This is a genomic window from Nitrobacter winogradskyi (genome assembly GCF_006539545.1).
GTDB classification, from domain to species: domain Bacteria; phylum Pseudomonadota; class Alphaproteobacteria; order Rhizobiales; family Xanthobacteraceae; genus Nitrobacter; species Nitrobacter winogradskyi_A.
The window spans coordinates 1-55292 of sequence record NZ_BJNF01000026.1 but is presented as its reverse complement, the minus strand read 5'-3'; the positions used below and the strand labels follow the sequence as shown (position 1 = coordinate 55292).

Below are 55292 nucleotides of genomic sequence, written 5' to 3'. Positions count from 1 at the left end.
GATGGCGTCGCACCGCGGCTGGAGAACTATCGTAAAGGTATAGAGCAGGCGACGAGCCTGATTGCAGACCGCGCGAAGCTGGTCGAAAAGCTGCCACCGCTTCGTGAAAAACTCGAACTCGTCATCGAGCAGTCCGCGGATCAATCTACATCAAGAACACTGTTTCGTGCGCAAAGCGATGTCGCCGCCGCGCTGCTTGGGCATGATCCAACGACCGCAGAGCAGGCGGCTGAAAAGATGCGCGCCATTCATGTCGGTGAGCCCAAGGTGCGTGCAGCCGTTGAGGCGTACGCGGATGCCGTGATCGCGATATCCTTGCGGGAGCGGAAAATAGCAGATCTCGATAGGGATGTGCTGGGCGCGGAGGGGCGGCTGATCGGGCGAGTAACGGAATTATTGCGGGAGCTCAGCGCGGAACGTGAGAAGGTGCTGTCGCGCGATTTTGCCCGGACGCTTGCCGAAACAAAATGGCAGAGCCTCGTCCTCGGCAGCGTGGGAATAGTGATTGGCTGGCTTGCTGCGGCGTTCGTGGTTAGCCGAACGGTTCGGCCCCTGAGGGCAATCGCAAGGGCCATCCGGAAACTGGCTGGTGGTCAAAAGGAAACATCGATTCCATCAACCGACGTCAAAAACGAGATCGGGGATATCGCACGGGCTGCAGAGGTATTTCGCCGAACGCTCGCTGAAGCGGACTCCGCGCGAGAAGCTGCCGTTCGAGCGCTGGCCGAGCAACGTCTTGCCGAGGAGAGCTATCGCAAGCTATTCGAAGGCTCGGTCGACGGAATCTATGTCACGACGCCGGCCGGTCAACTCCTCGATGCCAATCCGGCGCTGGCGCGAATCATGGGGTATGAAACGCCCGATGATCTCATCCGCGGCATTGGTAACAGTGCGCAGACGGTTTACGTCGATGCCGAAGCGCGTGTCAAATACCAGCTACGAATGGAGCGCGATGGGACCGTTCGTGGGTTCGAGTATCAGGTGCGTCAGTGCGATGGCGGCATCCTCTGGCTTTCCGATAGCGCGACTGCGATCCGCGATGAAGGGGGCCGCATTGTCCGTTATGAAGGCGTGGTTCGCGACATCACTGATCAGCGGAGAGCCGAGGAGACGATCGCGGAGGGCCGGCGTCTGCTGCAACTGGTGATCGACACCGTGCCAGCGGTGATCAACGTCAAGAATGCGGAGACGCGTTACGTCCTGATGAATCGCTACATGGCCGGCATCTTCGGGATAGAACCCGCGGATGCGATAGGACGGACGGCGGGCGAAGTCATGTCGCGTGACGATGCCGTAAAGACCGGTGAGACCGACAGGCGGGTTCTTGAGAGCGGTAAGGAGCTCGGTTTCTACGAAGAGGAATATCAGGATGCGTCAGGCGAAACGCGGCAATGGCTGGTCAACAAGCTGCCGATCCGCGACGCCGATGGCCGTGTGGAGAATATCGTCACGGTCGCGCTCGATATCGGCGACCGCAAGCGGAGCGAGCAGGAAATGCGGCGCGCCAAGGACGCTGCCGAGGCGGCGCTCAGTAATCTGCGCGCAACCCAGAATTCGCTGATCGAGGCAGAAAAACTGGCGGCGCTGGGGCGTCTTGTTGCGGGCGTCGCCCATGAGGTTAACAATCCGGTCGGCATCAGCCTGACCGTGGCTTCTTCGCTGGAGCGCAAGATCGCCCTGTTCGCCGCGGAGGTTGAGCGTGGGCAGTTGCGGCGCTCAAGCCTCAACGATTTCATCGCGGCCAATCGCGATGCTGCCTCTCAACTCGTCGCCAATCTCAATCGCGCTGCCGAACTGGTCCAGTCATTCAAGCAGGTTGCCGCGGACCGCAGCTATTCGGACAAGCGCACCTTCGACCTCGGCGAACTCACCGAGCAGGTGGTGATGAGTCTACGTCCCGCCCTGCGCAAGCATCATGTCGCGTTGACGGTCGATTGCGAACCCGATCTCACGATGAACAGCTATCCGGGGCCTTACGGCCAGGTGTTGACCAACCTGTTTCTCAACTCGGCCGCGCACGCCTTTCCGGACGGCAAGGGCGGCACGGTCAATATTACCGTCCGGCGAATAGGGGAGGACAATGTCCAGATTCTATTCTCCGACGACGGGTGCGGCATGAACCCCGATGTGCGGCGCAAGGCGTTCGATCCCTTCTTCACGACGAGGCGCGATCAAGGAGGAACAGGCCTCGGTCTGCACATCGTCTACAATATCGTCACGAGCCGGCTGGGAGGGCGTATCGAACTTGATTCCGATTCCGGGCAGGGCACGCGCATTGATATCCTTCTGCCTCGGGTCGCACCCATGGAACTCGCTGCGGAATAGCGCTTCCCTAATCCGTGTCCGCCAGCTTGCGCAGCGTGGCCCGGAAAATCTGGCTCGCCTTTCCGACCAGCGCTGTGCCGTTCATCGTGCCGGTCGTATCCGTGAATGTTCCGGTGACGCCGATCCCCACGGGTTCCGGGCTGCTGAACAGCAGGTTCGGATCGGGATTAGGTGTATGGCGCTGAACCAGAACCTCGCCCCTGAAAGTGCCGTCATCTTTGGTGAAATAGCTGCCCGTATAGAACAGATAAGCATCACCGCCGAGAATTTTGCCGTCGCGGAACATGACCACGCCACTGCCCTTGCCCAGACGCCCGTCAAGCAAGGCGACATGAACCGAATACAGCCCATTTTTCATGGTGATCCGCTCGCAGCCGGTAATTTTGTCTTGTCCCGGCCTCATTATGTCAAAGAGGACGCGAGCGCGTCAATGCGGAGGCGTTCCAGGCGTCGCCGGGCTTATCGATGGAAAACGGGTCTGCGATACCGCAGACCCGTTTCTTACATCATGTAACGTCCTTATGGAAAGCGGAGGGCGCAGCTCCACTATCAGAACGGACGACAGGCTTAGTAGCGGCCGCCATGGCCTCCGCCGTGTCGGCCGGGAACTCTGCCGGGCGGGATAGGACCTCTGTCACCGCGATGCATGCCAGGACTGTTATGGGGGCCGGGACCGCGATGGGTGCCGGGACCATGATGCATGCCAGGACCGTGACGGTGCGGAGGTCCGCCAAAGTGGCGGCCGCCCCTATGATCCCAACCACGCCAGCCTGCGCCGCCACCCCAGCCCATGCCACGCCGCGATGCGAAACCGCACCAATAGAATCCGGGGCCGCGCCATCCCATGTTGTACCAACAATAGTTTCGTCCGCCGTAAAAGAACTGAACCGGCTGGATCGCCGTCGGCGACGGAATAGCGCCCGGTGCGGCGGGGACCGCCATGGACGGGGTCGACAGCAGCGCAGCCCCCAGCATTAACGACGTGGCAAGTATGATCTTTTTCATGGAACCTCCAGAACGAATCCCTGAACTATACCTCATGGTGCAGGATGTTCCATCCGGTTCCGGAAGGGTGCGTTGGCGCGCCGGTTCACGAACAATTCGGGCCCGCTTTTCGTTGAGAGCGGCCAAGGCGAATGGCGCGCTCGGAGAGATTCGAACTCCCGACCCTCGGAATCGAAATCCGATGCTCTATCCAGCTGAGCTACGAGCGCAGGCTCCCCTTATAGGAACTGCGGGGTCCCGATGTCACGCGATTTGGAGGCAGCATTTCTAGGGAAAGAGCGCCTGTTAATAATCCCGGACCAGTTCGGTTAATCGCCCGGTTCGATGTGTGCTACCAAGCCGTTGATTTCATTTGATCAATGTGTGGTAAAATGGTGACTCCGCTCCGAAATCGTGTCGACGCGGGAATATCGTTGTTCCAATCGGGCAGACCGCCGCTAATCTGGCAGCCATAACGGTGCGTAATTGCTCCATATTTCCACGGAGATGGAAGGGAGGCCTCGCATCAAAGTTCCGGGTGGTGGCGTGAAACTTATTCAGACCGCGAAAGTCGCGTCCGTTTTGTTGACGATGACGGCTTGCTTCTCGGGAGCCGCGGCGCAGTCGACGACATCGCCCATCTCCGCATCACCCATCTCCGCGGCGTCCGCCGTTCAGCAGGACTACGATGCGCTGTTCCAGCAGATGTACAAGAACCCCGCCGACCTGGAGGCGAGTTTCAAGTTTGCCGAGCAGGCCGTCAAGCGCGGCGACTATGAGGCCGCCATCGGCGCCCTCGAAAGGATGCTTTTCTTCAATCCGAATTTGCCGCGCGTCAAACTCGAACTGGGTGTACTGTACTTCAAGCTCGGCTCATACGAACTGGCGCGCAGCTATTTTCAGGAAGCGGTCAAGGCGGCGGACGCTCCCGATGACATCCGCGCCCAGGTCCGTGCCTATCTGACCGAGATCGACCGCCGGCTCGCGCGCTATGAGTTCAGCGTATTCACCACAGCCGGCTTGCGCTATCAGACCAACGCCAACCTCGGCCCCTCGAGCCTGATGGTGCGCGCCTTGGGTCAGGATGCAATCCTCAACAGCTCGTTCGGCAAGAGTCCGGACGTGAACATGTTCCAGACCCTCGCGGCTCATTACGCCTACAAGATCGGCACGCGGGGGGACGCCATCGAAGCGAGTTTCCTCGGCCTTAACTCGCGCCAATACAAACTCAACCAGTTCAATTTCGGCTTGGTCGAGGTCGTGGTCGGCCCGCGTTTCGCGATCGGGCAGAACGCATCGGTCAAGCTTTACGGCATCGGAGATCAGGTCTGGCTGGGGGATGCCACTTATTTCTCGGCGGGCGGCGCGGGCTTTTCCGCGCGCACGACCATCGGCGATAACGGCTTTCTGGAGGCGTTCGTCGAGCAGCGGCACCGCAATTTTTCCGACTCGTTCAACTTTCCAACGGCCAGTCAACAAACCGGCGATCTGCTATCGGCGGTCGTGACTTCCGATTTCCGCTTCGGACCGGTGCATTGGACGACACGCGCCGCCTTTGATCAGAACCGTGCTGCCTTCGATTTCTACTCATACAAGCGCTATTCGATCGACATGGCTTTTCCGTACGCGTTCGCCCTGCCGTTGTTCGGCACGCCGCATCAGTTCGTGATCGCGCCGACCTTCGGCTTTAGCTGGGCCAATTACGACGCGCCCAATCCGATCGTCGATCCTTTCCAAATCAGGCACGACTGGGAACAACGCTACGGCGCGATCTTCGATGCGCAGGTGTACAGAAACGTGGGTCTGCGGACCCAGATCCTTTACACCAAGATCGACTCGTCGCTGCCGAATTTCACCATCGATAACTTCTCGGTCTCGATCGGGCCGACCGCACGGTTCTGAAGGCGGGCGAGCCTGCCTGATAGGTCACGCGTCAAAGCCGTGCGGCAGCGATCCGGCCGCGGTATTCATTTCACACGAAAACGCTATAATGCGCCGGCAGCATTCGCGATGTCGTCGTGCCTGCGGGTTGCCGGGCCGATCACCGGAACATTGAACCGGACTAGAGACCCTTTGTCGTCGTCCCTTGATTGCGCCGATCCAGGCTTGCGCGGAAGGCCCGCAGGCGCCTGCCGCCACCCGGCGAGCCTTTCAGGCTGCATCGGCGGTCATGTTTCTCTGTTCGCGCCTGAATGGGCGACGGAGCGATGAAGGCCGCGACGCGTTTGCGGAACACCTTGCGCGTTCGGACGGTGCTGGCGTGGGCGCGTCTGCGCCGGCTGACGCGCAACAAGAATCTTCGGGCGATCGGCGCTGCGGTGGTGACCCTTGTGCTGCTAGCTTCGCTGCGGGCGTATGATCCGCGCATCGTCACCGAGTTGAAGGAACGCACGTTCGATACCTATCAGCGGCTCAAGCCGCGCGCCTACACCGATCTGCCGGTGCGGATCGTCGACATCGATGAAGCCTCGATTTCAGAATATGGCCAGTGGCCATGGCCACGGACGCGTCTTGCCGCGCTGACCCGCCGGCTTGCTGATCTCGGCGCAGGCGTGGTCGCCTACGACGTCATCTTTTCCGAGCCGGATCGCACGACGCCGAGCCGGCTCGCCAACGATTTGAAAGACTCCGGCGCGCCCGACCTCGACCAGACCCTGAAGCTGCTCGCGAACCTGCCTGATCATGATCAGGCGTTTGCCGATGCGATCGAGAACACGGGGGTCGTGCTCGGCTTCGCCGCTACCGGCGCCGTCAATGACAAGCGCCCGCCGGTTCGGGCCGGGGTGGCCTTTGTCGGCGTCAATCCGGCAAACGTGCTGGCCCCGTTCCGCGGCACGGTATCGAGCCTGCCGATATTGAATCAGAAGGCGGCGGGTATCGGCGGCATCAATCTCAGTTCGCACGATCGCGGCGGCATCGTCCGCCGTGTGCCCATGCTGTTTTCCGACGGGGCGAGCATCTACCCCAGCCTTGCGATCGAGGCGCTCCGCGTCGCCCAGAGCCAGAAAAGCATCATCGTGCGCGGGACCGGATCGAGTGGCGACAGTGATACCGGCAGCGCCGCGCTGATCGATATGCGGGTAGGGGCGTTCAAGCTGCCGTTAACGAGCAACGGCGAGTCCTGGGTCTATTTCAATCGCGACCGGCCGCAACGTTACGTGTCGGTGAAAGACATTCTCGATCCCGCTAAAGAGGCGACGGTGAAGCCGCTGGTCGATGGCGCGATCGTTCTGGTTGGCGCATCGGCTGCGGGCCTGATGGATTCACGCACGACGCCTTTAGGCGGGTCGGTACCGGGCGTTTCAGTTCAGGCGCAGGTGATCGAGCAGATCCTTGCGCAGGACTTCATCGAGCGGCCCGACTGGGCCAAGGGACTGGAGATCGTCCTGACCTTGTTGTTCGGCGCCCTGGTCGCCGGTCTTGTGCTGATGTTTGGCGCGCGGTTCTCGTTCTATGCCGGCGTCGTCGGATTTGTCGCGGGGTTGGCCGGATCGTGGATCGCCTTCGCGCATTTTCGGCTGCTGATTGACCCGATCTTTCCGTCGCTGGCGGCGCTGACGGTCTATATCGCCGTGGAGCGTGTGCTTCACGTTGCATCCGACCGCGAAAAGAAATTCGTACGTCAGGCTTTCGGCCAATATCTCGCGCCGGAATTGCTCACGCAGCTTGAAAATTCGCCGCAGGGGATGCGCCTCGGTGGCGCGTCCCGCGATATTTCCGTGATGTTCATGGATGTTCGCGGGTTTACGCCGATCTCTGAAGCTCTGACCGCGACCGAGCTTGTCGATTTCATCAATACGCTGCTGGCGCCGCTGTCGGACGCGATACAGGATGAACTGGGAACGATCGACAAGTACATCGGCGATTCGATCATGGCATTCTGGAACGCGCCGGCCGACGTGCCCGATCATGCGACCCGAGCCTGCCAGGCCGCGCTCAAGATGCGAGAGGCACTCGCCGCTCTCAACGACGCAGACGTCTTCGAATTCTCCGCGCGCGGCTTCGCGGACCCGCGCGTCAGGATAGGAATCGGCATCAATGCCGGACTGGCTTGCGTAGGCAACATGGGATCACAAAGACGATTCAACTACTCGGCCATGGGCGATGTCGTGAACGTGGCGGCACGGATCGAATCGGCAAGCAAGACGCTCGATGTGGATCTTCTGGTTTCGGAGGACGTGGCACGACGCGTTCGAGGGATTGCGCTGCTTGAGGCAGGTGAGATCCTGTTGAAGGGAAAGTCACGCCCCACCAAAATTTATGCGATCGTCGGCGATGATTCAGTGGCGGCATCACCCGAGTTCTCCGAATGGAGAGCGCGGCACGGCGCGCTGCTGGCCGCGATCAAAGCAGGTGAGGGGCTGGAAGCGGCAGCCGCCCTGGCCCGGTGCCAGGAGCTTGCCGGCGAGGACATGCAGGGCTTCTATCGCCGCCTGGCTGAACAGATCGCACCGCTCCACGCAACGTGAAGCCAACGTGTCAGTTGGAGATCAAGCAGCCTCGCTTCTGGATTCCATCAGAAGCGAAAAGGCTCCCCTCAGAACGTCACGACGCCGCGGATCGACTCGCCTTTGCGCATCAGCTCGAACGCTCTGTTGATGTCGCCGAGCGGCATGACGTGTGTGATCATCGGGTCGATCTGGATCTTGCCCTGCATGTACCAGTCGACGATCTTCGGCACGTCGGTGCGGCCGCGCGCGCCGCCGAACGCAGTGCCTTTCCATACGCGGCCCGTGACCAGCTGGAACGGCCGTGTCGCGATCTCCGCGCCGGCGGGGGCGACGCCGATCACGATCGATTGTCCCCAGCCACGGTGACAGGCTTCCAGCGCCTGGCGCATCACCTTCACATTGCCCGTGCAGTCGAACGTGTAATCCGCGCCGCCGATCTGATCAGCGCCGGACTTCGTCATATCGACAAGGTGAGGGACGAGATCCTTCCCGGCATCCGTGGGATTGACGAAGTGCGTCATGCCGAAGCGCTCGCCCCACGCCTTGCGATCGTCGTTGATGTCCACGCCGATGATCATGTCGGCGCCGGCGAGCCTCAACCCTTGCACGACGTTCAGCCCGATGCCGCCGAGGCCGAACACGATCGCCTTGGCGCCGGGTTCGACCTTCGCGGTGTTGATCACCGCGCCTATGCCGGTGGTGACGCCGCAGCCGATGTAGCAGACCTTGTCGAACGGAGCGTCTTCGCGGATCTTCGCGACCGCGATCTCCGGCAGCACCGTGTAGTTGGCGAAGGTCGAGGTGCCCATGTAGTGATGGAGCGGCTTGCCGTCGAAGGAGAAGCGCGAGGTGCCGTCCGGCATCAACCCTTGGCCCTGGGTCGCGCGAATGGCCGTGCACAGATTGGTCTTGCGCGACAGGCAGGAGGGACATTGCCGGCATTCGGGCGTGTAGAGCGGAATGACATGATCGCCTTTCTTCACCGAGGTCACGCCCTTGCCGATATCGACAACCACGCCCGCGCCCTCATGGCCGAGGATGGCCGGAAACAACCCTTCCGGATCCGCGCCGGACAAGGTGAACTCGTCGGTGTGGCAGACGCCGGTCGCCTTGATCTCGACCATGACCTCGCCCTCGCGCGGGCCATCGAGTTCCACGGTCGTGACTTCAAGCGGCTTGCCGGCGGCGAGGGCGACTGCGGCGCGAACGTGCATGGCGACTTCTTCTCTGGCAGGAATTGAAAGAGCATCCCACGGGAACGCGTGTTGCCGCGCAGGATACGGTTGTGCTCCCAAAGCCGCAACGGGGGGCGGGGGGCCGCTTTCGGGCACGGGCTGGATTTTGTGCGGGGTCAAAAAAAGGGACGCCTTGCGGCGTCCCTTTGACTTGCGCAGGCGTTGAAGCTGCGCGCGTTACTTCGGCTGTTCGACGATCCGGAAATACGGCTTCGGCGACTTCCATCCCTTGGGGAATTTCTTGCGGGCCTCTTCCTCCGGAACCGCGGCGGAAAAGAACACATCGTCGCCTTGCTTCCAGTCCGACGGGGTCGCGACGCCGTGCTTGGCGGTAAGCTGCAGGGAGTCGATCACGCGCAGCACCTCCTGCCAGTTGCGGCCGGTGCTCATCGGGTAAATGAGAACGATCTTGACCTGCTTGTCGGGGCCGATCACGAAGATGTTGCGCACGGTCTGATTGTCGGCGGGCGTCCGCTTATTGACGTCGCCGGACGTGCTGGCCGGCAACATGCCGTAGAGCTTGGCGACTTTGAAATCGACATCCGCGATCAGCGGATAGTTCGGCGCGACGCCCTGCGTCTCCTCGATGTCCTTGGACCAGAGGTGATGCTTGTCGGTCGGATCGACGCTGATGCCGATCAGTTTGACGCCCCGCTTGTCGAATTCCGGCTTGAGCCGGGCGACGGCGCCGAGCTCGGTGGTGCAGACCGGCGTGAAGTCCTTGGGGTGTGAAAAGAACAACCCCCAGCTATCACCCAGCCACTTGTGAAAGCTGATGGGGCCTTCGGTGCTTTCAGCTTCGAAGTCGGGAGCGGTCGAGCCAATCGATAAAGTCATAAGTCACGTCCTCGTGTCACACAGTTAACTGGTGGCGGGGACTATAGGCTCGGGTCTCGCGAAACGGAACCGGTTACGAAAAAGACAATATCTTTTTTTCCGGGAGGCACTGCGGAGCATCTTCCTATCGAAACCTCCCGGATGTGGCGAATTAACCCTACGACATCGTGATCGAAGATGTCCCGATGTTGCCCCGCCGTCGCCCCACGCGTGCCGAAAGCTGTTGCCAATGTCTTGAACCGGGGCCGCCATGGGGGCGACAACCAAACTGACCGTTAAATTTAAGCACGTTAGCGGATTGTCCGATTTTTAACGAACGATTCACGCCCGCATGAAATTGCTCATTTGATCCAGAAGAGAGAACCCTACCGATGCTTTCCGACCTGTCCGCCGCCGCCGCTCCCATCGATACATCCGCCATTGCGAGCCGGAAGGACGTGGTGGCGGCCCTCGCAACCGTCCGTAACGGTGTCATCACGGGGGAGGGCCCGACCGCGGGAGGCCGCGTTCACTTCTCCAGAGCGCTCGACTCCACCGATACGTCGTGGTGTGAGCGCCTTCTGACGGCCGCTGCCGTGGACAACCAGCCGGTCAGCCGGGAAGAGGCTGAGGCGCTGTTCGAGATCAACGATGCCGCCACCGAGCGAAGCGATGGCGGGCGGTTCGACGATCTGTTCGCCAAGGCCATCGTTCACCACGCGGCGTCCGCATCGGGGCTTCCCGTGCCGGCGCGCAGCATCGCTCTGGCTCCGGATACCGCTATCGAAAGCTGGGCGCCAACCCGGGCGGTGGGCGTCAATATCGAAGTGCTGGAGTGGATTGCGAACCAGATGCGCGGCAAACGCCGCAGCAATCGTCAGCTGATGGCGCTGGTCGCGAGCCTGATCGGCGCGGCAACCTTGCCGCTGGCGCACCTTCCGGGCGTTCTCGATCTCGGCATGTAAGGGCGGCAGAAGGCTCTAAATCGACGAACGGCGGGTTATTTGCCCGCCGTTTTTTATCGGGCGTTCGGGATCGAGCGGCCGCGACTGATATGCTGCTGAAAAGCCTTTGCTGTTGTTTTGTTCTTCTGTACGAGGAAACGCTATAGTGTCGCAGGCCGGACCGCGTATACCCTGCTGATGATTGGACCGCTCCCGAAGGTTGCAGGTCGCCAGGCATGTTCAAACGAATCCTGATCGCCAATCGCGGCGAGATCGCCTGCCGGATCATCAGATCAGCCCGCCGGATGGGCGTTGAGACCGTCGCCGTGTACTCCGAGGCGGATCGCGCCGCGCTTCACGTCAAGATGGCCGACGATGCCGTGCCGATCGGTTCCCCGCCGGCCGCTGAGAGTTATCTCGTCATCGAGAAAATCGTCGAAGCCTGCCGCAAGAGCGGCGCGGAAGCCGTCCATCCCGGCTACGGATTTCTGTCCGAGCGCGAGAGGTTTCCGCGCGCGCTGGCGGATGCCGGCATCGTTTTCATCGGACCCCATCCGCAAGCGATCGCCGCGATGGGCGACAAGATCGAATCCAAAATGGCAGCCGCGAGCGCAGGGGTTTCGACCGTGCCGGGATTCCTCGGCGTGATCGAGGATGACGAGCACGCGGTAAAGATCGCTGGTGAAATCGGCTATCCGGTGATGATCAAGGCCTCCGCGGGCGGCGGGGGCAAGGGCATGCGCATCGCGCATTCCAGTGCCGAGGTGGCGGAGGGCTACAATCTGGCGAAAGCGGAGGCGAAAGCCTCGTTCGGCGACGACCGCGTCTTCATCGAGAAATTCATCGTCGAACCCCGGCACATCGAAATCCAGGTGCTGGGCGACAAGCATGGCAACGTGATCCATCTCGGCGAGCGTGAGTGCTCGATCCAGCGGCGAAACCAGAAAGTCATCGAGGAGGCGCCGTCGCCGCTGCTCGATGAGATCACGCGGCGCAGGATGGGCGAGCAGGCCGTGGCGCTGGCCAGGGCCGTGAACTACGACTCCGCAGGCACGGTCGAGTTTGTCGTCGGGCAGGACAAGAGCTTCTACTTCCTCGAGATGAACACGCGCCTGCAGGTCGAGCATCCGGTTACCGAACTGGTTACCGGTATCGATCTGGTTGAACAGATGATCCGCATCGCCGCGGGAGAAAAGCTGTCGGTCGCTCAGAAGGACGTGACGCTGACGGGATGGGCGATCGAGTCGCGCGTCTATGCCGAAGATCCGTTCCGCAATTTCCTTCCCTCGATCGGACGCCTCGTCAAGTATCGGCCGCCGGTGGAAATGAGCCGGAACGATGTCACCGTGCGCAATGACACCGGCGTCTACGAAGGTAGCGAGATTTCGATTCACTATGATCCGATGATCGCCAAGCTCGTAACCCACGGGCCGTCTCGCATCGCCGCCATCGAGGCGCAGGCCGAGGCGCTCGACGCATTCTACATCGACGGCATCCGGCACAACGTTCCGTTTCTGTCGGCCTTGATGCATCACCCGCGCTGGCGCGGCGGCAATCTCTCGACCGGGTTCATCGCCGAGGAGTTTCCGAACGGGTTCACCGCCCGCGTGCCGGAAGGCGAGATCGCGCGCAGGCTTGCGGCGGTGGCGGCTGCGATCGATCATGTGCTCGGCGAGCGCAAGCGGCGGATCTCCGGCCAGATGAACGGGCGTCCGGTAACGCGGGAAAAGCGCCGCGCGGTCTGGCTCGATCGCGATGAAATCCTGCTCGAAGTCTGGCGTGACGACGACGCCATAGCGGTTCGCTTTGTTGAGGCGGACGAAAGCGCCGGCGAAGCGCATCGATTACTTTCGCGATGGGCGCCCGGCCAGCCGGTCTGGCAAGGCACGCTCGACGGGCACCCCATCGCAATACAGGTGAGGCCGATCACAAACGGATTCCGGCTCGCGCATCAGGGCTTCGATGTCGCGATTTATGTGTTTACCGAAACCGAGGCGGCTGCGGCGCGGCTCATGCCGGTGGCAACGGCCATCGACAACGGCAAGAAGCTGCTTTGCCCGATGCCCGGCCTTGTCGTCTCGATCGCCGTCATCGAAGGACAGGAGGTCAAGGCCGGCGAGACGCTGGCGGTCATCGAGGCGATGAAGATGCAGAACGTGCTGCGCGCCGAGCAGGACGGAACGGTCAAGAGGATTGCGGCGGTGCCCGGAGCGACGCTGGCGGTCGATGCGCTGATCCTCGAATTCGCTTGAGCGCTTTCATGGCGTCTCGATGCCTCGAATTCGCGCGCCGTGGTTTCGCCCGGCAGCAACCGATGGGAGCACTGGATGCACGAGGTCGTCCGTCAGGTCGTGATCCGCGGCCGTGTTCAGGGCGTGGGCTTCCGTTACTGGACGATGCGCGAAGCCATCCGGCTCGGCGTCGGCGGCTGGGTGCGCAACCGGCGTGACGGGAGCGTCGAGGCGCTGTTCGCGGGGCCGGCCGAAGCCGTCGCGGAGATAACGGCGCGATGCCGGAGCGGGCCGGAATTCGCGCGCGTGGATGATATTGAAGATCAGCCAGTGACGGCGAACGCCCTGAAAATGATCCGCCCCGGAGAGCGCTTCTCACAGCTTCCGACGGTGTAATCCTTCCTCATCGTCACACGCGGGCTTGACCCGCATGCCCATCTAAGGATGGATTGCCGGGTCAAGCCCGGCAATGACGTCATAAGGTGCTTCCGGCAAAACATGAAACACTCTAGAATCAATCTAGATCATTGCGGTTGCAGAAGAATTTTGGACGCCATAAACGATTGGAAGCCGACCACGCGACGGTGACAGCGTGTCGGCGTCCTCATCCTTGGCTGGTTCACGTTCGCATCATGATCCCTTTTGCTTTCGTTCCCGTTTGTCCGCAGCCGCTGTCACCGGGCGAATCCGTTTGCGGGCAAGGGATGGCTTCTGGCTGGCGTTCGGGGCGCGCATGAGCTGGGATCTTCACAGGCTGTTCTTACGCCATGCGCGCGACATTACCGCGGCGCTGCGGCGTCGGGGACTGAGCGAGGAAACGGCGGCGGACATCACCCAGGATACGTTCGTCAAGGTCCTGGTCTCGCCACCCGGCAGGTCGGTGACGGTTCACAACCCGGCGGCTTATCTGTTTCGGGTGGCGCGCAATCTCGGCATCGATCACCAGCGCCGCGAGCGGGTGCTGCGTCGGGTCGAAATGTCGGCCGAGGATTTTGCAGCGATCATCGACCCCACGCCGTCTCCGGAATCTGCCGTCTATGACCGCCAGAAGCTGGCGCTGACCAGGGCCGCGCTCGCCGAGTTGCCCGAGCGTACCCGCGTCGCCTTCGAAATGCATCGGCTCGATGAAATGACGATTGCCGAGGTCGCGGCCGAACTCGGTCTTTCGACCTCCCGCGTCTGGTCGCTGATCCGGGACGCCTACGATCATATCGATGCCCGGCTGACCGGCCTCTGACAGGCCGCCGTTCAAGAAAAACTGAAAATTCCGGCCCGCCACTCGTAATCTTCGATAGGAAGGTTTGGCGCGCGGTAATCCAGCGCGAGATGATGGACGTATACGAATGACCGAGGCGCCAGCAGAGGACCGCCGATTGTTTCGCGAAGCGGCGGACCTCGCCATTCGCCTTCAGAACGACCCTGCCAACCCTGTTTCCATCGATATGGTGCGAACGTGGGTGGCGCGCAGCTCCCGCCACGAGGCGGCCTGGGCTAGGGTCGCCGCGATCCATGGCATGACCGGAAGGGTTCTGACCGAGCAGCGCGCGGTCGCTGAAGGCGGGGTTGCCAGCATGTCGCGGCGCACGCTGGTCATCGGCGGCCTGATCGGCGCCGGCGTTGCGGCGGCCGGATCGCTGACGGTGCCGGGCGCTCTTCTGCGCGCGCGGGCGGATTACATGACGTCCACCGCTGAAATCAGGCGCATTACCTTGTCCGACGGCAGCGAGATCACGCTGGGACCCGATAGCGCGGTCGCGATCGATTTTGCCGACGCGCGAAGGACGATCGGGCTTCTGGCGGGCATGGCTTATTTTGACGTGGCGCGCAACGCGGCGCGGCCGTTTTCGGTCCTGTCCGGCGACCTCACGGCGACAGCGCTCGGCACCGCCTTTGACGTGTCCAACGACGCGGGATTCGTCTCGGTCTCCGTGAACCACGGTGCGGTCGAGGCGAGAGCGGCCGACTCCGCTCTTCGTCTCGCGGAAAGATTGAATCCGGGCGACTGGATCACCTTTGATACTTCCTCCCACGCGATTGCTCGTGGCACGCGCGAAGCCTCCCAGATCGCGGCATGGCGGGAGGGAATGATCGTCGCCGAAAGGGAAACCGTCTCCGCGATGGTCGCTAAAATCTCGCGCTGGCAGCCGGGAAGGGTGGTCATGGCCGATCCGTTCCTCGGCTCTCGCGTGGTGAGCGGCGTTTTTGACCTTGCCGATCCGCTCGGGGCGCTGGAAGCCGTGGTTCGGCCGTTCGGCGCGAAGGTGCGCACCGTCACGCCTTTCATGACCATCATTTCGCCCGTCTGAAAAAATCTCGCACGAAAAACAGGAAAATTCGACGGTCCGTTCGTAAAGCCCATAGGGACTGCGTCGAACAGCGAGCCGCCAGTCCCGAATGACACTCGGGGGTAGTTCGGACATGCGACAACGAGCTTTGGGGAAGAGGGCTTTGCAATACGGGTTTCGCGGGAGCGACTTTTGCAAGGATGTCCGCGAGGCGCTGATCGCGGCGCTGCTGGCGACGACGGCGATGATAGGCGGCAGCGCGGTGCCGCAAAGCCAGGCGCTCGCCCAGTCCCAGACCAGTTTCAACATTCCCGCCGGTCCCTTGAATCAAGCGCTCGCCGCCTTCGGCAGGCAGTCGGGAATCCAGCTCTCCTATGAAGCCTCCATTGCGAGCGGCAAGACATCGCCGGGAGTTCAGGGAGCGGCGACGCGCGAGCAGGCCATCGCGCGCATTCTTCAAGGCTCCGGTCTGAGCTATTCTTTCAAGGATGCGCGAAACGTATTGATCACGCAGCCCCGTGCGACTGCCACCGGTACCGCGCCGACCGGCGTGATCTCGCTCGAGACCATCGACGTACAGGGCGAGACCGCGCGCGGGCCGGTGCAGGGTTACGTTGCAAACCGCAGCGCAACAGCCACCAAAACCGACACGCCGCTGATCGAGGTGCCGCAGTCGATCTCGGTCATAGGGGCCGAGCAAATCCGCGACCAGAAAATCGTTTCGAAATTCGACGATACCCTACGCTACACGCCGGGAGTCGTGGCTGCCCAGTATGGGCAGGATCATGGCGATGACTGGTTTGTTATCCGTGGATTTTTTGCGCAGAACGATTCGCTTTTTCTCGATAATCTGCAGCTTTACAGTTCCACTTTTACCGGCTGGAAACTGCAGCCGTTCAATCTTGAGCGCGTCGAAGTCCTGCGCGGCCCGTCAGCAATTTTATACGGCGGATCGGCGCCGGGCGGACTGGTCAACGCCGTAAGCAAGGCGCCTCCCGCCGAGCGCATCGGCTTTATCGAGGCCGGCGTCAACAATTTCGGCAACGCTTACACGCAATTCGACTTCGGCGGTCCTGTCACGACGACCGAGCCCGGAACCGGCAAGATTCTCTACAGGATCGTCGGTCAGGTCAATCGGGGCGGCACACAGACGAACTTCGTCAACGACGACAACTATTTCATCGCGCCGTCCGTGACCTTTCTACCCGATGTAGATACGCGGCTTACGGTGCTCGCCATGGCATCCCAGAACAGGACAAGGGTGCAAGGTTTCCTGCCTTATGTCGGAACCGTGACCGACGCTCCGTTCGGACGGATACCAACGAACCTGTTCATCGGCGACCCCTCCGCTGGCGACTACAGCAGACAGCAAAAAATGGTCAGCTATCAATTCGAAAAGCATCTCTCGGAAAACGCGACCTTCCGCCAGAATGGGCGCGTTGCGAACGTCGTTGCTGACTATAACTCTCTCATTGGGTTTGGCTACGCGACCACTCCGGCCGCAGCCGACATCGCGCGAGGCGCCTTCATCGCCCGAAATAACGCGACTCAACTCAGTCAGGACAATCAGTTTGAGTATCGCTTCGCGACGGGTCCATTCCGGCATACCGCGGTGATGGGTCTCGACTTAAAACATTATGCGCTCGACGACAAACAGGGTTCGGGACCGGCCACCGATCTGAACGTCCTCAATCCGGTGTATGGCGTTAACCCGCCCTTCGACGGTCCGCTTTATCGGGACGGTCGTGTGACACAAAAGCAGGCCGGCCTCTACCTGCAGGACCAAATCAAGTGGGATCGTTTGACGCTGCTCTTGTCGGGCCGCAACGACTGGGTAAAGCAGGTCTATACCGACCTATTTACTTTAACCCGACAGGACAGCAAGTTTTCCGGCCGCGCCGGCCTGATCTACAACTTTGACAATGGCGTCGCACCCTATGTTTCTTACGCAACGAGCTACAACCCGATCGTAATCATCAATGCCGCCGGCAATTTGCTCTTACCCGAAACCGGAGTGCAGACTGAAGTCGGCTTGAAGTATCAACCCGTCGGTCTGAACGCGCGGTTCGGCATCGCTTTGTTCGACCTCAAACGCCAGAATGCTCTGACTGTCGACCCGATTAATCTGACTTTCCAGCGACAGAACGGCGAAGTGACGTCACGCGGCCTCGAACTGGAAGCCGTGGCCAATATCACCCGCGATTTCAAAGTGGTTGCGAGCTATACCAACTACCAGCTGTTCATCAGCAAGGATCTCGATCCGACTTTGATCGGAAAGGTTCCGACCACCGTCCCTCGGCAGATTGCTTCGTTGTGGACGGACTACACGTTCCGGGAAGGCGCGCTGGACGGCTTTGGTCTCGGCGGCGGCGTGCGCTATGTCGGTTCATCTTTCGCCGACGTCGCCAATCTTATTGCAGTGCCCTCCGTGGTACTGGGCGACCTTGCCGTTCACTACGAATGGGCGAGTAACTGGCGCGCGGCTGTCAACGTTATGAACATCGCCGACACCGCTTATGTCGCAGGCTGTGGCGGTTTTACTTCATGCTACTACGGCGACCGGCGTCGCATCACGGGAAGCCTCTCCTACAGGTGGTGATCGGTAGTTTGCCGAATGGCGAGCACTTGCGGTTATTGATTCCGTCACAAGAAACGGAAGGAGCTCAGAACCCGAAGACTTCGCCGAAGGTCTGCTTCAAGGTCTCATCGACATCGGTCAGCCCGACACGCAGACCAAGATCGGCAAGGCTCGTCACGCCGTAACGCGGGTCGATGACGCCGCAGGGCACGATGTCGGCGAAATGGCTGAGATCGGGATCGACATTGAGCGAGACGCCGTGGAACGATACCCAGCGGCGCAGCCGCACGCCGATCGCCGCGATCTTGTCTTCATGGCCCGGCCCCTTGTCCGGGCGCGCCACCCAGACGCCGACCCGTTCCTCGCGTCGTTCTCCCTTGACGCCGAAGGCGTCGAGCGTGCGGATGATCCATTCCTCCAGGCAGGCAATGAACTCCCGCACGTCGGGACGGCGGCGCTTCAAATCCAGCATGACGTAGGCGATGCGCTGGCCGGGGCCATGATAGGTGATCTGGCCGCCACGGCCGGTCGAAAATAGCGGAAAGCGGGCCTTCACCAGATCAGCTTCGCGTCCGCTGGTGCCGGAGGTGTAAAGCGGCGGGTGCTCCAGCAGCCAGACCTGCTCCGCGGCCTCGCTAGAGGCGATCGCCGCGGCCCGCCTTTCCATGACGTCGACCGCTTCCGGATAGGGCACCGGCTGATCCGACCGCCGCCAGTCCACGGGCTCGCCGGGCGAGGCCGCGAACAGCTTCAGATCGAGGGTCTGGCGGCTGTTAATCATTGGCTAACCATCATGTGGTGGTGTGGAACACTAGCAATTTGGCATGGCTCCGGGTCTGTATTTCGTGGCGACGCTCGACAAAGTATCGGTCGATCTCATGGTGGTTCTGGGCACAACGTCCATGCCCGTTCATCAGGTGATGCGGCTCAGCCGTGGCGCCATCATCGAGCTTGACGCCACCGAGCAGGACGAGGTCAAGATCCTCGCCAACAACCTCCCGGTCGCCAGCGGCGTCGTGATGGTCAACCGAAACCGCATCACGGTCGAAGTCAAACAGATGCTGCCCCGCGCGCCGGACCGCCGATAAGCCGTCCTATAGCGTTTTCGAGCGAAGCATGTCCTCGGGCTTGGCCCGAGGATGGTGACCTGTTCGCGTGAAGAAAACGCGTCAAATCAAAATCATAGAGCCCCGCGTCTGATTTCATCAGAAGCGGAAAGGTTCTAACCGTCTTCCAATCCACCGATCGGGAGGAGGGACGTCTCGCTGGGCCTTGTCCGTCCATCATTGTTTTGTTACATCGGTGCCGTCGATCGGTCCGGCGGCGAGCCTGACCCGATTTAGCGCTCGTGGCGGAATTGGTAGACGCGCTGCCTTGAGGTGGCAGTGAGTAACATCGTGAAGGTTCGAGTCCTTTCGAGCGCACCATTGCCCAAAAATCCTCTTGTTATTACTCGGTTTTTCGGCCTGACGCCCGCACCTTATCACAGGGTGCGGGGATAGACGTTTCCCTTTCGTCCCTCGACATCTTGGCGGCGGCTCCTTTTGATAGAGCCTCCCGGTTTACCGATCGCGTGTAGAGCGATGCCATCTGGCCACCAACCCATCCGAACAGGGCCTCCAATTCGCGCTCAGTTGCCCCGCGGTTCGCCGCGTTGGTCGCCGCAGCTTTGCGAAGGCCATGCGCCGATTTTGTAATGCCGGCGGATCGACAGGCATCACGGAATGCATTGCCAAGCGACTCCTTCGTCATCGGAACGCCTGCGGCAGTTGCAATGAACGCCAGATCGCCGACCGGGCCGGCATCCAACGTGGCTTGGAGTTCTGGCTGAATCGGGATGGTGACGCGGATGCCGGTCTTTTCCGTGTTGATGGAAATGGAGCCGTCTTTGACATGCTGCTTGCCAACTTGGGCAGCGTCTCCCCGTCGCAGTCCAGTGTAGAGGAACAAATCGAACATCACGCGCTCCCGCGTTCCTCGATTCCATCGCTTCTGAAATTTCTCGATGTCATCCTCTGTCCAGACCTGGAATCCTTCCGAGCGTTTCCGCTTCGGCCGCTTCACGCCGGCTGTCGGATCGAAGTTGACCAGGTTCGCATCGAGCGCCCAACCAAAGAGGCCGCGAACCGTGCTGATGAAGTTCTTCGCCTGGGACGGCGTCTTTGCTCTGCGGTCACGCCCGGCGACGATCGACGCGCGGGTGATATGGGACAAGGGCTGATGACCGGCACTTTTGAGAACATGCTTCATAATGTTCTCGCGCTGCTTTCGGGTCGCTGCCGATAGGTCGGCCCAGGCCGACGATTGGCGATAGAGCGTCCAAAGCCATTCTAACGTACCGCGCGCCGCCTCACTCTTAGGCTGGGGTCGCTCGCCTGCCAAGGCGGCATGGTACGCTTCCATAAACTCTGCACTGCCGTACTCGCCCTTAATCCGAATCCTCGGGCCGGTCCCGATACGGACGTACCAGACCCGCTTGCCGTGGCGGGTTCGTTCACTTAGCAGATAAGGAGGGCGGGGCCTTGCCATGTCGGCCATCACAGGATGACATCCGGCGGCCGTTCAAGCTGAGTTTCTGGGGTTTTGCTTGTTGGAACAGTGGATTGCGGGGAAAAGCTGATCCTGATTGTCCCGTCCGGCATAACTTCAACGTAGCCGGCGCCGGCCTGCTTTGCTGCTCGCAGAGCGCGGGAAACGTCAGCCTGGGTGATGCGCGCGGGCGTCCTGCTCATAGCGGCGTCGCCTCCGGCATGGCGTCATGGGTGACGGCGTCGAGCAGGCGCCCGGCGGCGGATTTGCTATAGCGCTGCATCAGGTGCACGCGCTCGCCGTGGAAGCCGCAGCCTCCCGCGAGATTGACGATGCGAAATTTCTCCGGCGAGCGGCTAGCCCGGCCGTAATCAGCGCGCCAGTCCGGATCATCGTTGTCGCGGTCGACGATCGGGTACCAGCTTCCCCACTGCTTGAAGAAGAACGCCACGCCGGCAGAAGCGCACTGGTCGCGCAAAGATCGGACCCAATCCGGATGCATCGGCCGGGCACCAGCCCCCGATTCGCCGCCGACGATGACCCAATCGAGCGCGTGCTCGCGGTACGGGCCATCACCGCCCTCGTTATATCCCCGATCGTCCTTGAATCTGTAATAGTCGCCCGTCGCCAGCGCGTTGAAGGTCCAGCCCATATCGCTATCGTCCGGCGTTCCCGGAACGTGCGGAGCTTTGATTGCTGTTAGATCAATCGGCCCGAGAAGTGGCTCGGCTGAAATAAACCTCACCGCCGCCGGCGTCGCTAGCAGATCAGGAATTCGTTCGTCGGCTTCCTTCTGCCGCTCGGTGCTGACACCCAGCCACACGTTGGGGAGCGGAGGCGTCACATCCTCGATGTGAGCGGCGCACTGAGAGCCCGATACGGCCACTGCCGCGTCGGACAGCCGCTCGATGCCCTCGTCCGTTTCGTAAAGGTGGATGACGTAGTTCCGCATCCGCGCGCTGCGCTTCGTGAGCACCTGATATGTGTGCTGCGGCGTCAGCGCCATGACGGCGAACACCTTGTCGATTGCCTCGTCAGGCACGGCCTCGTGAAACAGGTCCGACATCGAGTTGACGAAATAGGTGGTTGGCTTCTTACGCCTCAGCGGCGCCGTCAGTACCTCATCCGAGGCGGTACCGATCTTGCCCGTCCACACGGCGTTGCCGTTCACGATTTTTGTGGTGCCGGCGTAATGCGGCGAGCCGCCGTGGCCCTGCCGTAGCCCGGCGTTGCAGGCCTCGATCCGTCGCGCTCTCTTCATCGCGTAGCAATTGGTGCAGCCGGGCGAGACGATCGAGCAGCCGGCAAATGGATTCCAGACGCGCTCTGTCCATTCGATGTTGGTCTTGCTCATGAATACTCCCAGATGCTTCTGTGCTGGAAGTCGTGCAGTGTTCTGGTCCCATCGTGGTGAAGGACCGCATCCAGGCTCACGTGGTTGCTGAACTTAGAAAATAGCTCGTAGTCCTTGTACATCTGCCGTTGCAGCTTCTTAACAGCGACGGCAATATTCGACGGCGCGACCTCACCAGTCCAAAGCTGGGCTAACAACTCGTTCTTAATTTCGTCACGGATATAGTCCGGGATTCCACTGACGGCCTGATCGACCGCAGCAACTCCGAATGTCATCAGCCAGTGATTAAGGTTCGCGTGAGGAGCCGTTGGCTTGCCGCATCTGGACTGAAACGAGATGTTTCGGTTGCGCTCTATAAGAGCGGCGATGGCAGGTGCCTCCTCGTGATCGGAGTTTAGCAGCGTCTTCAAAGCGAGAAAGTTTATGATCTTTCTTCGCTTGGTGATTGAGTCTTTGGTTCGTCCCTCACGCAATGCGGCTAGTACCTGGACGATCTTTTCTTGTTTCGGCATGTTTGCATCAGTCTTCCGATGACTGAGTGTCGCACACATTTTGCAAGCGCGGCCGCCATTGGTACGAACATAAACGTTAGGGCCAAACAGCGGGTGGCCTCTCTTACAGTGCGTCCGTGCGCGTTTCTTAGCAGCCGATGCGGCAGTCGCCTTCTTGATGGCCTCAAGCCTAGCAGGCGATGTCATTACCACCTCCCGCCACGATTGATGTTGGTCTTGCTCATGAATGCCCCGCGCGTTCGTGTGGTGGCGCAACAGTGGGGCCGTCAGGCCATGTTGGCCTCTCGCCGGTGATGTCGGTCAGCATGTCGGACACCGCCTCCTGCATCAGCGTCATGAACTGGTTCTTGCGCTTCTCATGGGCGACGAAGCGCATCTGGATCGAGCCGAGCAGGATCGCGCCGTCCATCGTGTCGGAGAGCGCATAGTAGGCGTTCCAGAAACTGCCCTCGTGCCGCATGGCGAGGCGGCCCACTTTCTTCTGCTTCTTCCGCGTCATGTGACCTCCTGTTGCGCTGGCGGTCGTCGATAAACGCGCTGGCCGCTCGGGCCTGCGGCGATCACGCGGCCCGCGATCGCCAGCTGGCGCAGGACAATGCGGACATAGCTCGGCGTCGAGATTTCGCCGATCGCGAGAAAGACGCCGCGCGATGAGATCGGGCCGCCGTCCTGCGGCAGTGCGTCGAGCACTTTGGCGACAAAGGCGGGTGAGGGGCGGTTTCTCATGACGCCCTCGCCATTTCAGCGGCAACGATATCGAGCTTAGCTTCGTAGCCGACGTCGGCATGGTATGCGCCGACAATGCGCTCGGCCGGCGGCAGGTGCCGCTGGCGTTGCCATTCGGCGAGCGCGACGGTCGCCTCTAGCTGGGTCGCGGTCGCGAGGGGATCGGCAGCTACGCGATCAATAACCTCGCTGGTTTCGTGGCCGGGCAGGGCTATGACGTTGCTCATAGCCGGCTCCAAAGCCAGGCGAGCAGCGCGAACCACGCGAGCGGAGCGGCGAGGTAGCTCGCGACGCAAAGCAGGGAGATCGGCCGAAGCGGCGCGATCGGATCGCCTACTCGGCTGGCGAGTTTCCGTCTGAAGTCGACGGCACATCCGCACTGGCGTTGCGTGTCGTCATTCGCCTTTCCATCTTGAGCAAGTGAGTCAGCACCATTTCTATGTCGCGGATATTCAAGGCGATCGTCCGAAGTCCCACAACGTAGATACCCGTCAGGACGATCGCGCCTGCAATTTCGATTGCTATAAGCATTCTGGCATCGCGCCATGGCGCGTCTCCCGATTTGCGGTTGAATGAGGATCTGTTCGATGTCTGACGACGGCGTAGGCTTGAAGAATTTTAGTCTCGATGCCTGGTGGAAGGTCGTAACTGCGGCCGGACCGCTAATCATCGTCGCGGCTGCCGGCGGTGCGTTTTCGCCCGGCGTGGTCGTCGGTCTCGGGCTCTTGCTGTTTGGAGCCGTTGAGTGGTCGACGGTGCACCGACGCGAAGCGCCGATTCTGGATCGTTTCAGTAGGCCGATCGGCACCCATTTCGTCGTTTTTCGCAGGCGGACGAGCGCATCAATTGCGTTGCAGGCACTAGCCATCGTGCTGCTCGTCTTTGGGCTCGCCTGGATGATTTATCGTGCCTAGCAGGCCAGCTGCTGCCACGCCGGCGCCCAAAATCGTCAGCCACACCGGCGCACCAATGAGGCCAGCCTCGGCAGTGATGATGATGCCGCTAGCCGAGACTAGCGGCCACGGTGTTTCGCCAAAAAAACTTCGAGCGATGTAACGGAAAAAACGATGCACCATGGCGCGTCTCCCGATTTGGTGTCGGGATGAATGTGCATGACATGCACAATGCAGTCAACGTCTATATGTGCATCAAATGCACAATTAGCGGCGCGGCCTTTTTAGGGCGTCCACGAGGCGGGCCGCTTGGCGCTTTCCGTCGTCATCTAAGGCGGCATAGGCTGAAAAGAGATCCTGCGCTTCGTCCGGGCCGCGGGTGAGCAGATCCACAATAGTACAGCCATACAATTTCGCGGCGGCCTCTAAAAGGCGTTGATTATATGGGCTTACACCGCGCTCAATTTTAGACAACTGCCCATGTGTGATGCCGAACCTCGGAGCGGCAGCCTCTAGGGTGATGTCCCTGAACTCCCGCCATTCACGTAGGTGGGTTCGGGTCAGCTCGGCGGGCTTTTTCGAACGATTTTGCGCCATGTGCACATGATGCACGGGGAAAAGCCGCCTTCCATTGCCCTGTATGAACATTATTGGTTGCCTTGATTGTGCATGTAATGCACATTTTGCCCATGCGACTCAGTGTTTGGATGAAATCGGCTGGTATTGGCGACGAAGCGCTCGCGGAAAAGGTGCGCGGGGTGGGAAGCCCCTGTGACCGGTCGCAAATCAGCAAGTATCGCCGCGGGTTGATGCGCCCGAATTGGCAGACAATTCGGGCACTTCATCAAGTTTCGGGTGGCTGTGTCTCGGCGAACGACTTCCTTGAGTTGGAGGTCGGGCAATGACGCTATTGCAACGGCGCGTTCCCGCGCGACGCGGTAATGAACGGCCGCCCGGCCAGGACGGCTCTCGTCTGCGCCATCACGGCCTGCAACGTCGAGATCGGCGCGATGATGCGCGCGACGACATGCCGGTCGATGTCGCCGTCGCCCAGGTTGCGTGTTGCGTAGAGCGTGAATCTCAAACAATCCGGCCCGATCTTTTCGAGCAGGGCGAGACCCTCTGCAAAGATGTCGTTCACACGATCCGGATCGATCAGGTCGGGCAGAACTTCGTTTCTCAAGATTGTTCCCCTTCTGGTGTTTCCTCAGCGGCCGTCGGCCATGGGGAAACTTCACAGATCGGGACTGAGCGAAGGTTAAGCGTAAGCACGGGCTCCGCGCGGGGCGGGCCGTCACTGGCTGGGACGGGTTGCGATGCCGTCTCAGAAATCGAAGCTCAGTTGCCTGGGCATCGACCTGAAGTGAGCACCGACGTGCTCGGTTCGGCCGAAACGCAGGCGCGTGTACGCGCGTACGCGCACGAGCTTCGCTCTCGCCATGTCTGTCATGGCGGACTCCATGGTCAAGCGGGTGAAAGCCCGCCGCTTCGATGCGCGTCCATTGCGCATCGGCGACCGCTGCGGCCCAGCCTTTCAGCTGGCGACCATGGCAGGCCAGTGACGGCCCTGCGGCGGATTGTCGGCGATTCGTATCGGGGCTGGAAAGTCGGCGGGGTTTCATCATGACCCGACAAAGCCGGCCGGGCGCAAAGCTGTCAAAAACCGAGGCCGATCATTCGATCGGTAAATACCGATCAATCGATCGGTGGTTTTCGCGGGTGGTCGACGCGCTGCGCCGGGAGCATCCCGACAAGCTGGCGCAAACACTCGCGGATTTCGCGCAGCGGCCACAGCGCGTTTGTGAATTGTGGCTCGCCGGGCGGCAATCGCCGAACGGCGCGGCGCTGGCCTCGCTGCTCCGCAGTCCGATTGGCGGCATCGTTCTCGAAGCCATCACCGCCGGCGCCGAAGCCGAGTGGATCGCGCGCGACCGCAGGGCGCGGCGGCTTCTCACCATTCATGAGCGCGAGGCCGAGCTTCGCCGGGAAAAAGCGCAAGCGTTGGAGGATGTCTGATGAACATTCAGTCCTTTCTGAGTTCCTTCAATGCCTCCTGGCCGACCGCGTCGTTCGACGAACGGGACCGGGTTACGCAGGCCGCATCGCGATTATCCGATTCCGATCGAGAGGCGGCGCTTGCCGGCGTCGCACCCTTCCTGGCCGAGCTGGAGCGGCTTCGCCGCAGATACGTGCCCGCCGGTTGGAAATATCTGGAAGAGAAGCGCTGGAAGCTGCTGCCGTCAACCGGGCGGCAGCTTGGCGAGCGCATCCTGCAGCGCGGCGGTGAAATAGCGCCGGCTGATAGCAACTCGGGCGACCGGAACGGTCGGGTCGCTACAGGGGTCACCGAGTTCGGGACGGCTAGCGCGAAAGACAAAGCGCAGTGTGCCGCCGCTCTCGAATATCTGCACGACATCGCTGAAGACCTCGGGCGGCTGCAGATCAAGGTCATGCAGGCGATCGATGTGATCGGTCGCGAGTCCGTAGGGCCACTTTCGTTCGTCGTCGCTCATCGCGAATCTCCTTCATCGGTTGGTGTTGCAACCCCGATGGTAGCCGAGTCGGACGTGGCGTCATCCGCCATGCCCGACTCGGCGCACGATGCTGATCTGCAGAGATTGAAAAGGGGCGTCCGATGACGACGGCCCGCGCCGAAGCGCGCTCACGCCTGAAGGATTTCATTGAGCGGGTCGAACGGATCGCGGCCGATCGGCGTGATCTCGGCGACGATATGAAGGCGGTGTTCGCCGAAGCCAAAGCCGAGGGCTTCGACACCAAGGCCATGCGCCGCATCATCAAGCGGCGCGACAAGGATCCGGCCGAGGTCGCCGAGGAAGATTCCATCTTTGAGACCTATATGGCCGAACTCGGCATGACGCCCGAGGCGCCGCTGCCGTCGATGGTGCGAGCGCTCGGCGTCGACGTGCTGGCGCGCGAGCAGGTCATCGACGCGTTGTCGTCGCTGATCCCGGCCAACGGCGAAATCATCGCCCGCGTCGGCGGCGAGCCGATGCGGCTGTGGCGCGACGAAGAGGGCCGGGCCTATGCCGAGGTCTATGTGCCGCCGGCGGCAGCGCCAAAGGAAAAGACCGGCCGCTCTCTCAAAGCGCCGGCGACCGTGCTCACCATGGTGCCCGGCGGAAAGCTTGCGAGCGAGGACGTCAGGCGCAAGGCCGACGCGGCCGAGAAGCGCAGCCAGGCGAGCAAGCTGGATGAGATCAGCGACGAAAGCAGCGACGAAGGTGAAGGCGAATGATGCACACCGCCGCTCTCCTCAAGCCGCAGCCGGTCGAACTTATTACGCTCGAACAGGTCGATCTGTCGCCCACGCCGTGGCGACTGATTCCGCTGTCGGAGCGGCGTGGCGTGTATTGTCTGGTTGACGCCGACGACTATGGCTGGCTCACCGAGGTCACCTGGAACATCAGTTGGGGCTCGCGAACGCCGTGGCAGCAATATGCCAAGCGCAATGTCGGGGCGGGCCGCGCTACGGTGCGCATGCATCGCGAGATCCTGATCCGCCGCGACCCGCGTTCCGAGCGGTTCATGGCGAAGCGCCATGTCGATCACATCAACGGGCAGACGCTGGATAACCGTCGCTGCAATCTGCGCTGGCTGACGCCCGGCGAAAATGCCGCCAACCGCCGCCCGCGCGGCCGTGTCCCGTCGCTGGAATCCATCATCGCTGAACTGCTGACCGCGCACGCTGCCAGCGTCGACGTGGGGGAGGTGCCGTTTTGAGTGCCGAAGACCAGCCCTATCAGGTCATGCCGCCGCTGTCGGCCGATGAATATGCCGCCTTAAGAGACGATATTGCGGCCCGCGGTGTGCTGGTTCCGGTCGAATATGACGAGACCGGTGAAATCCTCGACGGCCATCACCGCGTGCAGATCTGCGGCGAGCTTGGCATTTCGCAATGGCCGCGCCTCATTCGTCATGGGTTGACGGAGACCGAAAAGCGGCAGCACGCGCGCCGGCTCAATCTGGATCGCCGCCATCTTGATCGCGAGCAGCGGCGGCAATTGATCGCTGAGGATCTGCGCGAACGCCCGGAGGCGAGCGATCGTGCGATTGCGGCATCGCTGGGTGTGGATCACAAAACGGTCGGCTCGGTGCGGGACGGACTCGAGTCGACTGGGGAAATTCCCCAGTCGACTGAACGGCAGGGTCGCGACCGGCGTACATATAAGATCGTCCAGTTTGTTCCGGCAACGGACGAAGAAAAGCGCGGGCTGCTCGTATCGGCGAAGGCTGTACGCTTTGAGGCCGAGGCCGATGGCCGCGAGCGGCGCCGCGCGCTGCAGCAGGCGCTTTCGGACGAAACTGCAAAACTGCCAATGGGACGCCGGTTTCCCGTCGTCTATGCGGATCCGCCCTGGCACCGGAAACAGGGTGTCACCGGCCGCTCTTATGAGAACCACTATCCCACCATGACGTGGGACGACATCTGCGCGCTGCCGGTCAAGGATGTGCTGCTGCCGGATGCCTGGGTATTTCTCTGGATCCCGCGCGCGCACATGTTCGCGCTGCATACGGTCGATATGGAATTCGCGACCGATGATGGTTGCGTCATCACACGCAAGGTGCAGTTGCCGCTGGCGTGGGCCGTGGCGCGCGCCTGGGGCTGCGACAGCTACTCGACCGCCTTCGTCTGGACCAAGACCGACGAAGAGCACCCGGAAGATCAGGGCGGCGGCGTAATTGCTTACGACCAGGACGAAATCCTGCTCTTGTTCAAGCGCGGGCGCGGCCTGCCGAAGCCGGATACGAAGGAAAAGTTCGGCTCCAATCATCGCGAGCGCTCAAAGCCGCTCGGACATTCGCGCAAGCCTGAATTCTACCGGGAGATGATCGCCACCATGTGCGGCGGGCTGCCGGTGATGGAGCTGTTCGCCCGCGTCAATGCCGAGCATCCGTTGCCGCCGAAGTGGGAAGGGTGGGGCAACCAGACTAGTCCGTCGTCGGACGATGCGACGACCGAGTCCGCCACCATTACCAACGAGACCGCTGAGACAAGCATTGCGGTCAGTTTGCCGAGTTGCGCAAACTTGCAACTTCGACCTGCGGAGACCATCGCGCCCGGAAGTACGGCCGATGAGTCATTCGCCGGAGGCGCGACGACGTTGCCCGTCGCGGCTTTCGTCCTTTCCGCCCCAACTGATCCGGTTGACGTGACCGCCGATGCGGTTGACGAATTCGCCGATACGATTGACAGCGTCGCGCCCGAATTGGCCGGGGCGTCGGCGGAAGCGGCGCCGCCGCCGCCCGACAGCGAGGCCGACGAATTCACCGTCCTCAAGGCGTTCTCGAGTTTCGCGACGCCGGATCGGTTCGCCGTCATCGGCCCGGTTGCGGTCGACTACATCGCCCGCGGGCTGGTGTTCAAGTATGGCGGTGTCACGGATTGGGGGCTTACCGCTGCCGGCTACGACCGTCTGGATGAGCTGAAGCGCGAGCGCGCCGGCGTTGCGCCGAAAGTGCTCACACCGCCTGCGGTCTCTGATCTTTCCGATGAGGAACAGGAGATGCGCGAGGTGCTGGCAGCGGTCGCCGGCGCTTACCGCGCAGATCTGTCGGCATCCCGGCGCGCGAGCTACGAGCGCGACCTGATCGGGCACGGCTTTCTTAGCGTCATCGACGACTGCGGCGGCCTCGCCGTCACCGAGGCCGGCCACGCCTGGCTGCGGGAGACCGAAGCCACGAACGCGCCGGCTCCGCTCACGCAGCCGGAGCCTTTGACGCCTGTGCAAATCAACATGTTTGGGGCTGCGAGATGAAACAATCGAAATGGATGTCGGTGCTGGAAAGCATCATCAATATCGTTGTCGGCTTCGGCATCAGCATGGCCGCGCAGGCTGTTTTCCTGCCGATGCTCGGGGTTCCGGTCCCGTGGCATGCGAATTTCATCTTCGCGCTTATCATGACCGCGATCTCGATCGTGCGGTCGTTCACGCTGCGGCGGCTGTTCGAGGCGCTGCATATCCGCCGGCCGCTCTCGCCGTTCATGCAGGCGGTGATCGCGGAGCGCTATCGGCAACAGGATGTCGAGGGCTGGGACTCGGCGCATGACGATGAACATGCGCGGGGGGATTTGGCGCACGCGGGCGCTGCCTATCTCAAGCAGGCCGATTGTCATCTCATTGAAGGCGCCGATGTCGGCCGCAATGCAAAGTTCTATCTCCCGCATTTCTGGCCCTGGGAAATCGAATGGTGGAAGCCGACCGGCTTCCGTCGCGATCTCGTCAAGGGGTGCGCGCTCGGGATCGCCGAGGGCGAGAAGTTCGATCGCAATCGTAGCCGCAAGGTGCAGCGATGACGTCGGTCCGTCACAGCTGGGGCGAGCCGGCGCGGTTCGAGCACAAGTCCGAACGAGAGTGCCGGCGGTGCGGCATGGTCAAGGTCACGCGGCATGAAGCCGAAGGTCCGCGCGATGTGCACTGGACTGAATTCTGGCGCGACTGTGAGCAGCTCCCGGCGCAGCCGACACCGCCATGCGATGCGCGGCGCGAGGTACAGTCATGACCGTCTCTGCCGATGAAGATCACATCAGCCTTACCGAGGCGATCGCACTGTCTTTGCAGGATTACTGGAATTCGATCGGCCTTTATCTCCCGCATTGTCGTGCTGAGGATATCGCGCGCTCCGCGCTCCAGCGGCTACAGCCACGGCGCGCGTCTCTCCGTGATCTCCGTGAGCTGGATGACCTTGGTCTCGCGGAAGAGACTCGCGCGCGCGAGATGGCTTTTCAGGATGTTGTTGCTGAACTCGCGAGGCGGGCCGCGTCTGGCGGCGATCAGGATTGGGATGAGCGTAGCGTCGCCGCGATGCTCGCGGAGAAGCGCAACGACATCCACCATGTCGATAATGGCCGGACCGGTACGCTGCCGCCGCCGCTGTTCCGCATGGGCTACGAATGGGCCGCGCTGTCAATCATCAGGATCCTTGAAGGGGTTCTGGAAAAGCCATCCGAGGACATCTGCGCCACCACGGAATTCCAGCACGTCGGGAAAGGCCTCTACAAGCAGGTAGGAGAGCCGCGCCCGAGCGATCCGCGCCGCCGCGCCGCGCTCGATCTGATCAAGGAGATCGAGTGGTACGGCCAGAATGCTTTGCGCGGCATGTTCTTCCGCTCGAAACGCAAGAACGCCTACGCGCCCGCCGATGATGCGGCGCTCGCCGAGCTTCTCAAGGAGAAACGAGAGGCGCTTTCGGGTGGGTTATTCCAGTGCGCGCGCGGGGGCGGCGCATGAAAGCCATCAGCATTCGCCAGCCCTGGGCGTGGGCCATCTTTCATGCTGGCAAGGACATGGAGAACCGCGACAGGCGCTGGAATCTGCGCGGGCGCATCGTTGTCCATGCCAGCGCAACAATGACGCGCGCCGAGATGCTCGCGATCGAAGACATCACTGCTTTGGCGGGTATTCGACCGCCGACTTTCGCCGACTTCCGCGCATGCGGGCTGCTCGGCGCGCTGGTCGGCACCGTCGAAATCATCGACTGCGTGCGCGACCATCCTTCCCGCTGGTTTTTTGGCCCGTTCGGCCTCGTTTTGCGTAAACCGCGTCCCTTCAAAACACCAATCCCGTATAAGGGCGCGCTCGGAGTTATGGACGTGCCGGACGAGATTTTGCCGCCGGACTGATCATGCCGTCGCCCCGATATTCGATTATTCCCGCCGGCGCTGTCACCGACCGCTCGCTGGAGCCGCGCGACTTGCAGGTGCTGTGCCTGCTTGGCCGGCACACCGACGATTTGGGCTGGTGCCGGCGCAGTCAGGTGAAGATGTCCGCCGAGCTCGACTGCGGTCGCGCGACCATTCAGCGCGCCCTGGAGCGCCTGGTCGGCGCCGGTTGGGTGCAAATGAAGCGCCGCGATCTTTCTGATGACGATGACACCAGTCGTCATCCAAGCGCGAGCTATGCATACCGCGTATTGCTCGATCAGGATGAGCCCGGCCGGGGGTGCCCACCAGCGAGCACCCTGCCTCCGGCGCCAGATTCGTGCGGTCCGGCTCCGGAGGGGGTGCCCATAGATGAGCACCCGGGTGCCCACCCTGGGCGGGCACCGGGTGCCCACACATACGTGGGCACCAAGAACGACCCCTTAGAACGACCCCACCTTGAACGTGAGAGAGAGCGCGCGCGCGAGGGAAAGACCGAACATGAGTCGGTTGCCCGCTTTCTCACGACGTTCGAGGCTCGCTGGCCTTCGGCTGCGGTCGACGATCGTCAGCGAACGGCGTACGCCGCAGCCGCACTCACGGCCCAGCAGCGCGAAGCCGCACTCCGAGGCATCGCTGGGTTTCTCGCCGAGCAAAAGCGGGTAAAGCGCGATCGTATACCGGCCGGCTGGAAGTACCTCGAGCAGCGGCGATGGGAGCTGCTTTCCGCGGCCAAGCCGGAAACGACGGCGTCCACCGTGCATCATCCGCCCGGGAGTAGCGCCGCCACGGCACTCGCAACGCTGCACCAGATCGCCATGCTCGAGGCTTTCTTTCAGAAGGTCTACCGCATGCCGGATGGCCGCGTGAGCTGGCGTGGTGAGCTGACGCCCCGGCTTCTGGCGCTGGCTAACGCGCCACCGCGAGCGCAGTGGTCCGCGTTGAACAATCAGCAAGCGGCGGCATGGGATCGATATCTGGCTGACCACGTCACGGTCGCGACGCGCCGGCGGATCATGACAGGTGCCTTTGCGCCTTGGCCATGGCCGCCGAGGAAAGACGGGACGATCTATCTCGAAAGTGCGGCCGACGAAATGTCGCCCGATGCATCGACAACTTCCGATGACGTCATCGGTGACCAGCAAGAGGGAGGCCCGGAAGATGATCGGTGAACTGCAGCGGCTTGAGATCGGTCAATTCGTCGGAACGGTTGATCTCGACACGGTGCGTGGCCCGGCATCGGTGCCGATGCAGCCGAAGTGGTGGTTCATTCTGCGTACCCATCCGGGCCGCGAGCGCAAGGTGATGCGTGAATTCGAGCGGCGGAATGTCAGCGCCTATTGTCCTCTGATTATGAAGCAGCAGCGGGTGGTTCGCAGGGTGCATGGATCGAGCTGGACTTATGAGATCAAGCGGCAGGTCATGGTGCCGCTATTCCCGCAACTCCTGTTCGTTCCGGATTTTGAGCGCGTACCGGCAGATATAAGCGGCGTTTCGGGATGGCTGCGGTTTGGCGAATGGTTCGCGCGCATTCCGTCAGAGCGCGAAGCGACGTCGGAGCGCGGAGCTTGCATGGAGGACATCCATGCTTTGGTCGCGATTGCGAACACGCCGTTCAGCAAACGCGACGCGAAGTTCGATATTGGAGATCTCGTTCGCATTGTGGATGGTCCGTTCCGCGACTTCTCCGGTCGAATTGAGCGACTCGACTCCAGAGGGCGACTCAGCGTAGCCATTGAGATATTCGGACGCCTGTCGCCGACCGTTGTGTCGGAGTGGCAGATCGAACCGTCACAGTATCCAACGGATGTCTGCACGGTTCGTGAGAGGCCAAGGCCTCGGCGAGGCAGCTTTCGCTGCCGTTGAAAGGATTCCGCTCAAAACGCCCCGCCATCGTGCGGGGCTTTTTCGTTATGGGATGTAGCGGTTATCGCCATTGACCGTTGCACTCCAGGGGTGAGGGAGCGCCGTCTGCAGCAATGCAGGCGGCGTTCTTCGTTTAGGGCAGCGGCAGTGCTCATGCTGCCGCTGACGCTTCCCATAGACTTGGCCTGCCGGTGTCCATGCCGTGCAGGCCTTTCCTTTGAGTATGCCGACAGTTTCCGATTATGACGCGCGCCGTGGGTCCGCTCGCTCTCGTGGTTACGATGGGCGCTGGGATCGTGCAGCGAAGCAGTTCAAGTGGAAGCACCCGCTCTGCCTCGGTTGCAAAGCAGAGGGTAGGGTGACGCCAACGGCAGTGGTCGATCACGTCGTGCCGCACCGAGGCGACATGACGCTGTTCTGGGATCAGGCTAGGTGGCAGCCGTCCTGTCCGTTCCACCATAACGTCGTCAAACAACAGCTCGAGCACATGTTCGATCGCGGCGCGCTTCCGGAGGCCGAGCTGTGGTTGGACTCGGCGACGGCGGTTGCGGTCAGTCGCCGCGAGAGGGCGGTGATCGGTGCGGATGGTTGGGTCGGAGGGTGATGGTCACTCGGCGGCTTAAAATTATAAGAATAAAATCCAGATCTTCGACGAGACCCGAGGTAAAAAAATGCCTCCATGCGGAATCCCGGTCCAAAAATTTTCGTCCATGGGATGACCCCGGGGGGCAAAAAACTTTGCAGGGTTTCACCTAGGGACCGGCGGCCCCCCTTCGGACGCAAAAAGTTGGAATTAAATACAAAAAGCCACCTTGATGCGCGGTGCTAAACCAAAGCTCCGAAACGTCATCCCGATGCGGCCGGATGACGTCGATGCGGAAAAGCTTCGCAAGAAGATGATGCAGCGGGCGATCCGCCGGCTGATGCCGCGTGACCTGCCGCCCGAGGTCGAGAAGGAATACAAGCGCGTCGCTGCGATACTTGCGGATCCTTCCGTCGATCGTCTCAAGGCGCGCTACATCGACACGATCATTGAATATTGCCGCTGCACCGTTCGAATGCGCGGCCTGCGGGCGTCAATGCCGACGCTGGCGCACGAAATTTACCGCGTGAAAACGCGCAACGGCGATCAGGTGAAAAGCCACCCGCATGTTGCGCAGGTCAACGAGAGTTGGCGACAGTGGCGATCGCTCATTGCGATGCTCGGCTTGTCGCCGACCGATGAGCGCAACCTTCTGCCCGGTCAGGGCGACCTGTTTGATGAAAATGACCAATACTTCGACTAAACCAAAGCGGACCCGGAAGCCGAAGGCCGAGGCGCCGCGCGTCGAGCTTGAACCCATCGGGCCGCGTGCGGCCAATCGTGTTCGCGAGGAAACCTGGCCGATCGACCGGCTGCGGCCTTATGATCGTAACGCCAAGAAGCACGACCAGGCGCAGCTGGATCAGATTCGAGCTTCGCTCCGGCAATATGGGCAGGTGCACCGTGTGCTCGTCGATGAGGCGGGTGTCGTTATCGCTGGCCATGGTCGGCTCGAGGCGCTGAAGCAAGAGCAGTTCGCCGAGGTCCGCGTCCTGATCGCAGTCGGCTGGGAAGATGCGGAAAAGCGCAAATTCCGCCTTGCCGATAACCAGCTCACCATGTCGACGGGCTGGGATGAGAAGCTGCTCAAGGGCGAAGTGCTCGAGCTTGGCGCGCTCGGCGTTGAGCTGGATCAGCTCGGCTTTGAGCCCGGCCGCATCGCGGGTCTGCTGCATGAGCCGACCGCCGGTCTGACCGATCCGGACGAGATGCCCGAGCCGCCGCCGGTGCCGACGTCACGCCGCGGCGATGTATGGATCCTCGGGCGTCACCGCATTACCAACGGCGATTCCACCAATCCGGAGGATGTCGCGCGCGTTCTGGCGGGCCGGGTGCCTCACCTGATGGTCACCGATCCGCCGTATGGCGTGAAATATGATCCGGCCTGGCGGCAAGCGGCGGGCGTCACGTCAAAGGATGCTGCGACCGGCAAGGTATTGAACGATGACCGCGCCGATTGGCGGGAGGCGTGGGAGCTGTTTCCTGGCGATGTTGCGTATATTTGGCACGCTGGCGCCTATTGCGGCGACGTCGCCAATTCCCTCACGGCCTGCAGATTCAAGATTCGGGCGCACATCGTTTGGGTGAAGCAGCGTCATGTGCTCGGGCGCGGCGATTATCACTTCCAGCATGAGCCGTGCTTCTACGCGGTGAAAGAGGGTGCGGACGAACACTGGCACTTCGTTCCGGAGCACGACGTTGCGACCTACACCGTGCGCGACGGCGAGCGCGGCCATTACGAGGGCGGCCGTAAGCAGTCGACCGTCTGGAACATCGAGCATGTGAAGTCGGAAACCGGTCACGGCACCCAAAAGCCGGTTGAGGCCATGAAACGGCCGATCGAGAACAACTCGCAGCCGGGCGAGATGGTCTATGAGCCGTTCTCCGGATCCGGCACCACCCTGATCGCGGCCGAAATCACCGGCCGCAAGTGCTTCGCGATTGAGCTGAACCCGCTTTACGTCGATGTCGCCGTGAAGCGCTGGCAGCAATTTACTGGCCTTGTGGCCACCCTGGAATCCGATGGACGAACTTTCGACGACGTTGCCGCCGAACGCGACGCCGAGCGCCGCGCCGCCGCCGCAGCCTGATCTCGAACCGGAGGACGAGGTCACGGCTTATGCCGCGGCCGTCCTCGCTGGCGAGATCGTTGCGGGTCCGCTCGTGCGTCTCGCATGCGAGCGTCATCAGCGCGACCTCACGTCGGGCGAGAAGCGCGGCTTGGTGTTCGACGTGCATGCCGCGCAGCGCGCGATCGGATTCTTCCGTGACGTGCTCACGGTCGAGGTCGAGGAGCGTGACGAATATGGCGAGGTGTCCACCTATGCGTCGCCGTTCAACCTTCAGCCGTGGCAGGCGTTCATCATCGGCTCCCTGTTCGGCTGGAAGAATGCGCTCGGTTTCCGGCGGTTTCGCCGCGCCTACGTCGAGATCGGTAAGGGCAACGGCAAGTCACCGCTCGCGGCCGGCATCGGTCACTACATGCTGCTGGGCTGCCGCAAGCTGCGCGCCGAGGTCTATTCGGCGGCGACCGACAAGGATCAGGCGGCGATCCTGTTTCGAGACGCGGTTGCGATGTGGGAACGATCACCGGCGTTGCGGCGGCGCCTGAAGCCGAAGGGTGCGAATCCGGTGTGGGAGCTGCACACCAGTCGCCCCGGTGTGAATTCCTACTTCAAGCCGATCTCGTCCGACAAAAAGGGCAAGTCCGGCATTCGCCCCTATTGCGCGTTGATCGACGAAGTGCATGAGCACCCGGACAATTCTGTCATTGAGATGATGCGCGCCGGCACCAAGGGCAACCAGGAGGCGCTCTTGTTCGAAATCACGAACTCCGGTTTCGACAAAAAGACGGTCTGCGGCCAGGAGCACGACATGTCCGTGCGGATCCTCAAGCGGGAATTCGAGAACGATGCCTGGTTCGCCTTCATTGCGAATCTCGATGAGGCCGACGATCCATTTGAGGATGAGACCTGTTGGCCCAAGGCCAACCCGAACCTCGGCGTTTCGATTCAGCCCGCATTTATCCGCGAGCAAGTGCAGGAAGCGCAAGGCATGCCCTCGAAAGAAGGCCTCGTGCGCCGCTTGCACTTCTGCCAATGGACGGAATCGGCGACATCAGCCATTCCGCGCAAGGTATGGGAGGACTGCGAAGGCGATGTCGATGTCGACAAACTCACCGCGGACAACGTGCCGTGCTATGGCGGCCTCGATCTCTCCCGCGCGCGCGACCTGACCGCCTTCACACTAACCTGGCTGCTCGATGCGACGAAAGATCAGTGGCGATTTGCTTCTAAAACGTGGTTCTGGACGCCGGCCGATACGCTGAAAGAGCGCGCGAAAACCGACCGTGCGCCCTATGAGCTATGGGTCCAAAAGAAATTCATGGAGGCGGTACCAGGTCCGCGGATCAGGTATTCCTGGGTCGCCGATGCTCTGCAGCATCTTGTGGCGAAGTATCACCCGGTGATGATCGGTGCCGACCAGTACGGTCTCGAGCAGCTCCTGGACGCGCTCGGCGAAAAGGGCGGGTCAATCCCGGCCGAAGTCCACCCGCAAGGGTTTCAGCGGCGCATCATCGGCGAGCGGGACGGCGATCATAACCGCGAGACCGGCGCCGACGACATTGTTTGGTGGATGCCGGACTCGATCAATAAGCTTGAGGCGGCGCTGCTCGAGAAGCGCATCACGGTCGCTGTGAACCCGGTCATGCGCATGTGTGCCGGCGGCGTGGTCTACGAGCAGAACCGCACCGGGCATCGCATGTTCAACAAGGACAAGGCCACCACCCGCATCGACGGAATGGTGTCGCTCGCCATGTCGATCGGCGTGGCGACGTCGACTCAGGCGTCGTCCTCTTTCTGGGAAATCGCATAGGGAAACTGCTTTATGGGTTTCTGGAAACGACTTGTCGGCCGCGAACAGAAAGCGGCCTCGCTGGACGATCTCATGCGCCAGGTTTACGGCGGCGGCCGGGAATCCGGCTCCGGTGTCGTCGTCAACGTTCAGACGGCGCTCGAGGTCGCGACGGTGTTGGCCTGTTGCCGAGTGATCGCGGAAGGCGTGTCGCAAGTCCCGTTCAAGGTGTATCGCGATGCCGCGGCTGGTAGCGAGCCGGCGAAGGACCATCCAGTCTATCACCGTCTCTATCGGCGCCCGAATCCGTGGCAGACGAGTTTCGAGTTTCGCGAAACGTTGATGTTTCACATGATCTTGTGCGGGAACGCCTATGTTTTCGTCAATCGGGTTGGGTTGAAGCGAGAGGTTTCAGAGCTGATTCCGATCGAGCCGCATCGCGTCACGGTCAAGCAGAACAGGGACTATTCGCTCGAATACAAGGTGGCTGCCGCAGAAACAGGCGAGACCGCGGTATTCGGACAGGACGCCATCTGGCACCTTCGCGGCCCGTCGTGGAATTCGTGGATGGGCATGGATGCGACGAAACTCGCCCGCAATGCGATCGGCCTCGCAGTCACGCTTGAACAAGGGCAATCGGAATTCCAGAAGAACGGCGCTCAGCCGTCGTCGTCTTACTCGGTGAAGGACAAGCTTTCGCCGGAGCGATTTGAGTTTCTGGCGAAGTGGCTCGACCGACATGCGCCGGGTGGCGACCGGTACGGCAAGCCCGTGATCCTGGACAATGAGGCGAAATGGGCCGCGCAGATGATGAGCGCTGTCGATCAGCAGCTTATCGAGACCCGTAAATTCCAGATTGAAGAAATCTGCCGCGCATTTCGCGTCATGCCGATCATGGTTGGTCAGTCGGACAAGGCCGCTACCTATGCCAGCGCAGAGCAGATGTTTCTGGCGCACGTCGTTCACACGCTGGCGCCCTGGTATCAGCGAATTGAGCAATCGGCCGACGTCAACCTGTTCTCGGAAGAAGAACTGGCGGCAGGCTACTACACAAAGTTCATCCCGAACGCGCTGATGCGCGGCGCGGCGAAGGACCGTGCGGAGTTCTACGCCAAGGCGCTCGGGTCCGGAGGCTCCGGCGCCTGGATGACGCCCAACGAGGTCCGCGGGCTCGAGGAAATGGACCGCATTGAGGGTGGCGACGATCTGGCGAAGCCGATCGTCAACAAGCCTGCCAACCCGGCACCCAAGCCGGCGAGCGAGGAAGAGTAATGAAACGAGAGACCTTTCTCACCCCGCTTGAAGTCAAATTCGCGGGTGACGGTGAAACCATGTCGTTCTCGGGTTATGGCGCGCGCTTCGGCAATGTCGACGCCTACGGGGACGTGATCGCGCCCGGCGCGTTTGAAAAAACACTGAAAGATGCGCGATCTTCGGGCAACTGGCCGGCGATGTTGCTGCAGCACGGATCGTTTCTCGGTGGCGACGATAACATGCCGGTCGGCGTATGGACCGAAATGCGTGAGGACAGCAAGGGCCTGTATGTCGAAGGCCAGCTCGCACCGACCACACGCGGCAAAGACGCTTACACGCTCCTGAAAATGTCGCCGCGCCCGGCGATTAACGGCATGTCCATCGGATATCGGCCTGTCGAATGGTCGATGCGCGCCAAGCCGGAAGACCCGCGCCGGACGCTCAAGGCTGTCGAATTGCTGGAAGTGTCGCTGGTGACATTCCCGGCGAATGGAAAGGCGCGCGTCGAGGCCGTCAAATCGGCAGACAGCATCAAAACCATCAGAGAATTTGAGGAATTCCTACGGGATGTAGGTGGTTTCTCGAATGCAGCCGCCAAGGCCATCGCCGCCGGCGGTTTCAAGGCGAATCCTCGGGATGAGGACGCGAACATGGCCGCGATCGAGATCGTGCGCCGCAACCTGGCAATCCTCACTCGAAAATAGGAGGTCCGCATGGACCCGGAACTGAAGAAACTGCTCGATGAGCAGGGCGCGACCTTTGCTGCCTTCAAGTCGGCAAATGATGAAATGCAGGCCGAGATCAAGAAGCTTGGCGCGGCGGATGCCACGACCGTCGAGAAGGTCGAAAAGCTGAATGCTGCCCTCGACAAGATCCAGGACGAGGCCAAGAAGCGCGCCGACGACATCGAAACCAAGCTCAATCGCATCTCGCTCGGCGGCGGCAGTGACGCCGACAAGGACGAGATCAAGGCGGCGGCGCAGTTCGGCGCCGAGCGCGGCGAGCAGGTCGATCTCGAAGGCTACCGCGCCTACAAGGCCGGCTTCGTCGCTTACATGCGCAAGGGCGAGCGCCTTTCCATGGACGAGCGCAAGGCCATGTCGGTCGGGTCGGACCCGGATGGCGGTTACACCGTCGTCCCCGATGTCTCCGGCCGCATGATCAAGCGTGTCTATGAGACGACCCCGATGCGCCAGGTGGCATCCGTCGTCACTATCGGCACGGATCGACTGGAAGGCTTCAACGATCTCGGCGAAGGTACCGCCGGCTGGGTCGGTGAGACGCCGGCCCGTCCTGCCACCGGCACTCCGCAGCTCGGCAAGTGGGAAATCCCCGTGCACGAACTGTACGCCTTTCCGCAGGTCACGCAGAAGCTGTTGGACGACTCCATGTTCAACATCGAAAGCTGGCTCGCCGACAAGACGGCGGACAAGTTCGCTCGCACCGAAAACGCCGCGTTCCTCAACGGAACTGGCGTCGGTCAGCCGCGCGGCCTTCTGACCTATCCGACCGCGGCGACGGCGGACGCCTCCCGCGCGTGGGGCACATTTCAGCACATCCTCACCGGCACGGACGGCTCGTTCGGCACCAATCTCAACGGGGCCGACAAGTTGATCGACCTCGTTTATTCGCTCAAGTCGAAGTATCGCCAGAACGCGAATTTCATGATGTCGCGGGCGACGCTTGCCGGTATTCGCAAACTGAAGGACGGCCAGGGCGGCTATGTCTGGCAGCCGTCGCTCTCGGCGCTGTCTGGCGGGACGGTTCTCGGCTTCAACGTGGTTGAGGGCGAGGATATGCCAGTCATGGCGCAGGACAGTCTCTCGCTTGCGTTCGGTGACTTCCGCGAAGCCTACCAGATCGTGGATCGCGTCGGCATCCGCGTGCTGCGTGATGTCCTGACCAACAAGCCCTACGTCGGGTTTTACACGACCAAGCGCGTTGGCGGTGATGCGATCAGCTTTGAAGCCGTAAAGTTCCTGAAATTCGGCGATTGATGATCTGCGGGCGGCTTCGGCCGCCCGCTTCTCTCCATTCATATCATGAAAGGACACGCACATGCGTGATCTCGCTTCAAACATCAACGTCGTGGCATCTCTTGTCCCGGCAGTGCAGTCGGCCACGCTCAAGGGCACGGCTGTCGATCTCCGCGGCTACGATAGCGCAGCATTGGTCGTCAACACCGGGGCGATTGCTGGTGATGGGCTTTACGTCATCGCCATGCAGGAGAGCGACACGACTACGGACGGTGATTTTGCTGATGTGGACGATGCCGATCTGATCGGTGATCTTCCGGCGGCTCTTGAGGCATCTTCCGTCTATCGGCAGAGCTATATCGGCACGAAACGCTACATCCGCGCGGTCATCACCAAGACCTCCGGCACGTCGATCGCCGCCGGCGCCGTCGTGGTTCTCGGCCGCCCGGCACAGCGCCCTGTAGCCTGATGACCTGGAGCGGCTTTCGAGCCGCTCCCTCCTCTCTTTCGAGATTTCCATGCTTGCACCCGTCCGCACAGCAGCGCCAACCATCACGCCGGTCTCATTGGCTGAGGTGAAAGCGCATCTGCGTGTCGACCATACCGACGACGATGCAATGATCGGCGCGTTGCTGACGGCGGCGACCGAGCGTTTCGACGGGTGGACCGGGATCCTTGGCCGCTGCCTGGTCGAACAGACATGGCGGCAAGATTTCGAGTGCTTCTCAGACTGCCTGCGGTTGCCGCTGGCGCCGGTGCTGTCCATCGAGAGCATCACCTATTTCGACGGCGACAATGCGCAGCAGACGCTCGCCGCATCCGTCTACAACCTTTTCACCGATGCGCGTGGCCCGTATGTCGGCTTGAAGCCGGATCAGCCCTGGCCCGGCATTTATTCGCGGCGCGATGCGATCTCGGTCACGTTCAAGGCCGGATACGCTACGACGCCTGCTCAAGGTGAGACGCCTGCGCAGAGCACCGTGCCCGAGCCGATCAAGCTAGCGATCATCCTGCAGGTCAAATTGAACTACGACCCGCTGGAATCCGCGGTGCGCGAATCCTACCAGCGTGCGATCGATGCATTGGTCGCGCCGTTTCGCAGGGTGGGGGTATAAATGGCCCTTCCAAAGCCATCGGCGTCCGATCTAAAGATTAAGACGACCGAACGAGGCATGTTGCGCGTCTATTTTAAGGGCGAGCCGCTGCCTGGCGTCATTGGTATCGAATGCATTCAGGATGATCTGACGAGGCCGGCAGAAGTCAGGGTGACGTTCAGCGGCCGCGCTGTAGCACTTGATATCGAGGGCGCGTGAGGTGGGGAAGATCAGCGCGCCAAACCTCTATTACAAGGTGCATTGCCAGAAGCGCGTGGAGATTGACGACGGGGCAGGAAGCACGGTTGGCGATTTTGCGACGCAGTTTTCCGTCCGCGCCGGGTTCGCGCATCTGCGTGGCGGCGAGGCGGTCATCGCTTCGCGGCTTGAGAACAAGCATCCCGTGATCATCACCGTGCGCGCCTCGAGCCAGACGCGACAGATCAATTCGGACTGGCGGCTGGTCGATGCGCGTGACGGCACCGCCTGGGCGGTGCGGGACGTGACGCCAGAGACGGATCGACAGTGGGTTTCGCTGCTATGCGAACGCGGAGTGGCGGCCTGATGGCTATCAAGTCGAAATTCCTCGGCCGCGAGGCGGTCATGCGCAAGCTAAATGCGATGTTACCCGACGCAGAGCGCGAGCTGGCAGAGGCACAGATGGAGGTCGCGCGGGAAGCAGCCAGCCGGATCGAGGCCCGCGCCCCGGTCGGTGCAACGGGTGATTACAAGGGCAGCATCGAGGCTGATCGCATCGGCAATCGACCTCATCAGGAGTTAACGGGGATCCGGGAGACCAAGGACAAGAACGCGACCGCCGTGTTTGCCAAATTCACCTGGCGATTCCTCGAATTCGGCACTGTCAATATGACGGCGCGTCCACACATCTTTCCGACCTGGCGCGCCTATCGCAAGACTGCGCGCCGCAAGATGGCTGCCGCCGTGAATAAGGCTGTTCGCAGGGCAAAATCCTGATGGCATCTCCCTCGCTGGAACTACAGGGCGCAATCGTTGCGCGCCTCAAGGCTGACACCGCGGTTTCCGCGATCGTTGGGGCACGGGTCTATGACCATGTGCCGCGCGGCTCCGGCGGCGCGGTGACGGCAGATTTCCCGTTCGTCGGGATCGCTGATAGCGACGATCTGCAGGACGACGCAACCTGCGTGACCGGTTACGAGATCACCATGAATCTCGACATTTGGTCGCGGAAGCCCGGTTTCGTCGAGGCCAAGCAGATCGCGCACGCCGTCGTCAAATCGCTGCACAATTGGGATGCGTCGTTACCGACCCACAAGGTGATAACGCTTCAGCACCGCCAAACCCGCATTTTTCGTGATCCTGACGGCCTGACCAGCCATGGCGTGGTCGAAATGGTCGCCATCGTCACCGAGTAACTACTTGAAATATCCCAGCTTTGACCGCCCTGCGAGCCGCGGGGCGCTTTGTCGTGAAAGGACGCTCTCATGTCTCAGCAAAAAGGCCGATTGCTACTCATCAAGATCGGTGACGGCGAAATCCCGGAAGCCTTCGCCAATCTGTGCGGGCTGAAAACCCGCAGTTTCAATCTGTCGGCCAATGAGATCGATACCACCGTGCCGGATTGTGACAATCCAGGCGCCGCCGTGCAGAAGCAGTCGGAGCCCGGCATCGTCAACCGGACCTTCTCCGGATCTGGCGCTTTCATCAGCGGCGCAACTCAGGCGATCTTGATGGGCCACGTGCGCGGCGCCACGGTTTTCAACGCCCGGGTCGTGGTGCCAGGCGAGGGGACCTATGCCGGCTCCTGGATGGTGTCGGATTTCGAGTTTTCCGGCGAGATGGAAGGCAATATGGAGTTCTCGGCCACTTTCACCGCCGCCGGTCCGCTCACCTTCACGGCCGAAGCCGGTGCGCCGGTCAACACGTTGCTGCCGTCGATCGCCGGCATCGCCCAGGAAGGCCAGACCCTATCGGCGAACGTCGGCACCTGGACGCATTCGGCGGTGTTCACGTTCCAGTGGAAGCTCGATGGCGTGAATATCTCCGGCGCAACCGGGGAAACCTACGTTCCTGTCACCGGCGACGTCGGCAAGACCATCACGGTCGCCGTTACCGCCACCAACACGTCCGGCAGCGCGACCGCGACCAGCGGCGGCACCGCCGACGTGATCGCGGCGTAAGCGCATGGCACTGTCAGCAAATGGCGCGCGGGGCGAGGTGCCGCTCCGCGTCGGCTCTGTCGATCTGGTGATTGCCGCCGAGATCGGCAGGTTGGCTGCCGTCTCTACCGCGCTGGACTGTAAGTCGTTCGGCGACCTCTATCAGCGCCTGCTCGGCGTCGAGGTCGCGGCGACCATTGCCGGCGTTCAGCACCTCGCGGTCAAGGGCGACGGCGCGCGGGCCGCGGCGGAACTGACGCTTCCCGACTTCCCGGCCTGCGCCAAGGCATTTGCCGCCGCTCTCAGCCATCACCTCAAGGATTCCGAGGGAAAAGCCAAAGCCGGCGACGAAGGCGCGCCGGCGACGACCACGACAAGCCCTTCCCGTTCCGCGACTGGCTGAAAACCGCCATCGGCCCGATGGGCTGGCGGCCGGCCGACTTCTGGCAGGTGACCGTCACCGAGTTCTTCGATGCGGTCGATATCTTTAACGAAATGCACGCCGACCCTGAGAAAACCGAAGCGCCTGACGAAGATGAGATGACGAAGCTTCTGGAGAAGTACGGCTGATGGCTCAAGACCTCGAGCAGATGGTGCTTTCGATCTCGGCGGACACCCGCCAGATTCAGCGCGCGCTCAAGAAGCTGGAAGCGGACTCTCGCGCCAGCACCAAGAACATCGAGAAGCAGTTCGACGGCCTCGGCAAGAAGGTGAGCGGGTCCTTCGCGGGGCTCGGCAAAGGCATGGTCGGCGCCCTCGCGGCTGCCTTCTCCCTCCGCGAGGCGCAGAAATTTATCGATACCGCCACGCGTATCGACAACGCCTTGAAGGTCGCCGGCCTCTCCGGCGAGCAGCTCACCAAGGTCTATGACGCGCTGTTCGTGTCGGCGCAGAAGAACGCCGCGCCGCTCGAGGCATTGGTGCAGCTCTATGGCCGGGCCAGCCTGGTTCAGAAGGAGCTTGGCGTCTCGACGGAACAGCTGCTCAAGTTCACCGACAACGTGGCCGTCGCGCTGCGCGTGTCAGGAAAATCGGCGGCGGAATCGTCCGGCGCGCTGTTGCAGCTATCGCAGGCGCTCGGCTCCGGGGTGGTGCGCGCCGAGGAATTCAACTCGATGCTGGAAGGCGCGTTGCCTATTGTGCAGGCCGCGGCCAACGGCATTACCGAGGCCGGCGGTTCAGTCTCGAAGCTCCGGCAGTTGGTGGTCGATGGCAAGGTGTCGTCGGCGGCGTTCTTCAAGGGATTCCAGGCCGGCGCCGTGATGCTCAACCAACAGGTTGCCGGCGCGTCACTCACAGTGGCGCAAGGATTTGAGCGGCTTCAGAATTCCGCCGTCGACGCGGCGAGGCGTATCAACGACGCCAGCGGCGCCAGCAGAGCGGCAACATCGGCGCTGGACACGCTGTCCGCCGCGGTGACCAAGCTCGCTGATGCCTTCACGTCGTTGGCGAGTAGCAAAAGCCTCCAGGACACCAATAGAGGCTTGGACGCCCTGGGCGCGGCCGCGCAGAATCTCTGGAATGATCCATCGTTTCAGAACCTCTATCGGTTTCTGTTCGACACCTCCGGCTCACTCGCTCAACGGGCTGCCGGCGATGCAATCGCCAGCCGGGCGGAAGGGTTCAATGCGTTGCGCAAGGCCATGTCGGCCGCCAACGCGGAGGCGGACAAGGCTGCGGCCAAGAAGTCTACGGCGTCGAGCAGGTTTGACGATGCCTTTTCGCCGTTCGCGACCAAGAAAGTCAGCCTTGCGGACAACCCGGTGACGGCTGCGGCGAAGAAGGGCGGCGGGGCCGGCTCCGATCGCGACACCTTCGAGCGCCGCTTGGCGATGACGCAGCGCCAGATCGACCTGATGGGCGTTGAGGCGTCGACCATCGACCAGACTGCGACGGCGCGGGAACGCGCTCGCGTCGTGGTCGAGCTGGAAACCGCCGCACGGGAAGCCAATCACCGCGCCGGAAAGTCCAACACCGAGGTCACCGAGGCGCAGCGAGCAAAGATAAACGAGTTGGCCGACGCCTATGCCAAGGCGCGCGGCCAGCTCGAACAGTTGAATGGCCCTCTCGCCACCTTCGCGCGGGAGTCATCCAACATCGGGCAGCAGCTGGAATATGTGGCCGTCCAATCGCTCGACCGGATGAGCGACGAATTGGCCGACGTCATCACCGGGACGCGCTCGGTTGCCGACGCCTTCAAATCGATGTCAAACCTGATCCTTCATGAACTGGCGAGGATAGCGATCAAGAAGGCGATCCTTGGACCGATTGCCGGGATGCTGGGTGGCGGGGGAGGTAGCAGCATTCTGTCAGCGATCCCGAAGTTCGCGAACGGCACGAATTTCGCGCCGGGCGGCATGGCGATCGTGGGTGAACGTGGTCCGGAGCTGGTAAACCTGCCTCGCGGTTCCGAGGTGGTGCCGAATTACAGGCTCCCGAAACCTGGCCGTAGCGCGCCAACGCAGACCTTCGCGCCGGTCTATCAGATCGACGCGCGCGGAGCCGACGCGGGGGCCGTGGATCGGATCAGGGGCGTTCTGGCACAGCACGCCAAGGCGATAGCGGGGCAGAGCAGGGCGATGCAGAGCGCCCAGCGCTTCCAGTCGACCGGAGTTGCATAGTCGTGGCTGTTCCGGAATTCTCAGCATCGCTCATGCGGGAGCGGTCGGGGTCGTGGCAGATACTGTCATCGACGGCTTCTGTCGGTCAATCGGCGCAGGGCGCGTTCCCTCGCGTAACGACCAGCGGCGGCGGATTGTGGAAGTGTGAATACGGCTCGATCAATTTACGCACGCCGGATCACGTCCGCGCCTGGCGCGCGCTGGAGGTCCTGTGCGACGGCGGCTCAGCGCCGATCATCGTGCCGATGTGCGACAAGCGCCACTTCCCGGCGCCGATTGTAGATGGGAAGCCTCTCTACGCGATCGGAGCCGTGCCGCACTCCGATGGTGCGCTCTTCGACGACGGGGCGGGATATGCCCAGAACATCGTCGACGCGTCTGTTCTGCTGGACGCGCCGTTGCGGGCCGTCAGCCTCGCACTGTCATTCGCCGCTGGCGGCCCGCTGCGCGGCGGCGAGTTCTTCTCGATCGAGCACCCGACGCAAGGCTGGCATCTGTATGAGGTCGGCACGGTCGATGATCAAGGCGGAGGCAACTCCGTGATCACCTTCCGCCCGCCGCTCCGGGAGGCGGTGACGGCAGGGACGTATCTCGAATTCGACCGGCCGCGTTGCGTCATGATGCTCGCCGACCCGAATGTGATGAAGCTGACATTGTCGATGCGCCGCTTTGCTGACCCGGATGTCAGCTTCGTCGAATATTTCTATCCGGTCTGATCTGTCATGAATCTTTCGCAAGATGAACTGGCCGCGCTGGCCAGGAATTCCGCGCGCATCGGCGTGTTTTTCCGCCTGGAAACGGACCCGGTCGTCAGGTTGTGGCTGGGCGTTGGACCTTTCGAGACGACGCAACCCGACGTGCTCGATGAAGCCGGAGCAAAATACAACGGCTTCGGCGAGGTCGGCAGCCTGCCCGCCCTCAAGCAGATGATCAACGGCGCGGCGCAGCGAGTGGATTTCACCATCAGCGGCGTGACCGGCGAGATTCTTCAGATCGCATCTGGCGGCGATGCACAGCAGGTCAAGGGGAAGCGTGTTTCTGTCGGCTTCGCGGTGATGGGCGAAGACTGGTCTCTCCTTGGCCCGATCAAATGGATTCAGAACTACACCGCCGACTACCTCGCTATCCAGCAAGTGTCGCCGACTGAGGTCGGGCAATCGACCGTCAGAACCGTCACACTTTCCGCGGGGACACTTATGACCGGCCGCCGGCGGCCGGGATTGGCCTATTTCACGAACCAGGACCAGCGGGCCAGATATCCGACCGACTACTTCTGCGAGCGCACGCCGCTCTACGCTAACGGGTTCAACAAGACGTGGCCACGGCTGTCAGCATGACGCTCCCTGAATTCTTCGAATCCGTGCTTCGCAAGCGCTGGTCACCGGGAACGTGGGATTGCTCGACTTTCATGGCGGATTGGGTTGTCAACGTGTGTGGGCGCGATCCGATCGCTGATGTCCGTGGCACGTATTCTTCGGAGCGCGAGTTTCAGCGCATCGTCGCTCGCGAGGGCGGCTTTCTAGAAGCCTGTCATTCGCGCCTGACCGCGGTTGGAATGCGGCCCACGGAAACACCCGTTGCGGGCGATATCGTCGCGGTCGATGCACCTTACTCGGCGGGCGGCGAGATACGGCGCCGGCCGACCGGTGCGATCTGCGCCGCGCCACGGTGCTATGCCGTTGTGACATCGGACATGGGTTTGGTGGTGGACAACGACGACAGGCTTCCAATGCTGCGGGCGTGGACGTTCGATGGCTGAAACGATCGGAACCATACTGATCGCGAGCGTCGCGCCAGGGGCGATCACGGGGATCGGTTTCGGCTCAGCGATCAGCGGTGCGTCATTTCTCGGCGTGAGTCTGGCGACCGCAGTCGGTACTGCAACCATCCTCGGCACGTCAATCGGGCTGAACTATGCGTTGCGGCCGGATGTGCCGAAGCCGGAGAACGGGTCTCACCCGCTTAAGCAGGGAATCCCGCCGCGCATCCGGGGCTATGGCCGCAACCGGCTGGCCGGCTATTACATGCTGTTCGAGGAGGCCGACAAGAACTCCTACGACGTGATGGCGGTCCATTCCGGGCGCGTTGCCGCTGTCGTGAACATGTACCTGCATGACGATCTGGTGGTGTTCGACCACGGCGCAACCGACGCCATACGTCCGGCATTCGCTGATGACGGCCGCTACGGCCCTGCCGGCAACGTCAGGGTTCACTTCGGCTACGGCGACGGGTCAACTCAAAGCTTCTTCGGTGTCGGGCCAAGCGGCGGCATATGGGACCCCGCCACGCATTTCGGCATCGGCATCTTCTGGGCATCCCTTTATTGCCAAGGTCAAGAAATCAAGCCCGAGGATTACACGGAGATCTACCCGCGCGGGCTTCCTGTTCTTTCCCTCGTGCTCGATTGCTCGCCGGTATGGGATCCGCGCGACCCGACGCAAAGCCGGCTGGATTCCTCGACGTGGAAGATTTCCTACAACCCCGTCCTGCAACTGCTCGACTATCTCACCCAGGTCGACGGGTGCATGGGGCTGGATTTCGATATCCTGTTTCCAACGCCGGCGCATCTCGCCTTGTGGATGCACGAAGCGGACCTTTGCGACGAACGGGTCGCAACTCCGGGCGACACCGAGCCGCGCTACACGTCTAACGGATGGTACCAGTTCGACAACAAGCCCGAGGATATCGTCAATTCGATCCTGGCTACTTGCGACGGATGGTTGGCTGAGGCCGGCGATGGCTCGCTCGCGCTCAAGGTCGGGGTGTATCGAGAGCCGACCGTTACCATAGCAGCCAATCACATCATCGACTTCAACCTCAATTACGGGCAAGCCGACGAGCAGGCCGTCAATCAACTCAACATATCTCACACCGACCCGAACTCGGGCTATGTGGAGGTTCAGGCCGAGCCTTACCGGGACGAAGAGTCGATATCGCTCACGGGGATGACGCGGTCTCAGTCCCTCGATCTGAAATGGACGCAGACCGAGACGCAGGCGCGGCGGCTGGCTGAGCGGGCGATGAGGCGTCTCAACACGCCCTTGAGCGGGACAATCACAACGACGTTGTACGGCCTTGCCGCGCTCGGCGAGCGTTGGGTCAGAATTCAATATCCCTTCGTGTCCGGGCTTCAGGACTCGGTCATCGAGATTCAGGACGCCGACATCGATCTGATGGCCGGGCGGATCACGTTCACCTTCATCCTCGTGTTCCCCGAAATTCTTGAACCCTACGATCCGGAGGCCGGCGGCGAAACGCCCGTCATCCCGCCGAGCATCAAGCGCGAGGATGGGTCGAGTCTGTTCCGCGAGGATGGATCGCTCTACATAAGAGAAGAAGCATGACCGGAAAGATATCGGAAGACCCGGATAGGGTCGTCAACGGAACCGAGAAGTTCGCCGCTGCTGCCAGCGGCAGTAACTTCGGCATTCTCGCATCGTCGATTGCGACCTATCTCGCGTCGCTCGCACAGACGCTCACGAACAAGACCATCGACGCCGCCAATAACACGATCAGCGGCCTGACGACGGCGATGTTCGCGACGAGTGTTGTCGACACTGACAGTGCTTTTACAGCCGACAGCAACACGCGACTTCCGACGCAGAAGGCGGTCAAGACGGCGCTATCAGGCAAGGCGGACACATCGTCGCTCGCGGCCCTCGCCATGTCGCTCGGCGCAATGGCGACCAAGGATGATGTCGGGGTCGACGACATCGACGCGACGGGAACACCATCCTCGTCCACCTACCTGCGCGGCGACGGGTCGTGGCAGACGCCGGCCGGCGGGGGCGGTGGCATCGAGGGGCCTGTATCGTCGACCGACAGCGGGTTCGCCCGCTGGAATGGGACAGACGGCAGCGCCTTGAAGGACGGCGCCGCCACCATCGCGCTCGGCTCGGAAGTGTCCGGAACGCTGCCGGTTGCAAATGGGGGGACGGGTTACACCGGTGGGGCTTTTACAACGGCGTCGGGGGCCGTTCTGAAAAACCAGGGCGGAACGAACTTCGGCGCGGGCAGCTTCGCCTACAGCTACATCATCATAGGTAAGCTCTGCATCGTTTCGGGTCGAGCGACCGTAACGACGTTGGCGCCAAACTCCGGATCGGATCAGGTTTCAATTCCGCTTCCCGTCAATTCGCTTTCGAACGGGTCGTTCACATGCCGCAACACGGCCAACGGTCGGATCGCTGATGGCCGCACGATCGCGACCTCGCCAACAGCGCTAATCTACGACAGCGTCGGGCTCACCAACGGTGCCTACTTCGATTTTACGATCGTCTATGAGACGGTATAACCGAGAGAGATGATATGACCGAGTTGACGGCTGCCGAGGTCTGGCGCGACTACAACATAAACGGCGTGCCTGCCAGTGGGGCGCACAAGCCCAACAAGCGCGAGATTCGCGCCTGGGGTACCAAGCTGCAAGCTGATATTGCAGCGGGGTTTGAAGCCATCAACCTTAGCTACGCCTCCCGCGCGGCTCTTTTCGCCAATCTCGTTCCTGTCGCCAACTCGCTTGCACAGGTCCGTGGCGACAGCACCGCAGCCTACAACGGCCTCTACAAAAAGGCCGGTGCGGGCGGGACGGGCTCCTGGACACGCATCGCTGACTTGCCTGGGGATTATGTGATCCTCGCCACAGGCGGCACCGCAAATGCGATCGAGGCGACCATTGTTCCGGGTCTTCCGACTACGCCCGGACAGCACACATATATCTTTACGCCGTTAGCTGCGAATACCGGGGCCGTCACGATCTCCGTCGAAGGCGGAGAGCCGGTCACAGTCAAGAGCGCATTCGGCACTGAGCTTGCCGAAAATTCACTCTTGGCAGGATTGACGCAGCTTATGCTGTGGTCGGTGGATCATTACACGCTGTTGATGCCGGTCGCTGTTGATGCCGATGCAATTCTTGCGACAGTAGTCGCGGCGAAAGATGTTGCGGAAGAAGCGCGCGACGAAGCTGTCTCGGCGGCTGCGGGCGTCAGCCTGCCATCGATCGTGTCGGGGAGCGCCGGCAAGATTCTACAAGTCAACGCCGATGAAACCGCGCACGAGCTGGTCGCAGTGGCCGACGTTGCTGCCCGCACATTCGGGCTGAAAGCCCTGCTGTCGGCGGCCGATTGGGCCGATGTACGCGACGCGACGAACGTGCGCGACATCATTTCGCCGCTGAACGCCAAGATTTCCGAACTCGCTGGCACCTACCCTGGATGCACCATTGATGCGCGGGCATTGCGCGGCGAAGTGGAAGCCGAGATTGATCTTTTCGACGGCATCAGCGCGGCCAACATCCACCTGGTCACGGGCGCGGTGACGCTGAAGAAGGAAATGAACATCGGCATTGCCGGCGCGGGGGCGTTCCGACGCCCGTCCTATCTTCATTGGGAAATGCATGGCACCATCATCAAGCCCTTGACTGCGGTCACCGGGAACATCGCAAGCCCCAACGACACCGAGAAGGCCATGCTTTCAAGCTGGCTTGGTCAGACGACCGGGACCGGAGTGTATAACACCGCGTCCGTGACGGTTGATGACCCGTCAATCTTCGAGCCAGGAGCGCGCATCGCGATCGAGGGGATTTACCCGGATTCGAGCGTGACTCATAATCTTGCCGGAAACATCAATTCCAGCGTGACGACGTTCAATCTTAGCGGTGATGTTTCACGCACGATCCACGGCGGGCATGTCTACCTCGCGGTAGACGACGAGGTTATTCTCGGCGCGATCTCTACCTCTGGCGTTGTAACGGTCACGCAGCGCGGCGCGAATGGGACGACGCCGGCGTCGCACACATCGGGAACTCCGACCTTTTGGGCCAACTCCTTCGTCACAACCGTTGTGTCGGTTGTCGGTAGCGTCGTGACGATTTCAAATTCGCTTCCGAACCATTTCACCGACGCCGTGATCCACGTAGGCGCGACAGGTCACAGGGTGTCGGGTGAGTACATCATCGACGGCGAATTCTATGACGATCCGGGCCGACCAGATGCTTTCTATCAGTGCATGGGCTCGGTGCTGAGTACCCATTGCACCGTGAGCGGTCGCGGTGTGCTTCGAGCCGCGCCGTTCGCCGGCCTTTTTGAATATGCAACAGCGCACAACCGGATAAGTGTCGATGAGATTTCATCCATAGGGCGCGTGTCGGCCTCGCTCGGCGGTGGCATTTGGGTTTTTGCCCAAAACTTCCGCACCGATGTTCGATGCCGTCGGCTTCAGCGCGCCGCAACCGGTGCCCTCATCGATGATAAGTCAGAAAGCGCTGACTTTTTCGGCTTGGCGCGACCGAACAACCAATGCTCGATCGACGTTGATCACGCCACCAACCTCGCCACGGGCTTTAGTGTCTCAGGCTCTCGCGACTGTCGTATTCGCTTCGGGTTTCTGAGCGCCGATGTGGCGGGCATCATGGACAACAACGAGGGGCAGCGCACTTCGTTGTTGTCGGATATCCGCAGTAACGTGGTGACGATCGAAGCCGACAATTGCGGGGCAGGAGTGAGTGGCAACATTCTGAACAAAGATGGAAACCGCGTCATTCGCGGGAGCCTTGCCCCGTTTTTTTCGTCAATTGCGATGCCATCGACCAACATCCCCACGACCGGAATCGATGTTAACCTCGACGTGCCGGGGGCTGCTTCAAATGCTTTTGTCGAAGCAAACTTTCAATTTACGCCGACCGGCGGCATCGGCATCGCCTACGCTCGCGTGACGGCCACCAACACCGTCAAAGTGTATTTTACCAATTCCAGCGGGTCTCCGGTAAACGGTGTGTCCGGCAATATCCTATTCAAAATTACGAACCGGTAAGGAATATGGTCAGCCATCCTGAAGCTGGCTCTGATCCTGAGCAAATCGTCCTGCGAGAAGTCCCCAGGCGAGTGCAGTGGGGCGGTCATAATGGATTTTGCGGTAGAAGTAACAACCGGGGAACACTATAAGAAGCCACGCTACAGCGAGCGTTTCGGCAATCCAGCATAGTTTTCTTGCGCACGCGGTATTCATTCTAACATTTTGAGTAGTCAATGAATTCATCGACGATGGTTGGGAGCGATAGTAAAAGCATTCGGGTGCTCTACGTTGATGGGGTGGGCCCGTTTGGTGGAGCTTCTCGGAGCTTGTATGAGGCGATCAGATCTCTGCCGCCTGGTTCTGTTGAAGGGTACTTTGTGGCAGCCGATGGCACGGCCCTCGAATATTATCGAAAGCTGGCGAAAGATATGGTTGTCACGCGTGGATTAACACGTTTCGATAATACTCAGTATAGCCACTACAGAGGCGCTCGCTGGCTGGTCCTGCTTCGGGAAGCGTTTCATTTGCCATATACACTGGCGAGTATTGTTCGAGCGAAGCGCAGGTGGCGAAGCATTGACGTCATTCATGTCAACGAGGTTACGGAGATCATACCTGGCCTGGTCGCGCGCCTGATCTTTAGGGCGCCGATGATCGTTCATGTGAGGTCGCCGCAGAATAATGTCGTTAGGAGCAAGCGATCAAAACTAATCCGGTCGATTCTGCGCTCGCAAGCTGTCATGGTAATCGCGATTGATGAGACCGTGCGGTCTTCGCTGCCACAAGATATTGACGTCGAAGTCTTGCATAATTCCTTTTCACGGGCTTCGGATCGTCCCGACCCCCCTTTTAAGGAGAAGTTAGACAAGGCACTGATGGGCGGGATGTTCACGGTTGGATATGTCGGAAGCCTGCACGTCTCTAAGGGTATTATGGACTTAGTGGAGGCGGCAAAGATCGTTTGCGACAAACGACGCGATATTCAGTTCGCTATCGTTGGCGGCATGACGGACGATGATCGAAGTTTAAGAGCAAGAGCATTGGCTGCACTCGGCTTAGCTCAGAATATCGGATCAGATGTAGTGAACAAGATAAGCGAGTATGGGATCGGAACGCACTTCCATCTTCTTGGACCAACATGTGATATTTCGGTCGCTTATGATGCCTTCGACGTTCTGGCTTTTCCCTCGCACCTCAAAGCCGCTGGGCGACCTGTTTTTGAAGCTGCGTTTGCAGGGGTTCCCAGCATTGTTGCGGTTGAGGATCCGAAACCTGACACGCTGGTTCATGGCGAAACAGGGCTATCGGTTCCAGAGAAGTCTCCGAAGGCGCTCGCGGAGGCGATATGCTACCTCGCTGATAACCGAATCAAGTCCGCAAAGATGGGGCAGAGCGCCCGTCTACTTGCAGAGAAGAATTTTAATCCGGTTTCGAATTCTGCGCGGCTTCTGGAGATGTATAGGCGCGCGCATTACGCGCGGGCACTGGCGCAGTGAGGCGTCTTGGCAAAGACGGCCGTATCGGACTATTAGTGGGAACACAACAAACGGGGCCGCGATGAGTCCGGACATTTCCGTAGTTATCGCCGTAAAG

At 61.3% G+C, this 55292-nt stretch carries 60 protein-coding genes and 2 tRNA genes (1 of these 62 running past the window's edge); 47 read left to right on the top strand and 15 right to left on the bottom strand.

Annotated elements, in window-relative coordinates:
- Nucleotides 1-2325, top strand: the 3' portion of a protein-coding gene (locus tag NWI01_RS05595) for a PAS domain S-box protein (RefSeq protein WP_141382937.1). 357 nt of this gene lie to the left of the window's left edge; 2325 of the gene's 2682 nt are visible here — the last part of the coding sequence; its start codon lies off the left edge, out of view; it ends in the stop codon at nt 2323-2325.
- 7 nt (nt 2326-2332) lie between these two features.
- Here the strand turns inward: NWI01_RS05595 and NWI01_RS05590 are convergent, their stop codons facing one another.
- From NWI01_RS05590 to NWI01_RS05580, 3 genes are all read right to left on the bottom strand, one after another.
- On the bottom strand, nt 2333-2683 hold the full coding sequence (locus NWI01_RS05590; RefSeq protein ID WP_041345559.1) for a GrlR family regulatory protein: 351 nt from the start codon (nt 2681-2683) through the stop codon (nt 2333-2335).
- Between the two features lie 209 nt (nt 2684-2892).
- Nucleotides 2893-3330 carry a hypothetical protein gene (locus NWI01_RS05585; protein WP_244613656.1) on the bottom strand — a complete coding sequence of 146 codons (438 nt, stop codon included), beginning with the start codon at nt 3328-3330 and terminating at the stop codon, nt 2893-2895.
- A gap of 132 nt (nt 3331-3462) precedes the next feature.
- Nucleotides 3463-3539, bottom strand: a tRNA-Arg gene (locus NWI01_RS05580).
- 316 nt (nt 3540-3855) lie between these two features.
- Here NWI01_RS05580 and NWI01_RS05575 point away from each other — a divergent pair.
- Together NWI01_RS05575 and NWI01_RS05570 are read left to right on the top strand one after the other, a co-directional pair.
- Nucleotides 3856-5211, top strand: coding sequence for a tetratricopeptide repeat protein (locus NWI01_RS05575; RefSeq protein ID WP_141382936.1), 1356 nt, complete (start codon nt 3856-3858; stop codon nt 5209-5211).
- 305 nt (nt 5212-5516) lie between these two features.
- Entirely contained in the window at nt 5517-7778 is a 2262-nt protein-coding gene (locus NWI01_RS05570; protein ID WP_141382935.1) for a CHASE2 domain-containing protein, read from the top strand.
- 68 nt (nt 7779-7846) lie between these two features.
- Here NWI01_RS05570 and NWI01_RS05565 read toward each other — a convergent pair whose 3' ends face one another.
- Together NWI01_RS05565 and NWI01_RS05560 are read right to left on the bottom strand one after the other, a co-directional pair.
- A complete protein-coding gene (locus NWI01_RS05565; RefSeq protein WP_141382934.1) occupies nt 7847-8974 on the bottom strand; it encodes an S-(hydroxymethyl)glutathione dehydrogenase/class III alcohol dehydrogenase in 1128 nt (375 codons plus the stop codon).
- Between the two features lie 198 nt (nt 8975-9172).
- A complete protein-coding gene (locus NWI01_RS05560) occupies nt 9173-9832 on the bottom strand; it encodes a peroxiredoxin (protein ID WP_141382933.1) in 660 nt (219 codons plus the stop codon).
- 371 nt (nt 9833-10203) lie between these two features.
- Here NWI01_RS05560 and NWI01_RS05555 point away from each other — a divergent pair, with 371 nt between their 5' ends.
- From NWI01_RS05555 to NWI01_RS05530, 6 genes are all read left to right on the top strand, one after another.
- Nucleotides 10204-10776: a hypothetical protein gene (locus NWI01_RS05555; protein WP_141382932.1), complete on the top strand. Its 573-nt coding sequence runs from the start codon at nt 10204-10206 to the stop codon at nt 10774-10776.
- 215 nt (nt 10777-10991) lie between these two features.
- A complete protein-coding gene (locus NWI01_RS05550) occupies nt 10992-13007 on the top strand; it encodes an acetyl-CoA carboxylase biotin carboxylase subunit (RefSeq protein WP_141382931.1) in 2016 nt (671 codons plus the stop codon).
- Between the two features lie 75 nt (nt 13008-13082).
- The gene (locus tag NWI01_RS05545; protein ID WP_141382930.1) at nt 13083-13382 is read left to right on the top strand and encodes an acylphosphatase; all 300 of its coding nucleotides are present in this window, start codon (nt 13083-13085) and stop codon (nt 13380-13382) included.
- Nucleotides 13383-13719: 337 nt separating this feature from the next.
- Nucleotides 13720-14223 (top strand): sigma-70 family RNA polymerase sigma factor, encoded by a 504-nt coding sequence (locus tag NWI01_RS05540; protein ID WP_141382929.1) that lies wholly within the window; start codon nt 13720-13722, stop codon nt 14221-14223.
- A gap of 106 nt (nt 14224-14329) precedes the next feature.
- Nucleotides 14330-15292: a FecR family protein gene (locus NWI01_RS05535; RefSeq protein ID WP_141382928.1), complete on the top strand. Its 963-nt coding sequence runs from the start codon at nt 14330-14332 to the stop codon at nt 15290-15292.
- Between the two features lie 112 nt (nt 15293-15404).
- Nucleotides 15405-17870, top strand: a complete 2466-nt coding sequence (locus NWI01_RS05530) for a TonB-dependent siderophore receptor (RefSeq protein WP_141382927.1) — start codon at nt 15405-15407, stop codon at nt 17868-17870.
- Nucleotides 17871-17934: 64 nt separating this feature from the next.
- On the opposite strand, the gene lipB is transcribed toward NWI01_RS05530, so the two are convergent.
- Nucleotides 17935-18630, bottom strand: a complete 696-nt coding sequence (gene lipB, locus NWI01_RS05525; protein ID WP_141382926.1) for a lipoyl(octanoyl) transferase LipB — start codon at nt 18628-18630, stop codon at nt 17935-17937.
- Nucleotides 18631-18694: 64 nt separating this feature from the next.
- Between lipB and NWI01_RS05520 the strand changes: the two genes are divergently transcribed.
- Entirely contained in the window at nt 18695-18937 is a 243-nt protein-coding gene (locus NWI01_RS05520; protein WP_041345558.1) for a FliM/FliN family flagellar motor switch protein, read from the top strand.
- Between the two features lie 254 nt (nt 18938-19191).
- Nucleotides 19192-19276: transfer RNA gene (locus NWI01_RS05515), tRNA-Leu, on the top strand.
- A gap of 22 nt (nt 19277-19298) precedes the next feature.
- Here the strand turns inward: NWI01_RS05515 and NWI01_RS05510 are convergent.
- The 7 genes from NWI01_RS05510 to NWI01_RS05475 form a co-directional block, all read right to left on the bottom strand.
- Nucleotides 19299-20099, bottom strand: coding sequence for a tyrosine-type recombinase/integrase (locus NWI01_RS05510; protein WP_244613655.1), 801 nt, complete (start codon nt 20097-20099; stop codon nt 19299-19301).
- A gap of 478 nt (nt 20100-20577) precedes the next feature.
- Entirely contained in the window at nt 20578-21732 is a 1155-nt protein-coding gene (locus NWI01_RS05500; RefSeq protein WP_141382924.1) for a phage Gp37/Gp68 family protein, read from the bottom strand.
- A complete protein-coding gene (locus NWI01_RS05495; RefSeq protein ID WP_210242941.1) occupies nt 21729-22244 on the bottom strand; it encodes a hypothetical protein in 516 nt (171 codons plus the stop codon). The genes NWI01_RS05500 and NWI01_RS05495 overlap by 4 nt, the downstream gene beginning before the upstream one ends.
- Nucleotides 22245-22464: 220 nt before the next feature.
- Nucleotides 22465-22743, bottom strand: coding sequence for a hypothetical protein (locus NWI01_RS05490; RefSeq protein ID WP_141382922.1), 279 nt, complete (start codon nt 22741-22743; stop codon nt 22465-22467).
- A complete protein-coding gene (locus NWI01_RS05485; RefSeq protein ID WP_141382921.1) occupies nt 22740-22970 on the bottom strand; it encodes a hypothetical protein in 231 nt (76 codons plus the stop codon). The genes NWI01_RS05490 and NWI01_RS05485 overlap by 4 nt, the downstream gene beginning before the upstream one ends.
- Nucleotides 22967-23197: an N-acetylmuramoyl-L-alanine amidase gene (locus tag NWI01_RS05480; RefSeq protein WP_141382920.1), complete on the bottom strand. Its 231-nt coding sequence runs from the start codon at nt 23195-23197 to the stop codon at nt 22967-22969. The genes NWI01_RS05485 and NWI01_RS05480 overlap by 4 nt, the downstream gene beginning before the upstream one ends.
- Before the next feature lie 106 nt (nt 23198-23303).
- Nucleotides 23304-23501: a hypothetical protein gene (locus NWI01_RS05475; RefSeq protein WP_141382919.1), complete on the bottom strand. Its 198-nt coding sequence runs from the start codon at nt 23499-23501 to the stop codon at nt 23304-23306.
- Between the two features lie 56 nt (nt 23502-23557).
- Here NWI01_RS05475 and NWI01_RS05470 point away from each other — a divergent pair, with 56 nt between their 5' ends.
- Nucleotides 23558-23884, top strand: a complete 327-nt coding sequence (locus NWI01_RS05470; protein WP_141382918.1) for a hypothetical protein — start codon at nt 23558-23560, stop codon at nt 23882-23884.
- 246 nt (nt 23885-24130) lie between these two features.
- Here the strand turns inward: NWI01_RS05470 and NWI01_RS05465 are convergent, their stop codons facing one another.
- Nucleotides 24131-24511 (bottom strand): helix-turn-helix domain-containing protein, encoded by a 381-nt coding sequence (locus NWI01_RS05465; RefSeq protein WP_141382917.1) that lies wholly within the window; start codon nt 24509-24511, stop codon nt 24131-24133.
- Nucleotides 24512-24770: 259 nt separating this feature from the next.
- On the bottom strand, nt 24771-25046 hold the full coding sequence (locus NWI01_RS05460; RefSeq protein WP_141382916.1) for a hypothetical protein: 276 nt from the start codon (nt 25044-25046) through the stop codon (nt 24771-24773).
- A gap of 440 nt (nt 25047-25486) precedes the next feature.
- On the opposite strand from NWI01_RS05460, the gene NWI01_RS05455 reads away from it, so the two are divergent.
- The 35 genes from NWI01_RS05455 to NWI01_RS05290 all read left to right on the top strand — a co-directional run bounded on the left by NWI01_RS05455 (nt 25487) and on the right by NWI01_RS05290 (nt 55195).
- A complete protein-coding gene (locus NWI01_RS05455) occupies nt 25487-25879 on the top strand; it encodes a hypothetical protein (RefSeq protein WP_141382915.1) in 393 nt (130 codons plus the stop codon).
- Nucleotides 25879-26502 (top strand): hypothetical protein, encoded by a 624-nt coding sequence (locus NWI01_RS05450; RefSeq protein WP_141382914.1) that lies wholly within the window; start codon nt 25879-25881, stop codon nt 26500-26502. Before NWI01_RS05455 ends, NWI01_RS05450 begins: the two co-directional genes overlap by 1 nt.
- Nucleotides 26499-27119: a DUF2312 domain-containing protein gene (locus tag NWI01_RS05445; RefSeq protein WP_141382913.1), complete on the top strand. Its 621-nt coding sequence runs from the start codon at nt 26499-26501 to the stop codon at nt 27117-27119. Before NWI01_RS05450 ends, NWI01_RS05445 begins: the two co-directional genes overlap by 4 nt.
- Nucleotides 27116-27604, top strand: a complete 489-nt coding sequence (locus NWI01_RS05440) for an HNH endonuclease (protein ID WP_244613654.1) — start codon at nt 27116-27118, stop codon at nt 27602-27604. Before NWI01_RS05445 ends, NWI01_RS05440 begins: the two co-directional genes overlap by 4 nt.
- Entirely contained in the window at nt 27601-29640 is a 2040-nt protein-coding gene (locus NWI01_RS05435; RefSeq protein ID WP_141382912.1) for an MT-A70 family methyltransferase, read from the top strand. The genes NWI01_RS05440 and NWI01_RS05435 overlap by 4 nt, the downstream gene beginning before the upstream one ends.
- Nucleotides 29637-30179: a DUF7220 family protein gene (locus NWI01_RS05430; RefSeq protein ID WP_141382911.1), complete on the top strand. Its 543-nt coding sequence runs from the start codon at nt 29637-29639 to the stop codon at nt 30177-30179. The genes NWI01_RS05435 and NWI01_RS05430 overlap by 4 nt, the downstream gene beginning before the upstream one ends.
- Nucleotides 30176-30385: a hypothetical protein gene (locus NWI01_RS05425; protein ID WP_141382910.1), complete on the top strand. Its 210-nt coding sequence runs from the start codon at nt 30176-30178 to the stop codon at nt 30383-30385. The genes NWI01_RS05430 and NWI01_RS05425 overlap by 4 nt, the downstream gene beginning before the upstream one ends.
- A complete protein-coding gene (locus tag NWI01_RS05420; RefSeq protein WP_141382909.1) occupies nt 30382-31113 on the top strand; it encodes a hypothetical protein in 732 nt (243 codons plus the stop codon). Before NWI01_RS05425 ends, NWI01_RS05420 begins: the two co-directional genes overlap by 4 nt.
- Nucleotides 31110-31505, top strand: a complete 396-nt coding sequence (locus NWI01_RS05415) for an ASCH domain-containing protein (RefSeq protein ID WP_141382908.1) — start codon at nt 31110-31112, stop codon at nt 31503-31505. The genes NWI01_RS05420 and NWI01_RS05415 overlap by 4 nt, the downstream gene beginning before the upstream one ends.
- Nucleotides 31506-31507: 2 nt before the next feature.
- Nucleotides 31508-32695 carry a helix-turn-helix domain-containing protein gene (locus NWI01_RS05410; protein WP_141382907.1) on the top strand — a complete coding sequence of 396 codons (1188 nt, stop codon included), beginning with the start codon at nt 31508-31510 and terminating at the stop codon, nt 32693-32695.
- Complete coding sequence (nusG, locus tag NWI01_RS05405; protein WP_181410378.1) at nt 32685-33389, top strand: transcription termination/antitermination protein NusG; 705 nt, start codon at nt 32685-32687, stop codon at nt 33387-33389. The genes NWI01_RS05410 and nusG overlap by 11 nt, the downstream gene beginning before the upstream one ends.
- A gap of 358 nt (nt 33390-33747) precedes the next feature.
- Complete coding sequence (locus tag NWI01_RS19525) at nt 33748-33993, top strand: hypothetical protein (protein WP_244613653.1); 246 nt, start codon at nt 33748-33750, stop codon at nt 33991-33993.
- Between the two features lie 211 nt (nt 33994-34204).
- The gene (locus NWI01_RS05395; protein ID WP_141382904.1) at nt 34205-34675 is read left to right on the top strand and encodes a P27 family phage terminase small subunit; all 471 of its coding nucleotides are present in this window, start codon (nt 34205-34207) and stop codon (nt 34673-34675) included.
- Nucleotides 34656-36062: a site-specific DNA-methyltransferase gene (locus NWI01_RS05390; protein WP_307723457.1), complete on the top strand. Its 1407-nt coding sequence runs from the start codon at nt 34656-34658 to the stop codon at nt 36060-36062. Before NWI01_RS05395 ends, NWI01_RS05390 begins: the two co-directional genes overlap by 20 nt.
- Nucleotides 35995-37848 carry a terminase large subunit gene (locus tag NWI01_RS05385; RefSeq protein ID WP_244613652.1) on the top strand — a complete coding sequence of 618 codons (1854 nt, stop codon included), beginning with the start codon at nt 35995-35997 and terminating at the stop codon, nt 37846-37848. Before NWI01_RS05390 ends, NWI01_RS05385 begins: the two co-directional genes overlap by 68 nt.
- 12 nt (nt 37849-37860) lie before the next feature.
- Complete coding sequence (locus NWI01_RS05380) at nt 37861-39099, top strand: phage portal protein (protein ID WP_141382902.1); 1239 nt, start codon at nt 37861-37863, stop codon at nt 39097-39099.
- Nucleotides 39099-39785 (top strand): HK97 family phage prohead protease, encoded by a 687-nt coding sequence (locus NWI01_RS05375; protein ID WP_141382901.1) that lies wholly within the window; start codon nt 39099-39101, stop codon nt 39783-39785. Before NWI01_RS05380 ends, NWI01_RS05375 begins: the two co-directional genes overlap by 1 nt.
- Before the next feature lie 9 nt (nt 39786-39794).
- Nucleotides 39795-41078 (top strand): phage major capsid protein, encoded by a 1284-nt coding sequence (locus NWI01_RS05370; protein ID WP_141382900.1) that lies wholly within the window; start codon nt 39795-39797, stop codon nt 41076-41078.
- 61 nt (nt 41079-41139) lie between these two features.
- Nucleotides 41140-41526, top strand: coding sequence for a hypothetical protein (locus tag NWI01_RS05365; protein WP_141382899.1), 387 nt, complete (start codon nt 41140-41142; stop codon nt 41524-41526).
- Between the two features lie 49 nt (nt 41527-41575).
- Nucleotides 41576-42172 carry a head-tail connector protein gene (locus tag NWI01_RS05360; protein WP_141382898.1) on the top strand — a complete coding sequence of 199 codons (597 nt, stop codon included), beginning with the start codon at nt 41576-41578 and terminating at the stop codon, nt 42170-42172.
- 57 nt (nt 42173-42229) lie between these two features.
- Nucleotides 42230-42370: a hypothetical protein gene (locus NWI01_RS18800; protein WP_181410376.1), complete on the top strand. Its 141-nt coding sequence runs from the start codon at nt 42230-42232 to the stop codon at nt 42368-42370.
- A 1-nt stretch (nt 42371) separates the two neighbouring features.
- Entirely contained in the window at nt 42372-42716 is a 345-nt protein-coding gene (locus NWI01_RS05355; protein ID WP_141382897.1) for a head-tail adaptor protein, read from the top strand.
- The gene (locus NWI01_RS05350) at nt 42716-43126 is read left to right on the top strand and encodes an HK97 gp10 family phage protein (RefSeq protein WP_181410375.1); all 411 of its coding nucleotides are present in this window, start codon (nt 42716-42718) and stop codon (nt 43124-43126) included. Before NWI01_RS05355 ends, NWI01_RS05350 begins: the two co-directional genes overlap by 1 nt.
- Nucleotides 43126-43545: a DUF3168 domain-containing protein gene (locus tag NWI01_RS05345; RefSeq protein WP_141382895.1), complete on the top strand. Its 420-nt coding sequence runs from the start codon at nt 43126-43128 to the stop codon at nt 43543-43545. Before NWI01_RS05350 ends, NWI01_RS05345 begins: the two co-directional genes overlap by 1 nt.
- A gap of 69 nt (nt 43546-43614) precedes the next feature.
- Entirely contained in the window at nt 43615-44310 is a 696-nt protein-coding gene (locus tag NWI01_RS05340) for a phage tail tube protein (protein ID WP_141382894.1), read from the top strand.
- 4 nt (nt 44311-44314) lie between these two features.
- On the top strand, nt 44315-44692 hold the full coding sequence (locus NWI01_RS05335; RefSeq protein WP_141382893.1) for a hypothetical protein: 378 nt from the start codon (nt 44315-44317) through the stop codon (nt 44690-44692).
- 17 nt (nt 44693-44709) lie between these two features.
- Complete coding sequence (locus NWI01_RS05330; protein ID WP_244613651.1) at nt 44710-44859, top strand: phage tail assembly chaperone; 150 nt, start codon at nt 44710-44712, stop codon at nt 44857-44859.
- Nucleotides 44859-46910, top strand: a complete 2052-nt coding sequence (locus tag NWI01_RS05325) for a tape measure protein (RefSeq protein ID WP_141382891.1) — start codon at nt 44859-44861, stop codon at nt 46908-46910. The genes NWI01_RS05330 and NWI01_RS05325 overlap by 1 nt, the downstream gene beginning before the upstream one ends.
- A 2-nt stretch (nt 46911-46912) precedes the next feature.
- The gene (locus NWI01_RS05320; RefSeq protein WP_141382890.1) at nt 46913-47626 is read left to right on the top strand and encodes a hypothetical protein; all 714 of its coding nucleotides are present in this window, start codon (nt 46913-46915) and stop codon (nt 47624-47626) included.
- A 6-nt stretch (nt 47627-47632) separates the two neighbouring features.
- Complete coding sequence (locus NWI01_RS05315) at nt 47633-48247, top strand: hypothetical protein (RefSeq protein ID WP_141382889.1); 615 nt, start codon at nt 47633-47635, stop codon at nt 48245-48247.
- Complete coding sequence (locus tag NWI01_RS05310; RefSeq protein ID WP_141382888.1) at nt 48244-48669, top strand: DUF6950 family protein; 426 nt, start codon at nt 48244-48246, stop codon at nt 48667-48669. The genes NWI01_RS05315 and NWI01_RS05310 overlap by 4 nt, the downstream gene beginning before the upstream one ends.
- On the top strand, nt 48662-50254 hold the full coding sequence (locus tag NWI01_RS05305) for a phage tail protein (protein WP_141382887.1): 1593 nt from the start codon (nt 48662-48664) through the stop codon (nt 50252-50254). The genes NWI01_RS05310 and NWI01_RS05305 overlap by 8 nt, the downstream gene beginning before the upstream one ends.
- Entirely contained in the window at nt 50251-51204 is a 954-nt protein-coding gene (locus NWI01_RS05300; protein WP_141382886.1) for a hypothetical protein, read from the top strand. The genes NWI01_RS05305 and NWI01_RS05300 overlap by 4 nt, the downstream gene beginning before the upstream one ends.
- Before the next feature lie 14 nt (nt 51205-51218).
- Nucleotides 51219-53717, top strand: coding sequence for a hypothetical protein (locus NWI01_RS05295; protein WP_141382885.1), 2499 nt, complete (start codon nt 51219-51221; stop codon nt 53715-53717).
- A 215-nt stretch (nt 53718-53932) separates the two neighbouring features.
- Nucleotides 53933-55195, top strand: coding sequence for a glycosyltransferase family 4 protein (locus NWI01_RS05290; RefSeq protein ID WP_244613650.1), 1263 nt, complete (start codon nt 53933-53935; stop codon nt 55193-55195).
- Nucleotides 55196-55292 lie beyond the last annotated feature (97 nt).

Bases quoted from the DNA above. Each gene is read 5' to 3' on its own strand.
- NWI01_RS05590 (WP_041345559.1), bottom strand. From the start codon at position 2,683: ATGAAAAATGGGCTGTATTCGGTTCATGTCGCCTTGCTTGACGGGCGT.
- NWI01_RS05585 (WP_244613656.1), bottom strand. From the start codon at position 3,330: ATGAAAAAGATCATACTTGCCACGTCGTTAATGCTGGGGGCTGCGCTG.
- NWI01_RS05570 (WP_141382935.1), top strand. From the start codon at position 5,517: ATGAAGGCCGCGACGCGTTTGCGGAACACCTTGCGCGTTCGGACGGTG.
- NWI01_RS05565 (WP_141382934.1), bottom strand. From the start codon at position 8,974: ATGCACGTTCGCGCCGCAGTCGCCCTCGCCGCCGGCAAGCCGCTTGAA.
- NWI01_RS05560 (WP_141382933.1), bottom strand. From the start codon at position 9,832: ATGACTTTATCGATTGGCTCGACCGCTCCCGACTTCGAAGCTGAAAGC.
- NWI01_RS05555 (WP_141382932.1), top strand. From the start codon at position 10,204: ATGCTTTCCGACCTGTCCGCCGCCGCCGCTCCCATCGATACATCCGCC.
- NWI01_RS05550 (WP_141382931.1), top strand. From the start codon at position 10,992: ATGTTCAAACGAATCCTGATCGCCAATCGCGGCGAGATCGCCTGCCGG.
- NWI01_RS05545 (WP_141382930.1), top strand. From the start codon at position 13,083: ATGCACGAGGTCGTCCGTCAGGTCGTGATCCGCGGCCGTGTTCAGGGC.
- NWI01_RS05540 (WP_141382929.1), top strand. From the start codon at position 13,720: ATGAGCTGGGATCTTCACAGGCTGTTCTTACGCCATGCGCGCGACATT.
- NWI01_RS05535 (WP_141382928.1), top strand. From the start codon at position 14,330: ATGACCGAGGCGCCAGCAGAGGACCGCCGATTGTTTCGCGAAGCGGCG.
- NWI01_RS05530 (WP_141382927.1), top strand. From the start codon at position 15,405: ATGCGACAACGAGCTTTGGGGAAGAGGGCTTTGCAATACGGGTTTCGC.
- lipB (WP_141382926.1), bottom strand. From the start codon at position 18,630: ATGATTAACAGCCGCCAGACCCTCGATCTGAAGCTGTTCGCGGCCTCG.
- NWI01_RS05510 (WP_244613655.1), bottom strand. From the start codon at position 20,099: ATGAAGCATGTTCTCAAAAGTGCCGGTCATCAGCCCTTGTCCCATATC.
- NWI01_RS05500 (WP_141382924.1), bottom strand. From the start codon at position 21,732: ATGAGCAAGACCAACATCGAATGGACAGAGCGCGTCTGGAATCCATTT.
- NWI01_RS05495 (WP_210242941.1), bottom strand. From the start codon at position 22,244: ATGCCGAAACAAGAAAAGATCGTCCAGGTACTAGCCGCATTGCGTGAG.
- NWI01_RS05490 (WP_141382922.1), bottom strand. From the start codon at position 22,743: ATGACGCGGAAGAAGCAGAAGAAAGTGGGCCGCCTCGCCATGCGGCAC.
- NWI01_RS05485 (WP_141382921.1), bottom strand. From the start codon at position 22,970: ATGAGAAACCGCCCCTCACCCGCCTTTGTCGCCAAAGTGCTCGACGCA.
- NWI01_RS05480 (WP_141382920.1), bottom strand. From the start codon at position 23,197: ATGAGCAACGTCATAGCCCTGCCCGGCCACGAAACCAGCGAGGTTATT.
- NWI01_RS05475 (WP_141382919.1), bottom strand. From the start codon at position 23,501: ATGCTTATAGCAATCGAAATTGCAGGCGCGATCGTCCTGACGGGTATC.
- NWI01_RS05470 (WP_141382918.1), top strand. From the start codon at position 23,558: ATGTCTGACGACGGCGTAGGCTTGAAGAATTTTAGTCTCGATGCCTGG.
- NWI01_RS05465 (WP_141382917.1), bottom strand. From the start codon at position 24,511: ATGTTCATACAGGGCAATGGAAGGCGGCTTTTCCCCGTGCATCATGTG.
- NWI01_RS05455 (WP_141382915.1), top strand. From the start codon at position 25,487: ATGACCCGACAAAGCCGGCCGGGCGCAAAGCTGTCAAAAACCGAGGCC.
- NWI01_RS05450 (WP_141382914.1), top strand. From the start codon at position 25,879: ATGAACATTCAGTCCTTTCTGAGTTCCTTCAATGCCTCCTGGCCGACC.
- NWI01_RS05445 (WP_141382913.1), top strand. From the start codon at position 26,499: ATGACGACGGCCCGCGCCGAAGCGCGCTCACGCCTGAAGGATTTCATT.
- NWI01_RS05440 (WP_244613654.1), top strand. From the start codon at position 27,116: ATGATGCACACCGCCGCTCTCCTCAAGCCGCAGCCGGTCGAACTTATT.
- NWI01_RS05430 (WP_141382911.1), top strand. From the start codon at position 29,637: ATGAAACAATCGAAATGGATGTCGGTGCTGGAAAGCATCATCAATATC.
- NWI01_RS05425 (WP_141382910.1), top strand. From the start codon at position 30,176: ATGACGTCGGTCCGTCACAGCTGGGGCGAGCCGGCGCGGTTCGAGCAC.
- NWI01_RS05420 (WP_141382909.1), top strand. From the start codon at position 30,382: ATGACCGTCTCTGCCGATGAAGATCACATCAGCCTTACCGAGGCGATC.
- NWI01_RS05415 (WP_141382908.1), top strand. From the start codon at position 31,110: ATGAAAGCCATCAGCATTCGCCAGCCCTGGGCGTGGGCCATCTTTCAT.
- NWI01_RS05410 (WP_141382907.1), top strand. From the start codon at position 31,508: ATGCCGTCGCCCCGATATTCGATTATTCCCGCCGGCGCTGTCACCGAC.
- nusG (WP_181410378.1), top strand. From the start codon at position 32,685: ATGATCGGTGAACTGCAGCGGCTTGAGATCGGTCAATTCGTCGGAACG.
- NWI01_RS05395 (WP_141382904.1), top strand. From the start codon at position 34,205: ATGCGCGGTGCTAAACCAAAGCTCCGAAACGTCATCCCGATGCGGCCG.
- NWI01_RS05390 (WP_307723457.1), top strand. From the start codon at position 34,656: ATGACCAATACTTCGACTAAACCAAAGCGGACCCGGAAGCCGAAGGCC.
- NWI01_RS05385 (WP_244613652.1), top strand. From the start codon at position 35,995: ATGGACGAACTTTCGACGACGTTGCCGCCGAACGCGACGCCGAGCGCC.
- NWI01_RS05380 (WP_141382902.1), top strand. From the start codon at position 37,861: ATGGGTTTCTGGAAACGACTTGTCGGCCGCGAACAGAAAGCGGCCTCG.
- NWI01_RS05375 (WP_141382901.1), top strand. From the start codon at position 39,099: ATGAAACGAGAGACCTTTCTCACCCCGCTTGAAGTCAAATTCGCGGGT.
- NWI01_RS05370 (WP_141382900.1), top strand. From the start codon at position 39,795: ATGGACCCGGAACTGAAGAAACTGCTCGATGAGCAGGGCGCGACCTTT.
- NWI01_RS05365 (WP_141382899.1), top strand. From the start codon at position 41,140: ATGCGTGATCTCGCTTCAAACATCAACGTCGTGGCATCTCTTGTCCCG.
- NWI01_RS05360 (WP_141382898.1), top strand. From the start codon at position 41,576: ATGCTTGCACCCGTCCGCACAGCAGCGCCAACCATCACGCCGGTCTCA.
- NWI01_RS18800 (WP_181410376.1), top strand. From the start codon at position 42,230: ATGTTGCGCGTCTATTTTAAGGGCGAGCCGCTGCCTGGCGTCATTGGT.
- NWI01_RS05350 (WP_181410375.1), top strand. From the start codon at position 42,716: ATGGCTATCAAGTCGAAATTCCTCGGCCGCGAGGCGGTCATGCGCAAG.
- NWI01_RS05345 (WP_141382895.1), top strand. From the start codon at position 43,126: ATGGCATCTCCCTCGCTGGAACTACAGGGCGCAATCGTTGCGCGCCTC.
- NWI01_RS05340 (WP_141382894.1), top strand. From the start codon at position 43,615: ATGTCTCAGCAAAAAGGCCGATTGCTACTCATCAAGATCGGTGACGGC.
- NWI01_RS05335 (WP_141382893.1), top strand. From the start codon at position 44,315: ATGGCACTGTCAGCAAATGGCGCGCGGGGCGAGGTGCCGCTCCGCGTC.
- NWI01_RS05330 (WP_244613651.1), top strand. From the start codon at position 44,710: ATGGGCTGGCGGCCGGCCGACTTCTGGCAGGTGACCGTCACCGAGTTC.
- NWI01_RS05325 (WP_141382891.1), top strand. From the start codon at position 44,859: ATGGCTCAAGACCTCGAGCAGATGGTGCTTTCGATCTCGGCGGACACC.
- NWI01_RS05315 (WP_141382889.1), top strand. From the start codon at position 47,633: ATGAATCTTTCGCAAGATGAACTGGCCGCGCTGGCCAGGAATTCCGCG.
- NWI01_RS05310 (WP_141382888.1), top strand. From the start codon at position 48,244: ATGACGCTCCCTGAATTCTTCGAATCCGTGCTTCGCAAGCGCTGGTCA.
- NWI01_RS05305 (WP_141382887.1), top strand. From the start codon at position 48,662: ATGGCTGAAACGATCGGAACCATACTGATCGCGAGCGTCGCGCCAGGG.
- NWI01_RS05300 (WP_141382886.1), top strand. From the start codon at position 50,251: ATGACCGGAAAGATATCGGAAGACCCGGATAGGGTCGTCAACGGAACC.
- NWI01_RS05295 (WP_141382885.1), top strand. From the start codon at position 51,219: ATGACCGAGTTGACGGCTGCCGAGGTCTGGCGCGACTACAACATAAAC.
- NWI01_RS05290 (WP_244613650.1), top strand. From the start codon at position 53,933: ATGAATTCATCGACGATGGTTGGGAGCGATAGTAAAAGCATTCGGGTG.